Annotated in this window: 51 protein-coding genes, 1 tRNA gene and 1 riboswitch (2 of these 53 running past the window's edge); of the genes, 16 read left to right on the top strand and 36 right to left on the bottom strand. The window is 73.5% G+C overall.

All coding sequences use genetic code 11. The features are described from left to right. Positions 1–417: the 3' portion of a type II toxin-antitoxin system PemK/MazF family toxin gene (locus ACIQVI_RS07700; RefSeq protein WP_403592514.1), read on the top strand. The gene continues 99 nt to the left of window position 1, outside the view; 417 of the gene's 516 nt are visible here — the last part of the coding sequence; its start codon lies off the left edge, out of view; its stop codon occupies positions 415–417. Positions 418–433: 16 nt separating this feature from the next. Here ACIQVI_RS07700 and ACIQVI_RS07695 read toward each other — a convergent pair whose 3' ends face one another. The 10 genes from ACIQVI_RS07695 to clpS all read right to left on the bottom strand — a co-directional run bounded on the left by ACIQVI_RS07695 (position 434) and on the right by clpS (position 8,171). Next, positions 434–1,384, bottom strand: coding sequence for a cysteine synthase (locus tag ACIQVI_RS07695; protein ID WP_351969440.1), 951 nt, complete (start codon positions 1,382–1,384; stop codon positions 434–436). Position 1,385: 1 nt separating this feature from the next. Beyond that, positions 1,386–1,664, bottom strand: coding sequence for a MoaD/ThiS family protein (locus ACIQVI_RS07690; protein ID WP_121829863.1), 279 nt, complete (start codon positions 1,662–1,664; stop codon positions 1,386–1,388). Positions 1,665–1,769: 105 nt separating this feature from the next. Then, the gene (locus ACIQVI_RS07685; protein ID WP_351969441.1) at positions 1,770–1,907 is read right to left on the bottom strand and encodes a putative leader peptide; all 138 of its coding nucleotides are present in this window, start codon (positions 1,905–1,907) and stop codon (positions 1,770–1,772) included. 44 nt (positions 1,908–1,951) lie between these two features. After that, positions 1,952–2,737: an ABC transporter ATP-binding protein gene (locus ACIQVI_RS07680; RefSeq protein ID WP_403592509.1), complete on the bottom strand. Its 786-nt coding sequence runs from the start codon at positions 2,735–2,737 to the stop codon at positions 1,952–1,954. A gap of 25 nt (positions 2,738–2,762) precedes the next feature. Next, positions 2,763–3,857: an iron ABC transporter permease gene (locus tag ACIQVI_RS07675; RefSeq protein ID WP_351969443.1), complete on the bottom strand. Its 1,095-nt coding sequence runs from the start codon at positions 3,855–3,857 to the stop codon at positions 2,763–2,765. Then, a complete protein-coding gene (locus tag ACIQVI_RS07670) occupies positions 3,854–4,828 on the bottom strand; it encodes an ABC transporter substrate-binding protein (RefSeq protein ID WP_403592504.1) in 975 nt (324 codons plus the stop codon). Before ACIQVI_RS07670 ends, ACIQVI_RS07675 begins: the two co-directional genes overlap by 4 nt. A 59-nt stretch (positions 4,829–4,887) precedes the next feature. After that, positions 4,888–4,962, bottom strand: a riboswitch (cobalamin riboswitch). Positions 4,963–4,993: 31 nt separating this feature from the next. Continuing rightward, positions 4,994–5,422 (bottom strand): M67 family metallopeptidase, encoded by a 429-nt coding sequence (locus tag ACIQVI_RS07665; RefSeq protein WP_351969445.1) that lies wholly within the window; start codon positions 5,420–5,422, stop codon positions 4,994–4,996. An 89-nt stretch (positions 5,423–5,511) separates the two neighbouring features. Further along, positions 5,512–6,939, bottom strand: a complete 1,428-nt coding sequence (locus tag ACIQVI_RS07660) for an amino acid permease (protein WP_351969446.1) — start codon at positions 6,937–6,939, stop codon at positions 5,512–5,514. 330 nt (positions 6,940–7,269) lie between these two features. Next, a complete protein-coding gene (locus ACIQVI_RS07655) occupies positions 7,270–7,857 on the bottom strand; it encodes a DUF2017 domain-containing protein (RefSeq protein ID WP_351969447.1) in 588 nt (195 codons plus the stop codon). Continuing rightward, on the bottom strand, positions 7,857–8,171 hold the full coding sequence (gene clpS, locus ACIQVI_RS07650; protein ID WP_351969448.1) for an ATP-dependent Clp protease adapter ClpS: 315 nt from the start codon (positions 8,169–8,171) through the stop codon (positions 7,857–7,859). Before clpS ends, ACIQVI_RS07655 begins: the two co-directional genes overlap by 1 nt. Positions 8,172–8,274: 103 nt before the next feature. On the opposite strand from clpS, the gene ACIQVI_RS07645 reads away from it, so the two are divergent. Then, positions 8,275–9,603, top strand: a complete 1,329-nt coding sequence (locus tag ACIQVI_RS07645; protein WP_351969449.1) for a nicotinate phosphoribosyltransferase — start codon at positions 8,275–8,277, stop codon at positions 9,601–9,603. 134 nt (positions 9,604–9,737) lie between these two features. Then, complete coding sequence (locus tag ACIQVI_RS07640; protein WP_351969450.1) at positions 9,738–10,334, top strand: nicotinamidase; 597 nt, start codon at positions 9,738–9,740, stop codon at positions 10,332–10,334. Positions 10,335–10,350: 16 nt separating this feature from the next. Here the strand turns inward: ACIQVI_RS07640 and ACIQVI_RS07635 are convergent, their stop codons facing one another. Both ACIQVI_RS07635 and ACIQVI_RS07630 read right to left on the bottom strand, forming a co-directional pair. Continuing rightward, positions 10,351–10,704 carry a hypothetical protein gene (locus ACIQVI_RS07635; protein WP_053645628.1) on the bottom strand — a complete coding sequence of 118 codons (354 nt, stop codon included), beginning with the start codon at positions 10,702–10,704 and terminating at the stop codon, positions 10,351–10,353. A 120-nt stretch (positions 10,705–10,824) separates the two neighbouring features. Next, on the bottom strand, positions 10,825–13,269 hold the full coding sequence (locus ACIQVI_RS07630; protein ID WP_403592497.1) for an immune inhibitor A domain-containing protein: 2,445 nt from the start codon (positions 13,267–13,269) through the stop codon (positions 10,825–10,827). 325 nt (positions 13,270–13,594) lie between these two features. On the opposite strand from ACIQVI_RS07630, the gene ACIQVI_RS07625 reads away from it, so the two are divergent. Beyond that, positions 13,595–13,891: a hypothetical protein gene (locus tag ACIQVI_RS07625; RefSeq protein WP_403592494.1), complete on the top strand. Its 297-nt coding sequence runs from the start codon at positions 13,595–13,597 to the stop codon at positions 13,889–13,891. 28 nt (positions 13,892–13,919) lie between these two features. On the opposite strand, the gene ACIQVI_RS07620 is transcribed toward ACIQVI_RS07625, so the two are convergent. Next, a complete protein-coding gene (locus tag ACIQVI_RS07620) occupies positions 13,920–14,660 on the bottom strand; it encodes an RDD family protein (protein WP_403592491.1) in 741 nt (246 codons plus the stop codon). A gap of 92 nt (positions 14,661–14,752) precedes the next feature. Beyond that, positions 14,753–16,234, bottom strand: coding sequence for an RDD family protein (locus ACIQVI_RS07615; protein ID WP_403592488.1), 1,482 nt, complete (start codon positions 16,232–16,234; stop codon positions 14,753–14,755). A 343-nt stretch (positions 16,235–16,577) separates the two neighbouring features. Between ACIQVI_RS07615 and ACIQVI_RS07610 the strand changes: the two genes are divergently transcribed. Then, positions 16,578–17,069 carry an SsgA family sporulation/cell division regulator gene (locus tag ACIQVI_RS07610; RefSeq protein WP_351969456.1) on the top strand — a complete coding sequence of 164 codons (492 nt, stop codon included), beginning with the start codon at positions 16,578–16,580 and terminating at the stop codon, positions 17,067–17,069. 28 nt (positions 17,070–17,097) lie between these two features. On the opposite strand, the gene ACIQVI_RS07605 is transcribed toward ACIQVI_RS07610, so the two are convergent. Both ACIQVI_RS07605 and ACIQVI_RS07600 read right to left on the bottom strand, forming a co-directional pair. Then, positions 17,098–18,474 (bottom strand): FAD-binding oxidoreductase, encoded by a 1,377-nt coding sequence (locus tag ACIQVI_RS07605; protein ID WP_403592483.1) that lies wholly within the window; start codon positions 18,472–18,474, stop codon positions 17,098–17,100. Further along, a complete protein-coding gene (locus tag ACIQVI_RS07600) occupies positions 18,396–20,102 on the bottom strand; it encodes a hypothetical protein (RefSeq protein WP_403592480.1) in 1,707 nt (568 codons plus the stop codon). The genes ACIQVI_RS07605 and ACIQVI_RS07600 overlap by 79 nt, the downstream gene beginning before the upstream one ends. A gap of 231 nt (positions 20,103–20,333) precedes the next feature. Between ACIQVI_RS07600 and ACIQVI_RS07595 the strand changes: the two genes are divergently transcribed. Continuing rightward, complete coding sequence (locus ACIQVI_RS07595; protein ID WP_403592477.1) at positions 20,334–21,752, top strand: tetratricopeptide repeat protein; 1,419 nt, start codon at positions 20,334–20,336, stop codon at positions 21,750–21,752. A gap of 286 nt (positions 21,753–22,038) precedes the next feature. Here the strand turns inward: ACIQVI_RS07595 and hppD are convergent, their stop codons facing one another. Further along, positions 22,039–23,184, bottom strand: coding sequence for a 4-hydroxyphenylpyruvate dioxygenase (hppD, locus tag ACIQVI_RS07590; protein WP_351973675.1), 1,146 nt, complete (start codon positions 23,182–23,184; stop codon positions 22,039–22,041). Positions 23,185–23,305: 121 nt separating this feature from the next. Here hppD and ACIQVI_RS07585 point away from each other — a divergent pair, with 121 nt between their 5' ends. The 4 genes from ACIQVI_RS07585 to ACIQVI_RS07570 all read left to right on the top strand — a co-directional run bounded on the left by ACIQVI_RS07585 (position 23,306) and on the right by ACIQVI_RS07570 (position 26,048). After that, positions 23,306–23,785 carry an Lrp/AsnC family transcriptional regulator gene (locus tag ACIQVI_RS07585; protein WP_403592473.1) on the top strand — a complete coding sequence of 160 codons (480 nt, stop codon included), beginning with the start codon at positions 23,306–23,308 and terminating at the stop codon, positions 23,783–23,785. An 88-nt stretch (positions 23,786–23,873) separates the two neighbouring features. Then, positions 23,874–24,491, top strand: a complete 618-nt coding sequence (locus ACIQVI_RS07580; RefSeq protein ID WP_403592470.1) for an ArsR/SmtB family transcription factor — start codon at positions 23,874–23,876, stop codon at positions 24,489–24,491. A 37-nt stretch (positions 24,492–24,528) separates the two neighbouring features. After that, entirely contained in the window at positions 24,529–24,711 is a 183-nt protein-coding gene (locus ACIQVI_RS07575) for a hypothetical protein (protein ID WP_403592467.1), read from the top strand. Next, a complete protein-coding gene (locus ACIQVI_RS07570; RefSeq protein ID WP_403592464.1) occupies positions 24,708–26,048 on the top strand; it encodes an MFS transporter in 1,341 nt (446 codons plus the stop codon). Before ACIQVI_RS07575 ends, ACIQVI_RS07570 begins: the two co-directional genes overlap by 4 nt. Here ACIQVI_RS07570 and ACIQVI_RS07565 read toward each other — a convergent pair. Then, positions 26,002–26,796 carry a S16 family serine protease gene (locus tag ACIQVI_RS07565; RefSeq protein WP_121833493.1) on the bottom strand — a complete coding sequence of 265 codons (795 nt, stop codon included), beginning with the start codon at positions 26,794–26,796 and terminating at the stop codon, positions 26,002–26,004. The genes ACIQVI_RS07570 and ACIQVI_RS07565 overlap by 47 nt on opposite strands. A gap of 71 nt (positions 26,797–26,867) precedes the next feature. Next, on the bottom strand, positions 26,868–27,992 hold the full coding sequence (locus ACIQVI_RS07560; RefSeq protein ID WP_403592461.1) for an alpha/beta hydrolase family protein: 1,125 nt from the start codon (positions 27,990–27,992) through the stop codon (positions 26,868–26,870). A 79-nt stretch (positions 27,993–28,071) separates the two neighbouring features. Here ACIQVI_RS07560 and ACIQVI_RS07555 point away from each other — a divergent pair, with 79 nt between their 5' ends. Then, positions 28,072–29,031, top strand: a complete 960-nt coding sequence (locus tag ACIQVI_RS07555) for an ArsR/SmtB family transcription factor (protein ID WP_403592458.1) — start codon at positions 28,072–28,074, stop codon at positions 29,029–29,031. 256 nt (positions 29,032–29,287) lie between these two features. On the opposite strand, the gene ACIQVI_RS07550 is transcribed toward ACIQVI_RS07555, so the two are convergent. The 5 genes from ACIQVI_RS07550 to ACIQVI_RS07530 form a co-directional block, all read right to left on the bottom strand. After that, positions 29,288–29,929, bottom strand: a complete 642-nt coding sequence (locus ACIQVI_RS07550) for an IclR family transcriptional regulator (RefSeq protein WP_053648453.1) — start codon at positions 29,927–29,929, stop codon at positions 29,288–29,290. A 467-nt stretch (positions 29,930–30,396) separates the two neighbouring features. Next, entirely contained in the window at positions 30,397–32,193 is a 1,797-nt protein-coding gene (locus tag ACIQVI_RS07545; RefSeq protein WP_351973998.1) for a DEAD/DEAH box helicase, read from the bottom strand. 100 nt (positions 32,194–32,293) lie between these two features. Continuing rightward, a complete protein-coding gene (locus tag ACIQVI_RS07540) occupies positions 32,294–32,686 on the bottom strand; it encodes a type II toxin-antitoxin system death-on-curing family toxin (RefSeq protein ID WP_403592455.1) in 393 nt (130 codons plus the stop codon). Next, positions 32,683–32,805, bottom strand: coding sequence for a hypothetical protein (locus ACIQVI_RS07535; protein WP_403592452.1), 123 nt, complete (start codon positions 32,803–32,805; stop codon positions 32,683–32,685). Before ACIQVI_RS07535 ends, ACIQVI_RS07540 begins: the two co-directional genes overlap by 4 nt. Positions 32,806–32,847: 42 nt before the next feature. After that, positions 32,848–34,350: an MFS transporter gene (locus ACIQVI_RS07530; protein ID WP_403592449.1), complete on the bottom strand. Its 1,503-nt coding sequence runs from the start codon at positions 34,348–34,350 to the stop codon at positions 32,848–32,850. Between the two features lie 180 nt (positions 34,351–34,530). Between ACIQVI_RS07530 and ACIQVI_RS07525 the strand changes: the two genes are divergently transcribed. Then, positions 34,531–34,605, top strand: a tRNA-Cys gene (locus ACIQVI_RS07525). A gap of 252 nt (positions 34,606–34,857) precedes the next feature. On the opposite strand, the gene ACIQVI_RS07520 is transcribed toward ACIQVI_RS07525, so the two are convergent. Further along, on the bottom strand, positions 34,858–35,559 hold the full coding sequence (locus ACIQVI_RS07520) for a hypothetical protein (protein ID WP_403592446.1): 702 nt from the start codon (positions 35,557–35,559) through the stop codon (positions 34,858–34,860). Positions 35,560–35,793: 234 nt separating this feature from the next. Here ACIQVI_RS07520 and ACIQVI_RS07515 point away from each other — a divergent pair, with 234 nt between their 5' ends. The 3 genes from ACIQVI_RS07515 (at position 35,794) to ACIQVI_RS07505 (ending at position 41,187) form a co-directional block, all read left to right on the top strand. Then, positions 35,794–36,765 (top strand): serine/threonine protein kinase, encoded by a 972-nt coding sequence (locus ACIQVI_RS07515; protein WP_403592443.1) that lies wholly within the window; start codon positions 35,794–35,796, stop codon positions 36,763–36,765. 21 nt (positions 36,766–36,786) lie between these two features. Next, positions 36,787–38,979 carry a protein kinase gene (locus ACIQVI_RS07510; RefSeq protein WP_403592440.1) on the top strand — a complete coding sequence of 731 codons (2,193 nt, stop codon included), beginning with the start codon at positions 36,787–36,789 and terminating at the stop codon, positions 38,977–38,979. Between the two features lie 108 nt (positions 38,980–39,087). Further along, positions 39,088–41,187, top strand: a complete 2,100-nt coding sequence (locus tag ACIQVI_RS07505; protein WP_403592437.1) for a PQQ-binding-like beta-propeller repeat protein — start codon at positions 39,088–39,090, stop codon at positions 41,185–41,187. Between the two features lie 47 nt (positions 41,188–41,234). Here the strand turns inward: ACIQVI_RS07505 and ACIQVI_RS07500 are convergent, their stop codons facing one another. The 9 genes from ACIQVI_RS07500 to ACIQVI_RS07460 all read right to left on the bottom strand — a co-directional run bounded on the left by ACIQVI_RS07500 (position 41,235) and on the right by ACIQVI_RS07460 (position 52,239). Further along, positions 41,235–43,559 (bottom strand): xanthine dehydrogenase family protein molybdopterin-binding subunit, encoded by a 2,325-nt coding sequence (locus tag ACIQVI_RS07500; protein WP_403592434.1) that lies wholly within the window; start codon positions 43,557–43,559, stop codon positions 41,235–41,237. After that, positions 43,556–45,088, bottom strand: coding sequence for a (2Fe-2S)-binding protein (locus tag ACIQVI_RS07495; protein ID WP_403592431.1), 1,533 nt, complete (start codon positions 45,086–45,088; stop codon positions 43,556–43,558). Before ACIQVI_RS07495 ends, ACIQVI_RS07500 begins: the two co-directional genes overlap by 4 nt. After that, entirely contained in the window at positions 45,085–45,960 is an 876-nt protein-coding gene (locus ACIQVI_RS07490; protein ID WP_351969809.1) for an FAD binding domain-containing protein, read from the bottom strand. Before ACIQVI_RS07490 ends, ACIQVI_RS07495 begins: the two co-directional genes overlap by 4 nt. A 246-nt stretch (positions 45,961–46,206) precedes the next feature. Beyond that, the gene (locus ACIQVI_RS07485) at positions 46,207–47,850 is read right to left on the bottom strand and encodes a beta-N-acetylhexosaminidase (protein ID WP_403592428.1); all 1,644 of its coding nucleotides are present in this window, start codon (positions 47,848–47,850) and stop codon (positions 46,207–46,209) included. A gap of 4 nt (positions 47,851–47,854) precedes the next feature. Beyond that, on the bottom strand, positions 47,855–48,703 hold the full coding sequence (locus tag ACIQVI_RS07480) for a carbohydrate ABC transporter permease (RefSeq protein ID WP_351969811.1): 849 nt from the start codon (positions 48,701–48,703) through the stop codon (positions 47,855–47,857). Continuing rightward, on the bottom strand, positions 48,700–49,656 hold the full coding sequence (locus ACIQVI_RS07475; RefSeq protein ID WP_351969812.1) for a sugar ABC transporter permease: 957 nt from the start codon (positions 49,654–49,656) through the stop codon (positions 48,700–48,702). The genes ACIQVI_RS07480 and ACIQVI_RS07475 overlap by 4 nt, the downstream gene beginning before the upstream one ends. A 5-nt stretch (positions 49,657–49,661) precedes the next feature. Further along, entirely contained in the window at positions 49,662–50,966 is a 1,305-nt protein-coding gene (locus tag ACIQVI_RS07470) for an extracellular solute-binding protein (RefSeq protein WP_403592424.1), read from the bottom strand. 300 nt (positions 50,967–51,266) lie between these two features. Then, positions 51,267–51,557, bottom strand: coding sequence for a DUF3039 domain-containing protein (locus ACIQVI_RS07465; protein ID WP_071267549.1), 291 nt, complete (start codon positions 51,555–51,557; stop codon positions 51,267–51,269). A 121-nt stretch (positions 51,558–51,678) separates the two neighbouring features. Next, positions 51,679–52,239, bottom strand: a complete 561-nt coding sequence (locus ACIQVI_RS07460; RefSeq protein ID WP_402442264.1) for a YqgE/AlgH family protein — start codon at positions 52,237–52,239, stop codon at positions 51,679–51,681. Positions 52,240–52,516: 277 nt separating this feature from the next. On the opposite strand from ACIQVI_RS07460, the gene murA reads away from it, so the two are divergent. Next, on the top strand, positions 52,517–53,863 hold the full coding sequence (gene murA, locus ACIQVI_RS07455) for a UDP-N-acetylglucosamine 1-carboxyvinyltransferase (RefSeq protein ID WP_121830820.1): 1,347 nt from the start codon (positions 52,517–52,519) through the stop codon (positions 53,861–53,863). 242 nt (positions 53,864–54,105) lie between these two features. On the opposite strand, the gene ACIQVI_RS07450 is transcribed toward murA, so the two are convergent. Continuing rightward, on the bottom strand, positions 54,106–54,387 hold the full coding sequence (locus ACIQVI_RS07450) for an HU family DNA-binding protein (protein WP_017237029.1): 282 nt from the start codon (positions 54,385–54,387) through the stop codon (positions 54,106–54,108). Between the two features lie 312 nt (positions 54,388–54,699). Further along, on the bottom strand, positions 54,700–55,938 hold the 3' portion of the coding sequence (locus tag ACIQVI_RS07445) for an NAD-dependent malic enzyme (RefSeq protein ID WP_351969815.1). 192 nt of this gene lie beyond the right edge of the window; 1,239 of the gene's 1,431 nt are visible here — the last part of the coding sequence; its start codon lies off the right edge, out of view; it ends in the stop codon at positions 54,700–54,702.

Below are 55,938 nucleotides of genomic sequence, written 5' to 3'. Positions count from 1 at the left end.
TCCCGGCGCCCTCCGGAGCGGTCCCGTCCGCCGGGGCGAACCCGGCCTCCGGCCCGGCCGTCCGCACGCCCGTCCGCGCGGCCGTCGGAGCCGCGGAAGGCCGGCCGGGGGCCGAAGGCCGGTGAGATCTGGTGGGCGGACGTGCCCTTCGAGGACGGGCCCGGGTCCAAGGACCGGCCCTGTCTGGTGCTCGCGGTGCGCGGGAGCGGCGCGCTCGTCGCCAAGATCACCAGCAAGCACCACGAGGAACGGCCCGGGGTGATCGCGCTGCCGCCGGGGACGGTGGGCGACGCGCGGGGGCGGTCCAGCTTCCTGGAGACGGACGAGCTGCGGACCGTGCCGGTGGCGGACTTCCGGCGGCGGGTGGGAGAGGTGGACCCGGCCCTGTGGGACCGGGTCCGTCATCTCGCGCGCTGAGGACTGCGGGAGCGGCTCAGGCCCAGAGCTGGCCCTGGACCGTCTCGATGGCCTCTTCGGTCGTCGCGGCCGTGTAGAGGCCGGTCGAGAGGTACTTCCAGCCGCCGTCGGCGACGACGAAGGCGATGTCGGCGCTCTCCCCCGCCTTGACCGCCTTGTTGCCGACGCCGATGGCCGCGTGCAGGGCCGCGCCGGTGGAGACGCCCGCGAAGATGCCCTCCTGCTGCAGGAGTTCGCGGGTGCGGGTGACGGCGTCGGCGGAGCCGACGGAGAAGCGGGTGGTGAGGACGGAGGCGTCGTACAGCTCCGGCACGAAGCCCTCGTCGAGGTTGCGCAGGCCGTAGACGAGGTCGTCGTAGCGCGGCTCGGCGGCCACGATCTTCACGTCGGGCTTGTGCTCGCGCAGGTAGCGGCCGACGCCCATCAGGGTCCCGGTGGTGCCGAGCCCGGCCACGAAGTGGGTGATCGAGGGCAGGTCGGCAAGGATCTCGGGGCCCGTGCCGGCGTAGTGCGCACCGGCGTTGTCGGGGTTCCCGTACTGGTACAGCATCACCCAGGACGGGTTCTCGGCGGAGAGCTCCTTGGCGACGCGCACCGCCGTGTTGGACCCGCCCGCCGCGGGGGACGAGACGATCTCCGCGCCCCACATGGCCAGCAGCTGGCGCCGCTCCTCGCTGGTGTTCTCGGGCATGACGCAGACGATGCGGTAGCCCTTGAGCCTGGCGGCCATGGCGAGGGAGATGCCGGTGTTGCCGCTGGTCGGCTCCAGGATGGTGCAGCCGGGGGTGAGCCGGCCGTCCTTCTCCGCCTGCTCGATCATGTGGAGCGCGGGGCGGTCCTTGACCGAGCCGGTGGGGTTGCGGTCCTCCAGCTTCGCCCAGATCCGGACGTCGTCCGAGGGCGAGAGCCGGGGGAGGCGGACCAGGGGCGTGTTGCCGACCGCCGCCAGCGGGGAGTCGTAGCGCATGTCAGACCATGCCGCCGGCCACGGCCGGGAGGATCGTGACGCTGTCGCCGTCGGAGAGCTTGGTGTCGATGCCGTCGAGGAAGCGCACGTCCTCGTCGTTCAGGTAGACGTTGACGAAGCGGCGGAGCTTGTCGCCGTCGACGATGCGGGCCTCGATCCCGGCGTGGCGGGTCTCCAGGTCGGCGAAGAGCTCGGCGAGGGTCCCACCGCTGGCCTCGACGGCCTTGGCGCCGTCGGTGTAGGTGCGGAGGATGGTCGGGATGCGGACCTCGATGGCCATGGCGTGGGCTCCTGTCGGAAGTGGCGTGATGGGCGCGCGCTGCGGGGGCCCCGCGCGGAGGGGATCGTACGGTGAGGGGCGCCCGGCCGGTCGCCGCCGGTCGCTTCAGAGCGCGGCGCGGGCCGGGCGTGCCGCTGTTCCGCTCGTACAGATCGCGCTGGCGAGGCGGCCCAGGTCGACGTGCAGGCGTGCTACGAGCATGACGGCGCTCGGAGTCTCTTCGCTCACGTCGTGGGAAACCATGGGCTCATCGTATCGATTCCCGGTCCGGGTTCCGGAATGTGATCTCACATGGTGGATGGTTCCTGACCGACTGCCGGACCGTGCAGGTAGACGACGGTCGGAGTGCCGGTCCTGGGGTGCGGGACGACCTCCGCGTCCACGCCGTAGACGGCGTCGAGGAGGGCGGGGGTGAGGACCTCGGCGGGGGTGCCGCCGGTGACGACCCGGCCCCGCTCCAGGACGTAGAGCCGGTCGCAGTACGCCCCCGCCAGGTTGAGGTCGTGCAGGGCGAGCAGGTTGGTGGTGCCCAGGGTGCGGACGAGGGCGAGGACGTCGAGCTGGTGGCGGATGTCCAGGTGGTTGGTGGGCTCGTCGAGGACGAGCAGGGCCGGTTCCTGGACGAGGGCGCGGGCGACCAGGGCGCGCTGGCGCTCGCCGCCGGAGAGCGTGGGGTACGCGCGGTCGGCGAAGCCCGCGAGGCCGACGCGGGCGAGGGCCGCGTCGGCGTGCGCGCGGTCGGGGGCGGTGTCGCCCTCCCAGAAGCGCTTGTGCGGGGAGCGGCCGAGGGCGACCAGTTCGCGGACGGTGAGCTCGAAGTCGGTGCCGGTGTCCTGGGGGACGGTGGCGACGCGGCGGGCGCGGGCCTTGGGGCCGAGGGCGCGCAGGTCGTCGCCGTCGAGGAGGGCGCGTCCGGCGGTGGGGGCGAGGGTGCCGTAGACGCAGCGCAGGAGGGTGGTCTTGCCGCTGCCGTTGGGGCCGATGAGGCCGACGGTCTCGCCGGGGCGGACGGTGAGGTCGACGGAGCGGAGGCGGTCCTCGTACGCGAGGCCCTCCAGGCGCAGTTCGGTCACGAGGGGTCCTCCGGGCGGGGTTCGGTCACAGGGGCGCTCCTTCGGGGCGTCGGCGCATCAGCCAGAGGAAGAACGGGCCGCCGACGAGGGCGGTGAGGACGCCGACGGGGAGGTCCTGGGGCGCGATGAGGGTCCGGGCGCCGAGGTCGGCGAGGACCAGGGCGACCGCGCCGCCGAGCGCGGCGACGGGCAGCAGGCGGCGGTGTGGGGCGCCGACGGCGAAGCGGGCGGCGTGCGGGGCCATGAGGCCGATGAAGCCGACGGCCCCGCTCGCGGAGACCATGACGGCGGTGACGAGGGAGACGAGGACGAAGACGGCGGCGCGGAAGCGGGCGGTGTCGAGGCCGAGGACGGTGGCGTCCTCCTCGCCGACGAGGAGCAGGTCGAGCGGGCGGGCCAGGGCGAGCAGGACGCCGAGGCCGAGGACCAGGACGGCGGCGGGCAGGACGAGGGTGTCCCAGCGGGCGCTGCCGAGGCCGCCGAGGGACCAGTACAGCGCCTCGCGGAAGTGCTCGGGCCGGCCGCCGGCGGCCAGGATCAGGGTGGTGAGGGCGGAGAGGATGTACGAGACGGCGACGCCGGCGAGGACGAGCCGGGGGCCGGTCATGGTGCCGCCGCGCCGGGCGAGTCCGTAGACGAGGACGAGGGAGACCAGGGCTCCGGCGAAGGCCCCGGCGGGCAGGGCGAGGGTGGTGGTGACCCCTCCCCCGATGCCGACGACGAGGACGAGGACGGCTCCGGCGGAGGCGCCGGAGGAGATCCCGAGGAGGAAGGGGTCGGCGAGCCGGTTGCGGACGAGGGCCTGGAGGACGGTGCCGACGACGGCGAGCCCGGCGCCGACGACGACGCCGAGCAGCAGCCGGGGCAGCCGTACGTCGAGGACGATCGTCCGGTACGGGGAGGGCCCGGCCCGCCCGGTCAGGGCGTCGATGACCTGGCCGGGCGGGATGCGGACGGAGCCGAGGGCGAGGGAGGCGAGGCAGGCGGCGGCCAGGGCGAGCAGGAGCCCGGCGACGACGGCCGGGGTGCGCAGCCGTCCGGCCGGGGGCCGGGGGCGCGGGACCCGCGCCGGAACGGCCCGCTTCTCCGTGGTGCCGGGGGCGCGGGTCCCGGTGCTCATCGGGCGGCGGGGTGGAGCTGGGCGGCCAGCTTGTCGACGGCGGCGGGGACGCGGACGCCGAGGACCGCGTCGGAGAGGGGCATCACGGCGAACCGGCGGTTCTTGATCGCGGGGACGTCCTTGAGGGCGGGGTCCTCCAGGAGCCGCTTCTTCTTCTGCTCGACGGTGGTGGAGCCGTAGTCGTAGATGACGACGACCTCGGGCTTGCGGGCGACGACCTGTTCCCAGGTGGCGTCGCCGAAGGCCTTGTCGACGTCGGCGAAGACGTTGCGGCCGCCGGCGCGGGTGATCAGTTCGTTGCCGATGCCCTTGCCGCCGGCGGTGAAGGCGGTCTTGTCGCCGCTGTCGTAGACGAAGACGGAGACGGGCGGGAGGTCCTTGAGGCGCTTCTCGTTGGCGGCGACGGTGGCGCGGGCCCCGGCGATCCACTTCTCGGCGCGGTCGGGGACGCCGAAGGTGCGGCCGACCTCGGTCACCTCCTGGTAGAGGTCGTCGACGGAGGTCTTGCCGGAGGGGCAGTACTCGGTGTTGAGGCGGGTGGATATGCCCGCCTTCTTCAGGTCGTCGCGGCTGCGGCCGTCCTTGGCGTCGAAGGCGGAGGCGTAACCGCCGTAGACGAAGTCGGGGTTGGCGGCGAGCAGGGCCTCCTTGGAGGGGTACTCCTTGGCGAGGACCGGGACGGAGTCGTAGGCCTTCTTGTAGGCGGGCAGGACCTCGTCGTCGAGGTAGGCGGTGCCGACGAGGGACTTCTCCAGGCCGAGGGCGATCATGATCTCGGTGACGTGCTGGTTCATGGTGACCGCGCGCTTCGGCGGGGCCTGGAAGGTGGTCTTCACGCCGCAGTTGGTGACGGTGTACGGGAATCCCGGCGCGGCCTTCGCCGCGGGCGTCTGCTCCGCGGGGGCCGAGCAGCCGGCGAGCAGGGGGACGAGGGCGGCTGCGGGCAGCAGGACGCGGCGGGGCCAGGACATGGGGGTGTGCCTCCTCCGGGGATTTCCACGTCCCCGTTCGGTGGTGGGAGGCGGCAGGCCAGTTCCTGGCTCCCGGCGTCCTGGGGACGCCGGTCACAGTGGCGGGACCGTGCCGGATTCGCACCGGCTTCCTGGGCCCTGCCGCCCGGGTTCCGGGTCAGTGTCTCAGGCGTCGTACGCCGCGACGACCTCGACCTCTTCCTCGGTGACGACGCCCTCGACGATGGTGAAGGAGCGGAACTGGAAGGGGCCCGCGCCGTCGGTGTCGGCGGTGGAGACGAGGACGTAGTGGGCGTGCGGCTCGTTGGCGTACGTGATGTCCGTGCGGGACGGGTAGGCCTCGGTCGCGGTGTGCGAGTGGTAGACGATCACGGGCTCCTCGTCCCGGTCGTCCATCTCCCGGTAGAGCTTGAGCAGGTCCGCCGAGTCGAACTCGTAGAAGGTGGGCGAGCGGGCGGCGTTGAGCATGGGGACGAACCGCTCGGGGCGGCCGCTGCCGGCCGGGCCCGCGACCACGCCGCAGGCCTCGTCCGGGTGGTCGGCGCGGGCGTGTTCCACGATCTGGTCGTACAGGGCCCGGGTGATGGTCAGCATGGCGACAGGATAGACAGACGGGCCCTCCCGTACCGAGGGGTGGTACGGGAGGGCCCGGATGCTGGGACGGGTGCGGTTTCCGTCCGGGATCAGGAGCGCTTGGCGAAGGCCGCGCCCTCGGGGTTGCGGGACTTCAGGACCAGGTAGGAGACGCCCAGGATCAGGCCCCAGACCGGCGCGCAGTAGAGGGAGACGCGGGCGCCCTCGTCGATGCCCATCATCACGATGACCATGCCGATGAAGAGGAGCGCGAACCAGCTGGTGAAGGGGGCTCCCGGGGCCTTGAAGGCGGACTCGGGGAGCTCGCCGCGGTTCGCCTTGGCGCGGTAGCGGATCTGGCAGACCAGGATCATGATCCAGGCCCACATGCCGGAGATGGTGGCGAAGGAGACGACGTACTCGAAGGCCTTGCCGGGGGCGACGTAGTTGATCCAGACGCCGACGAGCATCAGCGAGGCCGAGAAGGTCAGGCCGAGCAGCGGGGTGCCGCTCTTGGTGAGCTTGGTGAAGACCTTCGGGCCCTGGCCGTTGAGCGCGAGGTCGCGCAGCATCCGGCCGGTGGAGTACATGCCCGAGTTGCAGGAGGACAGGGCCGCGGTGAGGACCACGAAGTTGACGATGGCGGCGCCGACGCCGAGGCCCATCTTCTCGAAGGCCGCGACGAACGGGGAGACGCCCGGCTGGAACTCGGTCCACGGCACGACCGACAGGATCATGATCAGCGCGCCGACGTAGAAGACGGCGATGCGCCACGGCACGGTGTTGATGGCCTTGGGCAGGACGGTCTTCGGGTCCTTGGACTCGCCCGCGGTGACGCCGACCAGCTCGACGGCGAGGAAGGCGAACATGACGATCTGGAGCGTCATCAGGGTGCTGCCGACGCCGTTCGGGAAGAAGCCGCCCTGGTTCCACAGGTGGGCGACGGTCGCGGTGTCACCGGCGTCGGAGAAGCCGACGGTGAGGATGCCGGCGCAGATCAGGATCATGCCGATGATGGCGGTGACCTTGACCATGGAGAACCAGAACTCCAGCTCGCCGAAGAGCTTCACGGAGATCAGGTTGGCGCCGTAGAGGATCACGGTGAAGACGAGGGCGGAGACCCACTGCGGGATGTTCCACCAGTACGTCATGTAGGTGGCCGCCGCGGTGACCTCGGTGATGCCGGTGACGACCCAGAAGAGCCAGTACGTCCAGCCGGTCACGAAGCCCCAGAACGGGCCGATGAACTCGCGCGCGTACTCCGCGAAGGAGCCGGACACGGGGCGGTACATGAGCAGCTCGCCCAGGGCCCGCATGATGAAGAAGATGACCAGGCCCGCGATCGCGTAGGCCAGGATGAGGCTGGGTCCGGCCTTGTGGATGGCCTTGCCCGCGCCGAGGAAGAGCCCGGTGCCGATGGCACCGCCGATCGCGATCATCTGGATCTGCCGGGCGCCGAGGCCACGCTGGTAGCCCTCGCCGCCGCCCACGGCCCCGTCGGTGCCGTCGTGCTGCTTGTCGACCTGCACAGAGGTCATGGTGGTGCGCCTTTCTCCATGCTGATCCGCGCGATCGCGTGTGCGTCTGCCGCGGACCAGATCCTGATCCCCCCGGATGTGGATGGAGTGCCACCGGCGGTCAGCCGGTCCAAGCGCCCTCGGGGACAGGGGTGGCGTCCCCGAGCGGTCGTGAAGATTTATCACGGGGTGGGCGGCGATCGAGGGAGTTGCGCGTGGCGCGGGTCACATAAAAATACGGACGTACCGGATTCAAGAGGGTCAAGCGGACGCTCTGATAACGCATTCGTTATCCGGATTTGAGCGTCCGCTGAGCGAACAGTCCGTGTCGCCGCGACACCGGCGGGTCCCTCAGGAGGAGAGCAGGGTCTCCACGAGGGACTCCTGGAGCGCCCCCAGCCAGAGGTACGCCATCACCATCGGCTTGCGCGGGTCGGAGTCCGGCAGCCGGTAGAGCCGCTCGCTCTCCTCGTCGTCCGCGACCTCCAGACGGGTCCCGATGGTCAGCCGGAGGTCGTTGAGCGTGCCGAGCCAGGCCCGGGACTCGTCCGGACCGAGCTTGAGGACCGCGCCGCCCTCCCCCGCCGCCTCGGCGGAGAGGGAGTCCAGGGCGCGCACCATCACGAGGGCGTCCTCGCGCTTGCGGGCCCGCAGGTCGTTCTCGGTGTAGCGGCGGAAGTCGGAGGCGGCCGCCCGCAGCTCCTCGGTGTCGTCCCCGTACGCGTCGGGGAAGAGGCGCCGCAGGGCGGGGTCGGACGGGGGCTCGCTGGGGCCCTCGGCGAAGAGCGCGGCCAGCGGGTCCGCGTCGGCGGCGGGCTCGTCGCCCGGCCCGATCAGCTCCATGAGCTGCACGGCGAGGGAGCGGAGGATGGAGATCTCGACGTCGTCGAGGGCGACGGCCGCGCCGCCGCCGGCCAGGGCCTCGAAGCGGCCGGCCATCAGCCGCGGTCCTGGGTGAGGGTCGCCCAGAGGCCGTAGCCGTGCATCGCCTGCACGTCCCGCTCCATCTCCTCGCGGGTGCCGCTGGAGACCACCGCGCGGCCCTTGTGGTGCACGTCGAGCATCAGCTTGTGCGCCTTGTCCTTGGAGTATCCGAAGTACGACTGGAAGACGTAGGTCACGTAGCTCATCAGGTTGACCGGGTCGTTGTGCACGAGGGTCACCCAGGGCACGTCCGGTTCGACGACCGCCGAGACCTCCTCGGCCGGGTCCGTACGTTCGATCTCGATAGGCGCGACGCTCACTCCCCCCATGCTGCCATCCCCGGGGGTCCCCCGCACAAACGGGCCCCGTCTCCGGCGCGGGCCCGGAACCAGAAATCGTCACTCTGACGATTTCTGCGCTAGCATCACTGCCATGAACGCTGCGGACCTTGGGCTGCCGGTGGACGTGCCGTCGACCGCGCTCTTCACCGATCAGTACGAGCTGACCATGCTCCGGGCGGCCCTCGCGGCCGGCACCGCCGACCGGCGCTCCGTCTTCGAGGTCTTCACCCGGAGGCTGCCCGAGGGGCGGCGCTACGGGGTCCTCGCGGGCGTCGGACGCGTCCTGGACGCCGTCGAGAACTTCCGTTTCGACCCGGCCGTCCTGGAGTTCCTGCGCGAGCGCTCCATCGTCGACGAGCCGACCCTGGAGTGGCTGTCCCGCTACCGCTTCTCCGGCGACATCTGGGGCTACCCCGAGGGCGAGGCGTACTTCCCCGGCTCCCCCGTCCTGCGGGTCGAGGGCTCCTTCGCGGAGTGCGTGCTCCTGGAGACCGTGATCCTCTCGATCCTCAACCACGACTCGGCCATCGCGGCCGCCGCCTCCCGCATGTCGGCCGTGGCCGGCGGACGGGGCCTGATCGAGATGGGCGCCCGGCGCACCCACGAGCTGGCAGCCGTCGCCGCCTCCCGCGCCGCCTACGTCGGCGGCTTCGACTCCACCTCGGACCTGGCGGCCGGCTTCCGCTACGGCATCCCGACCGTCGGCACCTCCGCCCACGCCTTCACCCTGCTCCACGACAGCGAGCGGGACGCCTTCCGGGCCCAGGTCGAGACCCTGGGGCGCGGCACGACCCTGCTGGTCGACACCTACGACGTGGCCGAGGCCGTCCGGACCGCCGTCGAGGTGGCCGGGCCGGAGCTCGGGGCCGTCCGGATCGACTCCGGGGACCTGCTGCTCGTCGCCCACCGGGTGCGGGCGCAGCTGGACGAGCTGGGCGCCCGGGACACCCGGATCGTGGTCACCTCGGACCTGGACGAGTACGCCATCGCCTCGCTCGCGGCGGCCCCGGTCGACGCGTACGGGGTGGGCACGCAGCTGGTCACCGGCAGCGGCCACCCGACCTGTTCCATGGTCTACAAGCTGGTCGCCCGGGCCGCCTCGGCCGACCCGAAGGCGCCGCTGGTGCCGGTCGCCAAGAAGTCCCTGGGCGGCAAGGCCTCGGTCGGCGGGCGCAAGTGGGCGGCCCGCAGGACCGGTGCGGACGGCGTCGCCGAGGCGGAGGTCGTGGGCACCGGACCCGTCCCGGCGGACCTCGCCGACCGGCAGCTCCTGGTCGAGCTGGTCAAGGGCGGCCAGGTGGTGGGCCGCGAGCCGCTGGAGGCCGCCAGGGCCCGGCACATCGCGGCCCGCGCCGGGCTGCCGATGTCGGCGGTCCAGCTGTCGCGCGGCGAGCCGGTGCTGCCGACCGAGTACGTCTGACGCCCGAGCGTCCGGTCCGTACGCCTCCGCAGGACGGCGTAGCCGCCGTAGTGGCCCGGGGCGCCCCCTCCCGAAGGGGAGGGGAAGTCTCTAGGCTCGATCCCACCCCCTCCGACGCCCGAAGGACACCCGCCATGCACCGCGCATTGATCGTTGTGGACGTTCAGAACGACTTCTGCGAGGGCGGCAGCCTCGCGGTGCGGGGCGGGGCGGACGTCGCCGCCGCCATCACCGACCTGGTCGGCCAGACGGCGGGCACCTCCTACCGGCACGTCGTCGCCACCCGCGACCACCACGTGGACCCGGGGGCGCACTTCGCCGCGCCCGGCGAGGACCCGGACTACGTCACCTCCTGGCCCGTGCACTGCGTGGCGGGCACGGAGGGCGTCGGCTTCCACCCCAACTTCGCGCCCGCCGTCGCCAGCGGGGCGATCGACGCCGTCTTCGACAAGGGCGCCTACGACGCCGCGTACAGCGGCTTCGAGGGGCGCGACGAGAACGGCCTGACGCTCGCGGAGTGGCTGCGCGAGCGGGACGTCGCCGAGGTCGACGTGGTGGGCATCGCCACCGACCACTGCGTCCGGGCGACGGCCCTGGACGCGGCCCGGGAGGGCTTCCGGACCCACGTGCTGCTCGACCTGACGGCGGGCGTGGCGGAGGGGACGACGGAGCGGGCCCTGGAGGAGCTGCGGGCGGCGGGCGTGCGGCTGACCGGGAAGCCGGTGGTCTGAGGCCCCGGAGGGGGCCCTAGGCGGCGCGGCCCCGGGGCACGGCCGCGGCGGGCGCCTCCCGCACGGCCGGTTCCCTGGGCAGGGAGCGCGCCGGGTGCCAGAGCTCCTGGGCGGCGCCCGGGGTGGATCTCCACAGCAGGCCGTCCGGGTGGTGCAGGACGGCGGTGACCTCGTCCGGCGTGGGCGGCTCGGTGTTGCCCCGGAGGTAGACCGCGCGCAGTCCCAGGTTCCGCAGCCGGGTCAGGGCGCGGGCCCGGTTCGCCGCGTGGACCAGGAAGCGGACCGTGGCGCCGTCGCCGGCCGGGCTGGGCAGCCCTATGGCCACGACCACGCTGCCTCCCGGCAGCTTGCAGAACCCTCCGTTGGGCATGTGGAACCACTCCCCCGTGGTCGGTGTCAATAAGAAAAGCGTCAGACGCACCTAAACACGATCGGCCGCCGCCCGCTAGGGGGCGACGGCCGATCACGCTTTGACCTGCGGTTTTACCGATTACTTCGTCGACGGACCCACGCGGACCGTGATCGTCTCGCCGTTCTTCGGCTCCTTGACGACCTCGATCTTGGTGTTGGTGTCAGTTACCTGGACACCGGCGCGAGCGGTCTCCTGGAACCAGTAGGTGCCCTTCCGGTCGTCGAAGACCGGGTTGCCCTTGAGCGACGGCACGAAGGTCGCGACGTCCGCCTTGTGGAGCTGGAGGGCGTCGGTCCTGTAGGTGCCGAAGGTGGAGTCGTACGCCTGGACGCGGTTGCGCATCAGGGTGCCGTCCTTCCACTTCAGCGGGGACGGGTGGGCGTCGACCGGAAGGATCAGACCCTGGCCCGGGTGGACCGCGGTGTTGTTGTCCTTCTGGGAGAGGTCCCACTTCCAGATGAGCAGACCGTTCTGGTACGGGTAGTGCTCGACCCAGGTCGACTTCTCGCCGGTGAACCCGAAGTTGTACGGGCCGACCTTGAGGGTCGTGTCGTACGAGACGTACTGGCGGTTCTCGGCGATGTAGTACTGCTCGTAGGCCTTGGTGAAGCCCTTGCCGACGCGGGAGAAGCCCTTGGCGGCCCAGCCGTTGTCACCGTTCTCGACGTTGTCGGAGAACACGGCGGCGCCGTCGGCCTTCACGGTGATGGCGTCGGCGGTGAAGCCCTTGCCGCCCGCGCCGCCGTCCGTCTGGTAGCGGAAGCGGAGGTCGAACTTCTTGCCCGCGTAGGCGGACAGGTCGTAGACCAGCTTCTTGTGGGCGCCGGAGACGTCGGTCAGCGCCGGGGCGCCGCTGGCGTCGCGCGGGATCTGCTTGCCGTCGGCGGTGCCGTCCAGGGCGGTCCAGTTGGAGCCGTCCGTCGAGACCTCGGCGTACAGGTAGTCGTAGTCGAGCTCGATGTCGTACCAGCCCTGGAGCTCCAGGGAGGCGGACGTCTTGCCGGTGAGGTCGACCGAGCGGGTCAGGGTGTTCTTGAGGTCGTCACCCATACCGCTCCACCACTGCGTGGCACCCTCGGCGGGCGCGACGATCTCGGTGGTGACCTGCTTCTTCGGCAGCTCGACGACGAGCGCCTGCGGGTTCTTGGTGTTGTACTCGGCGACGCCCAGCTTGTGGGTGGAGTTCCACTTGCGGGCCTCGTTGGCGACCTTGGTGTAGTTCAGCCAGCCGAGCTGCAGCTTGTCCCAGGCGTTCATGTCGCCGGGCAGGTCGCCGATGGCGTCCTTGCCGCGGCCGAGCCAGGAGCCGGAGGACATGAGCGACCAGAAGCCGGTCGAGTTCTCGGCGCCGGGGAGGCCGGAGGTGTCGTACAGGTCCGGCAGACCGAGGTCGTGGCCGTACTCGTGCGCGAAGACGCCGAGGCCGCCGTTCTCCGGCTGCATCGTGTAGTCGCCGACCCAGATGCCGGAGTCGCCGATCTGCGTGCCGCCGGCCTTGTTGTTCGCCGGGCCGGTCTTGCCCGCGTTGGTGCCGTAGGCGTACCAGCGGTGGGCCCACAGGGCGTCGCCGCCCTGGGCGCCGCCGCCCGCCGACTCGTCCTCGCCCGCGTGGACGATCTGGAAGTGGTCGATGTACCCGTCGGGCTCGTTGAAGTTGCCGTCGCCGTCGAAGTCGTACCGGTCCCACTGGTCGTACTGCGCCAGGTCGGCCTTGATCTGGGCGTCGGTGCGGCCCTTGGCCTTCTGGTCGGCGGTCCACGCGGTGACGCCGTCGCGGACGGCGTCCCAGACGTTGGCGCAGTTGCTGTTGCCGCAGTAGTTCGAGCCGTAACGGGCCTCGTTGTACTCGACCTTGACCCAGTCGGAGACGCCGCCCTCGACCGAGTAACGGCCGGACGAGGTCTTCTCGTAGTAGGTCTTGAGCGACTCCTTGGGCTGTCCCTTGGCGTCCTTGCCGGTGCCGAAGTACAGGTCCTGGAAGTGCTTCTGGTTGTAGTCCTTCTGCCAGGCCGTGGAGTTGTCGTTCTTGCGGTTCGGCTTGGCTATCTGGTTGTGCAGCGGGCCGGGCGTGCCGCCGTACTTCGGCTTCGGCTCGGTCGTGTCGTCGTCGGCGCGGTCGACGAGGGTGGTGTTGTCCACCTTGTCGCCGAACTCGACGAGGATCGTGAAGATCTTGTCGGTCTTCTCGCGGCCCAGCTCGACGTACTTCTTGCTGTCGAGCTTGACGACCTGGGAACCACCGCGGCGCTCGACCTTCTTCTTGCCGCTCAGCACCTGCTCCAGGGCGGCCTTGCGCTGCTGCGCCTGCTGCTCGCTGTAGGGGCCTTCGAGGTCGTGGTCGACCGCCGTCTTGTCGATGCCCGCGCCGGGCGCGCCGGGCGCCGGGTCGTGGCGGACGTCGGCCGGCGTGACGTTGCCGTCGTTGTTGGCCCACGCGGTGGTGAACGTCGAGGCGGTGGCGGCGGTGGCCGCGAGCGCCACGACGACTGCGGACGTTCTGATCGCCCGTCGTCTGTTGGTCACTTGATGTAGTCCTCCCCGGCGACCGCACTCGCGGACCGGAGGTGGGGTGTCCGCCCGGCGGGTCGCGCGTCACAAGTGACGACATTCGACCGGAGTGAGACCAGAAAAGACAGACCTTGACTTGCACATACCAACTGCACTATGCAGGAGCCGATTTCCGGTAATCGGACGCCCCATGGGCGCGTCGTGAAGAATTTTTGACGATCACGTGACCCTGTGCGCCCCCCGTGCACCGGCACCGGCCGCGGTCGGGCTTACCCCTCGCTCCACCCGGGCATCCACCGTCGTAGAGTCGCACCGTTGTCTTGAGGGGCGGGTATTCGTCATGCAGCGTCCGAACGCCGCACAGCTCACCTGTGGTTCGGCCACCGTCGTCCTCGCGACCGTCGCCCTGCTGCTGCTCACCGGCACGACGACGGTCCCCGGCATCGCCGCGGCCTGTGCCGTCGGGCTGCTGCTCGGCGTCCTCGTGGCGGTGAGGATGCCGGGGCGGGCGGGGTCCGTCAAGACCTCCGCGCCGACCGCGCCCGCTTCCGGTACTTCCGGTACTTCCGGGAACGAAGAGATCCGGGTGCCGGCCGCGCGCGTGGGCGGGAGGACCGGGACCCGGATCTCTTCGTGACGTGGACGACGTCCGTGTTTCGGGGGGCTTACCGCGGGACGGAGACCACCACCGTCTTCGCCGCCTTGTCGTGCAGGCCCTGCTTGTAGGGCTTGTCGACCAGGATCAGGATCAGCAGGAGCAGCGGCCACAGGCAGGCGCAGCAGATCAGCGCGGGCAGCCACAGCACGACGGCGCGCAGCAGCGACTGGCTCATCGGGGGCGTCGAGCCGTCGTTGAGCATCGCGACCCGCAGCTTCATCAGCTTCTTGCCGAGGGTCTGGCCGTTCCTGGCCGTCAGGATCGTGTCGTAGGCGACGTACGCGACGATCGTGATGAGCTGGAAGACCAGCTGGCCCCCGCCGTTGAAGCTGCTGACCGCGTCGCCGAAGTCGTCGTCGGACGACACCCGGTCGTAGACCTTGAACGGGATGCCGATGATCGCGAGCGGCACCGCGACGATGACCCAGTCGATGAGCCGGGCGAGGATGCGCCGCCCGGAGTCGGCGAGCGGCGGCATCCCGGCGAGCGGATCGGTCCCGCCGTAACCACCGCCGTAGCCGCCTCCGTACGGGGGCGGGGGCGGGGGCATGTTGTTGTCGTACGGGGAGCCGTACGGGTTCCCGGGCGGCGGGCTGCCCGGAGGCGGCCCGCCCGAGGGCGGGCCACCGGGCGGCGGACCGCCGGGGGGCGGCTGGTCGCCCCCGTACGGCGGCGGGGGCTCCTGCGGCCCCTTGCGGAACGGGTCCTCGTCGGGGGGCGGACCGGGCGGCGGCTGGTCGGTGCTCATGGGGGCAGTGCATCCCGGGCGGAACGCCCCCGCAAGGAATCACCGCCCGTTCGGGGGACCCGGCCCCGACCCCGGCCCCGCCCTCCGTCGGGTCAGCGCGCCACGAAGGTGCGGGCGGCCTTGTCGTGCCAGCACTGGCGCCAGGGCCGGTCGAAGACGCACCACAGGACGTTGAGGACGCCGACGGCCAGGAGGCCCAGGACGCCGTACACCAGCCAGCGCTTCAGGGACCCGCCGAACGTCGGCGGCTCGTGCGCCTCGATGTCCCGCACCTGGATCCCGCAGAGCTTCTTGCCGAGGGTGCGGCCCCACTTGGCGGTCGGCAGCACCTCGTACAGGATCCCGATGACGACGAGGGCGGCGAGCGCGATGCCGAACTGGACGGAGGTCGTCGAGTCCACCAGCCAGACCTGGACGGTGGTGCCGGACTGCCGGGCCGCCTCGATCTTGCCCTCGATGTGGTCGAGCGCGGCGGTGAGGAAGGGGAAGGCGGCCGCGCCGGCGAGGGCGCCCGTGACGGCGGAGTCGATCAGACGGGCGAGCAGGCGCCTGCCGAGCCCGGCGGGACGCGCGGAGGCCTGCGCGCGGGCCGCCTGGAGGAAGGGGTCCTCGACGGGCGGCTTCCAGGGGACGACGGGCGGCTGCTGCTCCTGCGACGGGGCCGGGGACGGGGATGCGGGCTGGGGCTGTGCCTGCGGCTGGGGTTGTGCTTGTGCCTGCGGCTGGGCCCAGGCCGGAGTGACGGGAGCGGGGGCGGGCTCCGGGGCCGGCTGCGGTGCGGGCCGGGGCGCCGGGGTGGGGATCGGCGTGACGGGCATACCGCCGAGGCGTGCCGCTCCTCCGGCCGGACGGGGGTCCACCGGCCGCACCGGGGCGGGCGCCTGGGCCTGTGCGGGGGCGGACGCCTGGGCCGGGGCCTGGGGTTCGGCCTGCTCGCCCGCGACCGGCCACTCCGCCGGGGTGCGCGGATCGGGGGACCGGGGCGCTCCCCAGGAGACCTTCTGGTCGCGGTCGCCGCCGAAGCCGGTCTGCCGGGAGGTGTCGGCCTGCCAGGCCGAGGCGGGCTCGGCCGGGGCCGGTTCCTCGTCGAGGAAGACGGGCCCGGTCTCCTCCACGGCGGGTACGGGGGCGGGGGCGGACGTCCGAACGGGCGCCGGGGACTCGGCCCGGGCGGCCTGCGCGGCCACGGGCGTGGGCGCCGGGGCGGGCGCCTGGCTCTGGGCGGGCACGTGCGCGGACGCCTGGGCCCGGGGCTGCTCCTGGGCCGGGGGCTGTGCCCGCGCGGGGGCCGGGGCCTGCGCCTGGGCCGGTACGGAGGCGGCGGGCGACGCGGGGGCGGGAGCAGGAGTGGGGGCGGGAGCAGGAGTGGGGGCGGGAGCGGGGCCGGGGGCCAGGAGCGGACCGGCCGGGGCCGCGGCGGGCGGGGGCGGGGCGTCGCCGTCCGAGGGGGCGGGCCGGCTCGTGCCGGGGACCCACGCGCCCCCGTTCCAGTACCGGATGTACCCGGGAATGGACGGGTCCGGGTAGTACCCCGCCTGCGGTACCTCTCCGCCGCCTCCAGGAGGAGTAGCCACTGCCCCGACTCCGTTCAGTCACAACGCCCTTGATCCGCACGGCAGCGCGCCGGGCGTGCCGCGCCCAGGGATGACAGTAACGAAGAACGTCGCCGAGGGAAGAAAGAGCCCGAGAGAAAGGCCGCCTTCGGGCGACACTCGCCGGAATCGGTCACTCCACGTGATGTTCGGGCCGATGCCTCCGGTTCCCTCGTCCAGAGGAGCATGTCCCGGACTCCCCCGGGCACACGTGCCGGAAAAAACTTCCCGAAAAAACTTCCCGAAGTCGCGTAATGAGCCGCGGGCATCCCGCTCTCTCCTGGTGAAGGCCCACCCGGGGCCGTCCACGAGAAGGAGTACGACCATGCAGAACACCGACGACACCACCGTCGAGCGCGAGCTGGAGCTGAAGCTGGTTCTCTCCCCCGAGCGCGCCGTCCCGGTGCCCGCGCGGCTCGCCTACCGGACCGACGACCCGTACGCCGTCCACATCACCTTCCACATCGGCACGGACCACCCGGTCAACTGGACCTTCGCGCGCGAACTGCTCGTCGAGGGCGTCTTCCGGGCCTGCGGCCACGGGGACGTCCGCATCTGGCCCACCAAGGTCGACGGCCGCGGCGTCGTCCTGATGGCGCTCTCCTCCCCCGACGGCGACGCCCTGCTCGAAGCGCCGTCCGCGCAGGTGTCCGCCTGGCTGGAGCGGACCCTGCGCGCCGTGCCGCCGGGCACCGAGTCGGAGCGGCTCGGCATCGACGACGGGCTCGTCGAACTGCTCGCGACCACCGTGGCCGCCGACGACCTGTGGCTGCGCGACCCGTGGCCGTCGGACGAGTCGCAGGACGGCGAGCGCTGATCGCGTGCGCAGGCCCTTCCGGGGAGCCTCAGAAGAGCTTTCCGGGGTTGAGGAGGCCGAGGGGGTCGAAGGTCGCCTTGATCCCGCGCTGGAGTTCGAGACCGACCGGCCCCAACTCGCGGGCCAGCCACTCCTTCTTGAGGACGCCGACGCCGTGCTCGCCGGTGATCGTGCCGCCGAGGGCGAGCCCGAGCGCCATGATCTCGTCGAAGGACTCGCGCGCCCGCCGCGACTCGTCCTCGTCGGTGTGGTCGAAGCAGACGACGGGGTGGGTGTTGCCGTCGCCCGCGTGCGCGCAGACGCCGATGGTCAGGCCGTACTTCTCCGCGACGGCCGCCGTGCCGTCGAGCATCTCGGCGAGCCGGGTGCGGGGCACGCACACGTCGTCGATCATCGTGGCGGACTTGATGGTCTCCAGGGCGGTGAGGGAGAGCCGGCGGGCCTGGAGGAGGAGTTCGGACTCGGCGGCGTCGGCGGCCGGGACGACCTCGGTGGCGCCCGCCGCCGTGCACAGCTCGCCGACGGCGGCGAGGTCGGCGGCCGGGTCCGGGGTGTCGAAGGCGCACAGGAGGAGCGCCTCGGTGGTGTCGGGCAGACCCATGCGCGCCAGCTCGTTGACGGCCCGGACGGTCGTACGGTCCATCAGTTCGAGGAGCGACGGGGTGTGGCCGCGCTCCATGATCGCGCAGACTGCGGCGCAGGCGGCGGAGGCGGAGGGGAACTCCGCGGCGAGCGCGAGCTGGACCGGGGGCCGCGGCTTGAGGGCGAGGACGGCCTTCACGACGATGCCGAGGCTGCCCTCGGAGCCGACGAAGAGCCGGGTCAGGTCGTATCCGGCGACGCCCTTGGCGGTGCGGCGGCCGGTGGTCAGGAGCCGTCCGTCGGCGAGGACGACGTCGAGGCCGAGGACGTACTCGGCGGTGACCCCGTACTTGACGCAGCACAGGCCGCCGGAGGCGGTGCCGATGTTGCCGCCGATGGTGCACGTCTCCCAGCTGGACGGGTCCGGCGGGTAGTACAGGCCCCGCTCGGCGACGGCCCGGGACAGGACGGCGTTGACCACGCCCGGTTCGACGACGGCGATCCGGTCGACGGGGTCGATCTCCAGGATCCGGTCCATCTTCACGAGCGAGAGCACGACGCAGTCGTCGGTGGCGTTGGCGCCGCCGGACAGCCCGGTGCGGGCGCCCTGCGGGACGACGGGGACGCGGAGTTCGGTCGCGGTCCGCATGACGTGTTGCACCTGTTCCACGGTGCGCGGGAGCACGACGGCCGCGGGGGTGCCGGCCGTACAGAAGCTCGCCATGTCGTGGGCGTAGGAGGCCGTCACGTCCGGGTCGGTGAGGACCGCGTCGGCGGGAAGTCCGGCGCGCAGGGCCGTGTGGAGCATCTGGAGATCGTCCATGGTGCCAGCGTGGCACCTGGGGCCATCGGTGTGAACCGTTCCTGGCGATGCGGGCCGGTGCCGGCCGAATCGCGTGGAACCGGACTGGTCCGGTGACCCTCCGAACGGTCTTGAAGGTCGGGGAACAGCGTGAGCTGATCACCTCGGCGCGGTCGAGTCTTGTCGCCCTCGTCGGGCGTGCTCGCTGTCCTGGGTGGGCTCGCGGTCCCACGTGTCCTCGGGGCGGGTACGGCCTGGCCGGTAGTTCCCCGCTCCGCGATCCTCCGGTCGCGTGCGGTCACACCTGGCCGTCGCCGTGCCCGGTGTCCGAGGGCGCGTCGGGCGATGGTCACCGAGGCACCGTGGTGTCTGGTGACAGTGGTCTGCTGGTTCTGCTGCTGGAGCGGGTTCTTCCAGTACCGGCCACCCCAGACGCTGGTGTAGGCCGGATCAACGGCGATCACCACCAGGCCCTGGTGGTGGGCCATGCCGCGCAACCGTTCGCGGAAGCGGGCGGTGGGGATGCCGGCCACTGTGCGACGGAAGGTCTTGCCGCGCTTGCCCCGGCCCATCGTTTCCCGGCCGGTGGTGCGGGCATCGTCGAAGCCGAGGTTCTCGATCGCGATGCCAGAGCAGTGGTGCGCACGGGCGATGTGGATCAGCTCGGAGATCGCGTTCCGCAGCCGCCCGTCCCGCTGGGCAGCCGGACCGGTGAGGTCGATCGGCACGGTGACCGGCTCGCCGACAGGGTTGCCGTGCGGGTCGAGGACGTACGCGGCAAGGTGGGTCGCGTTCAGGTCGACACCGAGCAGATTCTGCCCGGCCTCGCGGATCTCCTGCGGAGTGGGCGGTACGGCGGTGTCAGCCGACCAGGATGCGTCCAGGTACCAGCGGTCACGGACCGGATCGTGCACGATGTCGTAGCGGACGGCCCGGTTGGCGGTGGCCCGGTCCAACCACTCTTCACGCCGGTGCGTGAATCGCACGGGGCACGAGAACTTGTACCGGCCTCGGGGGGTGTTCGCCAGATGTCGCAACGGCTCGGGCAGCACGATGCTCACTGAGCCGTCGCCCGGCGCAACGGTGATGGTGTAGTTGCCGTACGGTGCGCCGGACTCGCCGTCAGCGGTCAGGAACAGGCGGGCGTCGCCCCACCGCTGCCGCCACTGCGCCTCGGTGAGCCGGGCACCGGCGAGATTGTGCCGCGCCCTCGCCAGGCGCCGGCCGCCCACGACGATGCTCGGTCGACCGGCCTCGACGCGTTTCTCGATCTGCGCAAGACGGGACTTGAGCATGGCGAGACGTCGCTGCTTGGCCCACCGTTCGCCCTGGTCCGCAAAGCCCCGCGTCCTGCCGCTCCGCTGCCCGCACGGCACCGCGAGCCGCTTCTCGATGGTGTGCACCGCCCGGCGCAGACCGGCCCGCTCATCGAACAGACAGCGCAGGGACAGCTGGTACTGGTCCTCCGACGTCCTGGTCATCGCGCCCGCCCAGCGGGAGGAGGACACCGCGGTGAGGTTCTTCTTCCGCTCCGCCCTGCGGTTCTCCCTGACCGGGACCCCGCCGATACGGACACGAACCGCAAGATCAGCCCGTTGAAGGCGACCCAGGTGCTCGCCGATCAGCCGTACGACCTCCGCCTCGACCACGGTGACACGAAGGCGGTCCCGGATCCGGGCCCCGGCAGGCGCGGCAGGCACGGCAACAGTGAAAGGAGCCGCGATCATGCGTTCCGTCCGGCACAAGATCTCGGGAACCTGGCGTCGTTCACCCCAACGGGGGACACCCCGGCCGACCACGACCGACAACCGACCCAACAGTCGCCGACCCGCCGGGACGGGCGCTTCGTATGCGGCTCCGCCGGGCGCACAGTGAGTGCCGTGAAGAGCCAGAACGTGTCGAGGGCGGTCCTCGCCGCCGGAGTGGGGGCGGTGCTCGCGGCGACGGCGCTGCTGTACGCCCCGGAGTTCCTCGGCCGGGGGACGCCGCCCCCGCCGGGACCGGCGGAGCGGGCGGTGATCGCGGCCCGCGCGGGCGCGCAGGCGGCGCTCCCGGACCTGGTCGCGCTGATCGCGGACCGGGAGGAGTGGCTGCGCGGGCACCCGGACGACGGGGCGTCCTGGGCGGAGCTCGGCACGGCGTACGTGGAGCGCGGGACGCGCCTCGGGGACGTACGGGACTATCCGCGGGCCGAGGAGGCGCTGCGCCGCTCGCTGGCCGAGCGGCCCGCCGCGCGCGGCAACACGGCCGCGCAGCTCGGTCTGGGGGCCCTCGCGGGGGCGCGGGGCGACTGGCGGGCCGCCCGGGAGTGGGGCGAGCGGGTCCGGAAGACGGAGCCGGGGCGCTGGCCGGCGTACCCGGTCCTGATCGACGCGTACAACGGCCTCGGGGACTACGGGTCGGCGCGCAAGGCGATGGAGAAGCTGGAGGAGCTGCACGCGGGCGCGGTGGTGCGCGCGCGGGCCGCGCAGACCTACCGCGACCGGGGCTGGCGCGAGGACGCGGACGCGGCGGCCCTGGACGCGGCGGCGCTCGCGGAGGCGGACGCGGAGAAGGCGGCGGCGCTCGGGCGGCTCGGGGACCTGGCGTGGGAGCGGGGCGAACCGGAGGAGGCCCTGGAGCGGCACGGGGCGGCGTTGGGGCTCGTACCGGACCACGGGCCCTCGCTCGCGGGCCGGGCGCGGGCGCTCGCGGCCCTGGGGCGTACGGAGGAGGCCGTACGGGACTGGCGGGCGGCCCTGGCCCGGCTGCCGCTGCCGGAGTACGTCCTGGAGGCGGGCGAGCTGTACGAGTCGCTGGGCCGGGACGCGGAGGCGCGGGCGCTGTACGAGCGGCTGCGGACGGGCACCTGGGCGCGGGCGGAGGTGCCGCTCGGGCTGCTCGGCGCGGACCACGGCGACCCGGCGGCGGCGGTCGTCCGGCTGCGGGCGGAGTGGGCGCGGGGGCACCGGTCGGTGGGGGTGGCGGACGCGCTGGGGTGGGCGCTGTTCCGGGCGGGACGGGCGGAGGAGGCCCTGGAGTACGTGAAGCGGGCCACGGACGAGGGGCTGCGGAGCGCCCTCTTCTCCTACCACCGGGGCGAGGTCGAGCGGGCCCTCGGCCTGCGGGGCCCGGCCCGTCGCCATCTGGCGGAGGCCCTGCGGATCAACCCGGCCTTCTCGCCCCTGCACGCCCCGCGGGCGGCGACGGCACTCGCGACCCTCGGCGAACCACCGGCCGAACTGCCGGAGGGGGCGCTGCCGGCGGAGCCCGTACGGACGGGGAAGGCGACGGGCGCGGACCTGGGCACGCGCGCGTAGAGGCGGGGCGGGGGCGTGCGGCCGGGGTGCGCGGGCAGTGCGGTGCCGGGGCCGGGCGGACCGTACGGGAAGGACGTGCAGCCGGGTACGCGTGCGTGTGGTCAGGTGCGCGCGCGTACCCGGCCGTCCTTGAAGGGTGGCGTCCCGAACAGGCCCCGTGTCCCGCGGAACGCCGGGGGCGGACGCCGGGTCCGGCCGGGCGGCCGGTTCCGGGCCGGCCCGGTCGGTGGCGCGGCGAGGGGGTCCGGGGTGCTGCCCCGGACCCCCTCGCGCGCGTGGGCGGCCCCTAGAGGTTGCCGCGCTTCTCCTGCTCGCGCTCGATCGCCTCGAACAGGGCCTTGAAGTTGCCCTTGCCGAAGCCCATCGAGCCGTGGCGCTCGATCATCTCGAAGAAGACGGTCGGGCGGTCCTGGACCGGCTTGGTGAAGATCTGGAGCAGGTAGCCGTCCTCGTCGCGGTCGACGAGGATCTTCAGCTCGCGCAGGATCTCGACCGGCACCCGGGTCTCGCCGGCCCACTCGCCGAGGGTGTCGTAGTACGAGTCGGGGGTGTCGAGGAACTGGACGCCGGCGGCCCGCATCGCGCGCACGGTGGCGACGATGTCGTTGGTGGCGAGGGCGATGTGCTGGACGCCGGCGCCGCCGTAGAACTCCAGGTACTCGTCGATCTGCGACTTCTTCTTCGCGATCGCGGGCTCGTTGATCGGGAACTTCACCTTGAGGGTGCCGTCCGCGACGACCTTCGACATGAGCGCCGAGTACTCGGTCGCGATGTCGTCGCCCACGAACTCCTTCATGTTCGTGAAGCCCATGACCTTGTTGTAGAACCCGACCCACTCGTTCATCTTGCCGAGCTCGACGTTGCCGACGCAGTGGTCGATGGCCTGGAAGGTGCGCTTGGCCGGGGGCTCGACGATCGGCTTCGCGGTGACGAAGCCCGGGAGGTACGGGCCGTCGTAGCCGGAGCGCTCGACCAGGGTGTGGCGGGTCTTGCCGTAGGTGGCGATGGCGGCGAGGACGACGGTGCCGTGCTCGTCCTTCACCTCGTGCGGCTCGGTGATGCCGGTGGCGCCGTGCTCGACGGCGTACGCGTAGGCGGCGCGGGCGTCCGGGACCTCGATCGCCAGGTCGACGACGCCGTCGCCGTGCTCGGCGACGTGCTCGGCGAGGAAGCGGCCCCGGTCGGTGGAGACCTTGATGACGGAGGTGAACACGAAGCGCGCGGCGCCGTTGGTGAGGACGTAGCTCGCCGTCTCGCGGGTGCCGTTCTCCGGTCCGGAGTAGGCGACCAGCTTCATGCCGAAGGCGGTGGAGTAGTAGTGGGCGGCCTGCTTGGCGTTGCCGACGGCGAAGACGACCGCGTCCATTCCCTTCACGGGGAAGGGATCGGCCTGCCGCGCCGTGGAGGGGGTGTGATCGATGGTCTCAGTCATGGAAGCAATGTCCCGTCGTTCGGCAAGGTGCGCAAGAGTTTGCTTCTTCTCTGGTCAATCTGTACAGCGACACGCCAGGATGGTCGGGCGACTTGTACATCCTGACTACGGAGGGGCCGCTGTGGCGATCGATCATTTGGACGGGCGGCTGATCGCGCTGCTCGCGCGCGAGCCGCGCATAGGGGTCCTGGAGGCGTCCCGGCGCCTGGGGGTGGCGCGGGGGACGGTGCAGGCGCGGCTCGACCGGCTCCAGGGGACGGGGGTGATCAGGGGGTTCGGGCCCGAGGTGGACCCGGCGGCGCTCGGCTATCCGGTGACGGCCTTCGCGACCCTGGAGATCAAGCAGGGGCAGGGCGCGGACGTGCGGGGGCACCTGGCGACGGTGCCGGAGGTCCTGGAGCTGCACACGACCACGGGGCACGGGGACATGCTCTGCCGCCTCGTGGCCCGCTCGAACGCGGACCTCCAGCGGGTGATCGACAAGGTGGTGGGGTTCGAGGGGATCGTGCGGGCGTCGACGGCGATCGTGATGGAGAACCCGGTGCCGCTGCGGATCATCCCGCTGGTGGAGCAGGCGGCGAGCGGGGAGCCGCTGACGTAGCCGGACCGGCACGCACGAGGAAGCGACGCAAAGAAGTACTTGCAAAGAAACCCTTGCAAGTACTTCTTTGCACGCCTACGCTCAGGCCATGCCCGAGCCCGAGAAGCACACCGCCGAGACCCCCGGCGGGTCCCCCGGGGAGCACGTCGTCCGCCCCCTCGACCCCCGTTCCCTGCGCGGCCTCGCCCACCCCCTCCGCATCCAGCTCCTGCGCGCCCTGCGCCGCCAGGGTTCCGCCACCGCCTCCCAACTGGCCGAGCGGCTGGGCGAGTCCAGCGGGGCGACCAGCTACCACCTGCGCCAGCTCGCCGCGCACGGCTTCGTCGAGGACGACCCGGAGCGCGGCAAGGGCCGGGAGCGGTGGTGGAAGGCGGTCCCCGGGGGCACGGTCTTCGACGAGTCGCTCTACCGGAACGAGGACCCGGAGATCCGGGGCGCCGTCGACGTCTACCTCCACGAGATCGCGTCGATCCACACCCAGGAGCTCAACACCTACCTCGGCACCCGGAACGACTGGGCGCAGAAGTGGCTGGGCGCCTCCGACATGAGCGACTTCACGCTGCGGCTGCCGCCCGCGAAGCTGCGCGAGCTCAGCGAGAAGATGCACGCCCTGGTGGAGGAGTACCGGACCGCCCCCGAGCAGGACGCGCCGGACGCCGAGCGCGTACGGGTCCATCTGCACGCGTTCCCGCAGCACGAAGGCTGAGCAGCACGCCCCCTCCCGTACGGAAGGACCACACGCCATGCACGCCGACATCCACCTCCAGCTGCACGCCCTGACCGCCGCCGAGGCCCACCGCGCCGCCGGACGCCCGCGCCCCGTCAGGGAGTCCCCCTCCCTGCGCGCCCAGCTCGGCTGGCGCATGGTCGAACTGGGCCTGCGGCTCGCGACGACCGCCGACCGTCCGGTCGCGCTGGCCGCATGACCGCCCCGGGGGGAAGCACCGGGCAAGGGGACGTACGCCCCCTTGCCACCGTCCTGGCCGCCAACGCCGTCTCGATCACCGGCAATTCGCTCACCCTCATCGGCGTCCCGTGGTTCGCCCTGGAGACCACGGGAAGCCCCGGCAAGGCCGGGCTCGTCGCCTTCTGCGCCGCCCTGCCCGTCCTCGTCTCCGCCCTCGCCGGCGGCCCGGTCATCGACCGGCTCGGCCGCCGCCGGGTCAGCGTCGTCTCCGACCTGGTCTGCGGCCTGGCGCTCGCCGCGATCCCGCTGCTGCACCACGCCGGGGCCCTGCGGTTCTGGATGCTGTGCGCCCTGATGGCGGTCACCGGCCTGTGCCACGCGCCCGGCGAGATGGCCCGGCACGTCCTGGTCCCCGACCTGGCCGGGCGGGCCGGGACCTCGCTCACCCGGGCCGCGAGCCTGTACGACGCGGTGTCGCGCGGGGCCCGGATGGCGGGCGCCGCCGTCGCCGGACTGCTCGTCGCGTTCCTGGGCGCCGACACGGTCCTGCTCCTCGACTCCGCGACCTTCGTCCTCTCCGCGCTGCTCGTCCTGGCCGGACTGCGCGGGGTGCCGGCGGCGGAGCCGGTGCGCGACGGCCCGCGCCTCTCCCCCGCCCGCTATCGGGCCGATCTGCGCGAGGGGTACGCCTTCCTGTTCCGCGCCCGGCTGCTGCTCGGCATCACCGTGATGGTGATGGTGACCAACGGCCTGAGCCAGAGCTGGAGTTCGGTCCTGCTCCCGGTCCACGCCCGGGAGAACCTGGGCGGCCCCGCCACCCAGGGCCTGCTCGTCGCGGCCTTCGGCGGCTGCGCCCTCGCGGGGGCGCTGCTGTACGGGGCGGTCGGGGAACGCCTCCCGCGCCGGGCCGTGTTCACGGCCGGGTTCCTGGTCGGCGGCGCCCCGCCGTACGTCGTGGCCGCGCTCACCGACACCACCGCGCCGCTCCTGGTGACGCTCGCGGCGGCCGGGTTCGGCGTCGGGGTGCTCAACCCGATCCTGTCCACGGTGATGTACGAGCGGGTCCCCGAGGGGCTCCGCAGCCGGGTCATGGGCGCGAGCACGGCGGGGGTGCTGCTCACGACCCCGCTGGGCGGCCTCGCGGCCGGCCTCCTGGTCGAGCGGATCGGCCTGACGGCGACGCTGCTGGGGGTCGGATCGCTCTACTTCCTGACGACGCTCTCTCCACTGGCGTTCCCGGCGTGGCGGGAGATGGACGCGAAGCCCGCGCCCGTTGCCCCTGCCGCGCCCGCCGCCCCCGCCGAGCAGATCAGCAGGACGGAACCTTCGCGTCCTGCCCCTGCTCCAGGGCCCTGAGGGAGGCCACCGCGTCGCCCAGCGCGGTGACGGGGACGAGCCGCATCCCCTTCGGCAGCTCGGCCTCCGCGTCCGAGCACTCCGCCTTCGGCACCAGGAAGACGGTGGCGCCGTCCCGGGCGGCGGCCTGCGTCTTGAGGGAGACCCCGCCGACGGCGCCGACCTTCCCGTCGGGCGCGATCGTGCCCGTACCGGCGACGGTCCGGCCGCCGGTGAGGTCGCCGCCGTCCCCGTCCCCGTCGAGCTTGTCGACGATCCCGAGGGAGAAGAGGAGCCCGGCGCTCGGCCCGCCGACATCGGCGAGGTGCAGGGTCACCTTCACCTTCTCCGGATCCAGCTTCAGATAGCCGAGGGCGGCGAGGGCGGCCGCGTCCTGCGACTGCTTCATCTGGCCGAGGTTGCGCTTCTCGATCTCCGCGTCCGACTTCCCCGAGGGATAGACGGAGCCCTTCGGCAGGACGGCCCGGTCGGTCCGGAACCAGGCGTCGGCCACGTCCCCGAACCGGATGTCCGCGGACGGCCCGGTCGCCAGGATCGTCGTCATCCGCAACTGCCCCTCGGTCTCCCGCACCGGGGCACCGCTGACCGTGATGACCGGCTTCCCCTTGTCCTCGCCGAGCACGTCGGCGGTCGAACCGGGCTGCGCGATCGCGTACGGCAGCGGCGCCAGCCCGACGACGGCGAACAGCGCGACGACGGGCAGCGCGCCGAGCGCGAGGACACGGGGACGGGAGAGACGGGAGAGCACCCGTCCAATCTACTGGGACGCGCGGGGGTACGGGGCCGGGGGCGCGGGGGTACGGGGGCGGGGCCGGGCCTTCAGGACAGGTGGCGGGCGAAGAAGGACCGCAGCTCCCGGCGTACGGAGGAGACCGCAGCGGCCGGAGGCTCGGGACCGATCAGCGCGTCCCGGGTCCCGGCCGTGACGAGCCCCGCCGCACGGAGCCGCGGGACGAGGAAGGCGTGGTCGCCGAAGACCCAGTGGCCGGCGCCGGTCAGCCGGACGCGGCGGCCGGGCACGCCCTCCCAGGAGGCGGTGAGGCGGGCGGCGCCCGCGAAGCCGTCGGTGCGGAAGTGGAGCAGCGGCCGGGCGAGGCCCTTCACGGGGTCCAGGTCGAGGTACCCCTCCAGGTTGGCCCCGGCGGCGATCCGGTCGTCGCCGGCCAGCGCGGACACGGCGGCGGTGCCGCCCGCCGAGTGCCCGTAGATCCCGGTCCTGCGCCGGTCCATGACCGGAGCGAGCGGCAGGCTTCCGAGCCGGTCGAGGACGAGGCGGAGGTCCGCGACCCGGGTGTCGACCATGGTGCGGAAGGTCTCCGCGTCCGGCTCTCCGCGCAGGACGGTGACGCGCATCCGGTCGGGCAGCTCCACCTGGCTCGCGTCGCCGGGGTGGTCGACCAGGACCACCACGTGGCCGTGGCTCGCCAGGTCCTCGGCGAGGGTCGTGCCCAGGGTGCGGGAGTCGCCGCCGCCGGGGCTGTACAGGAGCACCGGGCGGCGCCCCGGGAGCGGGGGCGCGCCGACGTGCCCGTGGGTGAGGGTCGCACCCCAGTCGACGCCTGCGGCCGGGAGACCGGGGCGGACGAGGGGCGCGAGGCCGGTGAAGACCCCGGCCTCGGCGGGAGTGAGCTGCGGGGCGCGCGGGAAGCCCCGGACGGTACGGGCCGGGTACAGGACGCTGACCATCACCTGGCGCGCGCCGAACCCGGGCTCCCCCGGCTCGGGCTGCCAGGGGTCGGTGCGGGAGGGGTCGGTCAGGGCGAAGGTGCGCAGGCCCACGGGGTGGGGGCCGGTGGGCGCGGGCAGCCGCAGGACGAGGGGCCGGTCGGCGCGGGCGACGGCGGCGGGACCGGCCAGGACGGCGGCGGTGCCTAGCAGGGCGGCCTTGGCGACGGTGCGGCGGCCGGGGCCGGGGCCGGGGCCGGAGGAAGGGTGACGGTTCATGCCCGGCATCCTTGGCCGGGACGGGGGCGGGCACGAGGGTTCAGGCCCTGCCCGAAAGGCTGGCGGGAACGGGGGACGGATGCTGCGCGTCCACTTCACGGCGGAGGACTTCGCCCGGATGCGGTTCGCGCCCCGGCCGTCCCCGGTGGCGGAGCTGCACGCGGCCCTTCTGATGCTGGGCGCGCCGCACGAGGAGCTGCTCTTCGGCCGCTGGCGCGGCAGGATCCTGCGCGCCCTGCCGGGCACGGCGGGGCCGCTCGCGGACCTGGTGCCGGGCGGGGAGCCCCCGTCCTTCCTCGACGTTCTCGGCGAGACCCGGGAAGAGGGCTTCGCGCTGCTGCGGGAGACCCGGCCGGAGCTCGTACGGTCGGAGCTGGAGCGGGTGTACGCGGGGCGGGGCGCCGCACCACCGTGGATCCGTGGGCTGTACGGCGGGGAGGCGGGGGCCTGGCGGACGCTGGACCGGGCGCAGCGGGCTGCGTACGGGGCGGTCCTCGCGCCGGTGTGGCCGCTGGTGCAGGACCTGCACCGGGCGGAGTTCACCCGGCACGCGCTGACCGTCGCCGAGCGGGGGCCCGGCGCGGCCCTGGCGGACCGGGTTCCGGGCTCGCGGCTGCGGGACGGGGTGTGGGAGTGGCCGGGCTCCGGCGTCCGCCGCGAGGTGCGGCTCGCCGGGCGCGGTCTCGTCCTGCTGCCCACCTTCCACTGGCGGGGCGGCCCGCTGGTCCAGGAACGTCCGGACCGGCCGGTGGTCCTCGCCCTCCCGACGGGACGGGGGCTGCCGCTCGCCGCCCCGGACGGCGGGTCTCCCGAGGAGGCCCTCGCGGGGGTCATCGGCCGGACCCGCACCGCGCTCCTGCACGCGCTGTCCGACGGCCCCCGCACGACGACGGACCTGGCCCGCCGCCTCGGCGTCAGCAACGCGACGGCCTCGTCCCACGCGCAGGCGCTCCGCGCGGCGGGCCTCCTGACGACGACCCGCACGGGCAGGTCGGTCAGCCACGAACGCACCCCGCTGGGGGCGCTGTTGACCTCCTGAGACGGCTCAGGAACGAATGGACGCGGGCGGGCACGGGCCGGAGCCCGCACAGGGGCGGCACGGACACCGCCCCGCACGAACGGCACAGGCTCCGGCCCACAGGGTCGAAACGGAGCAAGGCCCGTACGGGCGCCACGGGCCCCGGCCCGCGCGGGTGGCCCGGGGCGAGACCCGCAGACCGGGGGCGGTCACGGGGGCCGGGGCCCGCCCCGTACGCGTATCCCCGTCCCCGCCCCTCCCCGATCCGCCGCGCGCCCTAGCGCAGCGCGTCCGCGACCTCTCGGGCCGCGTCCACCACTCTCGGGCCGACGCGTTCGGGGACGGCGTCGGCGAGCATGACGACGCCGACGCTGCCCTCGACGCCGGTGACGCCGACGAGGGGGGCGGCGGCGCCGCTGGCGCCGGCCTCCAGTTCGCCGTGGGTGAGGGTGTAGCCGGGTTCGGTCAGGCCGCCCTGGCGGGCGGCGAGTATCGCGCGGCCGGCCGCGCCCCGGTCCAGCGGGTGGCGGAAGCCGGCCCGGTAGGCCACGTGGTAGTCGGTCCAGGTCGGTTCGACGACCGCGACCGCGAGCGCCTCCGCCCCGTCGACCAGGGTGAGGTGGGCCGTCGCCCCGATGTCCTCGGCGAGCGAGCGCAGCGCGGGGAGCGCCGCCTCGCGCACCAGGGGGTGGACCTGGCGTCCGAGCCGGAGCACGCCGAGGCCGACGCGGGCGCGTCCGCCGAGGTCGCGGCGGACCAGGGCGTGCTGTTCGAGCGTGGCCAGGAGGCGGTAGACCACGGTCCGGTTGACGCCGAGTTTGTTGGACAACTCGGTGACCGTCAGGCCGTGGTCGGTGTCGGCGAGCAGTTTGAGGACTCTGAGTCCCCGGTCGAGCGTCTGGGAGGTCTCCGCGGTCACGACGCCCTCTCCTTCGGAGTGAGATGGAGGCGGGACTCTCACGGGGTTGCCTCGCCGGTCCCGCGGCGACGCACGTCAGAGGCCGCCGGCAGGAAGGGGTACACCGGCTGCGCTCCGCGGCGGCGCTGCCACGGGGCGAATGCTTTTGAGCCGGGACAGTAGCGACCCGCTCCGCTCAGCGGAAGACCTCGTCCAGAATCCGGGCGCCGGCGACCGGATGGAGACGTTTCGGGACCTTCGTCGGCCGGAGAGAGGACTTCGGGCGACAAGAACGGCTATGTCGTGCTCGTAGCGTGGAAGGGGTTCCGGAGGCCGGCCGTGGGGGCCGGCACCGGTGCCGGTCCCGCGTCACGACGGGACGGCGGAGGCCCGTACACCGTGGTGTACGGGCCTCCGGTCGACGGGCGGCGGTCATCTGGTCATCGGGCGGCGGACGGCGGGTGGTGGGCGGCGGGTGGTGGGCGGCCTCAGCGCATCCGCGTGGCCCACTCCTGGACCTTCTTGATCCGCTCCCGGATCTGTCCGGCGGTGGCCTCCGCGCTCGGCGGGCCGCCGCAGACCCGGCGCAGCTCGGTGTGGATGACGCCGTGCGGCTTGCCGCTCTGGTGCACGTACGCGCCGACCATCGTGTTCAGCTGCTTGCGCAGTTCGAGCATCTCCTTGTGGGAGACGACGGGCCGCCGCTCGGCGGGCAGCTCCAGGAGGTCCGCCTCGGTGTCCGGCTTCTTGCGGCTGTGCGCGATCTGCCGGGCCTGGCGCTTCTGGAGGAGGAGCTGCACCTGGTCGGGTTCGAGGAGGCCGGGGATGCCCAGGTAGTCCTGCTCCTCCTCGCTGCCGGGGTGGGCCTGCATCCCGAACTCGGCGCTGTTGTAGAGGACGCGGTCGAAGACGGCGTCGGACTCCAGCGCCTCGAAGGGCAGCATGTCCTGCTCGCCGGTGTCCTCGTCCTGCTGCTTCTCGGCCTCCGCCATCTCCTTCTCGGACTCGGCGTACGGGTCCTCGTCCTCGCCCGCCTTCTTCGGCCGGTCGAGGGTGTGGTCGCGCTCGACCTCCATCTCGTTGGCGAAGCCGAGGAGGCTGGGGATCGTGGGCAGGAACACGGACGCGGTCTCGCCGCGCCTGCGGGAGCGCACGAAGCGGCCGACGGCCTGGGCGAAGAAGAGCGGGGTCGAGATCGTCGTCGCGTACACGCCGACCGCGAGGCGGGGGACGTCGACGCCCTCGGACACCATGCGGACGGCGACCATCCAGCGGTCCTCGCTCCCGCTGAACTCGTCGATGCGGTTCGAGGCGCCCGTGTCGTCGGAGAGGACGAGGGTGGGGCGGGTGCCGGTGATCTCGCGGATCAGCTTGGCGTACGCGCGGGCCGACTCCTGGTCGGAGGCGATGACGAGGCCGCCCGCGTCCGGGATGGACTTGCGGACCTCGGTGAGCCGCTGGTCGGCGGCGCGCAGCACGTTCGGCATCCAGTCGCCGCGCGGGTCGAGGGCGGTGCGCCAGGCCTGCGAGACCGCGTCCTTGGTCATCGGCTCGCCGAGGCGGGCGGCGATCTCGTCGCCGGCCTTGGTGCGCCAGCGCATGTTGCCGCTGTAGGAGAGGAAGATGACCGGCCGGACGACCCCGTCGCCGAGGGCGTTGCCGTAGCCGTACGTGTAGTCCGCGGACGACCGGCGGATGCCGTCGTTCCCCTCCTCGTACGTGACGAAGGGGATCGGGTTGGTGTCGGAGCGGAACGGGGTGCCGGTGAGCGCGAGGCGGCGCGTGGCGGGCTCGAAGGCCTCCAGGCAGGCCTCGCCCCAGGACTTGGAGTCTCCGGCGTGGTGGATCTCGTCCAGGATGACGAGGGTCTTGCGCTGCTCGCAGCGGTTGCGGTGGAGCATGGGCCGGACGCCGACGCCCGCGTAGGTGAGGGCGACGCCGTCGTACTCCTTGCTGAGCGGTCCCGCGCTGTACTCCGGGTCCAGCTTGATCCCTATGCGCGCGGCGGCCGCGGCCCACTGCTTCTTCAGGTGCTCGGTGGGCGCGATCACGGTGACCTGCTGCACGACGTGGTGGTGGAGCAGCCACGAGGCGAGGGTCAGCGCGAAGGTGGTCTTGCCGGCTCCGGGGGTGGCGACCGCGAGGAAATCGCGGGGCTGCTCCTGGAGGTACTTCTCCATCGCGCCCTGCTGCCAGGCTCGCAGCTTGTTGGCGGTGCCCCAGGGGGCGCGGCCGGGGAAGGCGGGAGAGAGGTGGTGTGAGGAGGGGGCGGTGGTAGTCACGATCTCCGGTTCGACGCTCGTCCAGATATGACAACCGGGCCACCTTACCGGCGGCCCGGCCCGGACCTCGTACCCGACGGGAGGTCTCCCACCCGGGTGCGATTCAGCTCACGTCGGGGTCGATCAGCACCCGCAGGCCGTCCGCGATCGCCCCGACCTCGTCCGTCTCCCCGGTGGCGACGGCGATGACCAGGCGTTCCGCCGCGTCGACGTCGGGGCGGAGATGGACGCCGTTCAGGGCGAGGAAGGTCACGCAGGAGAGCCAGGCGGTGCGCTTGTTCCCGTCGACGGCGGGGTGGTTCACGGCGAGGGACTGCAGGAGCGCGGCGGCCTTGCCCAGCAGGTCCGGGTAGGCCTCCTCGCCGAACGCCGTGGCCGACGGCCGGTGCACCGCCGAGTCGAGCAGTCCGGGGTCGCGGACGACGAACGGCTGGTCGTCCACGGCGTACTCGGCGACGATCAGGACGTCCTCGGTGGAGAGGCGGACGCGGCTCACTTGAGCCGCTCCAGCAGTTCGTGCCACTTGGCGGCCTGCTCCTCGGCGGCCCGGCGCACGGCCGCCTCCCGGACGGGGGCGTCGGGCAGGTCCTCGGCGGGAGGCGGATTCACGGGCATACCGGAACGGTACCGATCGGCGCCGTACCGGTGCCAACGGATTCAGCTCCGGGCCACCGGCTCCCCGTGCAGCCGCGTGGCGACCCACGCCCCCGCCGCCGCCACCGCCGCCATCGGCAGGAAGACCGCGGCGAAGGCGGCCGGGTGGGAGCCGGTGGCGGCGGTGTGGGAGGCGACCGCGTGGCCCACCGCGCCGCCGCCGAGGGCCGCGAAGGCCGCGCCGCCGGAGGCGAGGAGCAGGACGTTGGAGAGGCCGTCGGAGATCTGGAGGGCGGCCGAGTTCGCGCCCGCCTCCTCCGGGGCGGAGAGCTTCAGGAGGAGCACGCTCGTGGAGGAGATCACCGCGCCCATGCCGAGGCAGCCGAAGGCCCAGGCCACCGCGACGGTCCACACGGGCACGGCGGTGATCAGGACGCTCGGGGCCGTCAGGATCGCGAGCGCGACCAGGACCATCCCGAGGACGACGAGCCGCTCCCGGTACGGCTCCGTCCACGGCCGGGACTGGATCCAGGAGCCGAGCGCCCAGGTGAGGCCGCCGACGGCCAGGGAGAGCCCGGCCAGGGTGGGGCTCAGGCCCCGCTGGGTGACCAGCATCAGCGGCACGAAGGACTCGGCGGCGATGAAGGACCCGGCGGCGATCCCGCGCAGCAGCACCACCGAGGGCAGGCCGCGGGCGGCCCGGTAGGTGCCGCGCGGCAGCAGTCCCCGCACGGCGGGCACGAGCAGCGCGACGCCCGCGGCGGCGGGCAGCAGGGAGAGCCAGCGCAGTTCCTGCCCGGCGTACTGGAGGAGTCCGGCGCCCGCGGAGATGCCGAGCGCCAGCCGGATCCGGCGCCGGTCCCAGGGCGCGACGGGCGCCTCGGGGTCGGCGGGGCCCGAGGCGGTGCGGCGGATCGCGGGGAGGGCGAGGGCGAGCGGCAGGACGACGAGGACGGGGATGCCGACGAAGACCCAGCGCCAGCCCAGGTGCTCGGTGATCGTGCCGGAGGCGAGCGGCCCGACGACGGAGGGGACGACCCAGCTCGCGGCGAAGGCCGCCATGATCGCGGGCCTGAGGTGCTCGTCGTAGGCGCGGCTGACCACCACGTACAGGGCGACGATGACGAGGCCGCCGCCGAATCCCTGCACCGCCCGGCCCAGGACGAACATCCACATGACGCCCGCGGTCCCGGAGAGGAGCAGTCCGGCGGCGAAGGCCGATATGCCGGCGGCGAGGGGCGCGAGCGGGCCGTTCCGGTCGGACCACTGGCCGGCCAGGACCATGCCGAAGAGGCTGGTGGTGAAGTACGCGGAGAAGGCGAAGGCGTAGACGGACACGCCGTTCAGCTCGCGGGCGGCGACGGGCATGGCCGTGCCGACGGCGGTCGCCTCGAAGGCGATGAGCAGGACGACGGAGACGATGCCGATGCTGAGCGCCCGGTGCGCCGGGTCGAGGACGGACCCCCGGCCGTCGGTCCCCCGGTCTCCGGGGCGGTCGGCAGGGGTTCCGGGGCTCGGGGGGACGGCGGCGTCGGTGCCGGCGTCTCGGGGTTCGAGGGCGCTCATCCCCCCAGAGTAAGAGGTGTAGACCTGAATGACCCCTGTCGGAAGACCGGGGATCGCTCGGCCCTCGGACCTACGACCGCGAACGGAGTGTTGCGGGCGTGTGGCAGTCGCGTGGCACGGCCCCGCGACCCCTTGAGCCCCCTCGGACCGCCCCCTACGGTCGTACTCGTCACCCCACACGACCGTGTGCCCGAGTGGTTCAGGGACTCGCCTGCAAAGCGAGTTACGCGGGTTCAATTCCCGCCACGGTCTCCATCCGTCGCCCGGCCCGTACGCGAGGCCGGGCGACGCCGTTTCCCGGCTCCGCGACCCCGTGGGCCGGCGGAACCGGTGCCGCCGACGACACGGGCGGTCACCTCGCGCGGCGTTCCCCTCGGACTGGCCGAGAGCGCTCTTGGCCGTGGCTCCGGTCCTCTTCGGCGAGGGCCCCCGACAGCAACGGCGGCAACTGCCCCGGCGCGCCTGGCGGGGAGGGCGGATCCGCCCGGTCCGGGGGCTTCGGCGTGCTCAGTCCGCCGGGAACAGGAACGGGAACGTCGCCGGGACCTCCACCGGGTTCAGGCAGCCGAGCCGTTGCCGGGTGTCGCGCACCAGGGACGCCAGGAGGCGGCCGATCACGAGGTCCGCCTCCGGGCCGACCGTCTCGGCCCGCACCCGGACCTCCAGGGGCATTCCCCGCTCCTGTGCGGCGGGCGCGCCGGGGACACGGCAGGGCAGGACGGCGACCGTGCCCCCGTCCTGCCTCGCGTACAGGTCCTCGGCGACCTTGTTGCTCCTGTCCCCGTAGTCGGCGCTGCCGGCCATCTCGTCCATGGTGAGGGAGAGCCATGTGACCTCTCCGGTGATCCGGCCGACGACGTCGTGGTTCTCGTAGTCCCCCGCGGCCATCCCGCACGGCCGGTACGAGGGGTGGCCCGGCCGGTCGGCCGCGCTCCGGGGGACGTACGCCCGTGCCTCCCCGGTCATCGCGGTCCGGATGCCGTCCGGGGTCCGGCCCTCGGCCCTGAAGCCGCCCGGGACCGGGGGCTCGGCGCCGAGGCGGGAGGAGTCGAGGACCTCGCGGGCCTCCGCCACTCCCCCGGTGCCGAAGACCTCCTCGCAGACCTTCAGCGCCGCCGCCGTCCTCTCCTCCGCCTCGTCCGGCGTCCCTCCGCCGGAGCACCCGGTCGCGGTCAGCGCCATGACCACCCCCAGTACGGCGGTGCCCACGCGCCCCCTCCTCGCCGTCATCGCGTCCCCTCGTCGTTCCGGCTCCGCCCCGGCGGGTTCCGCGGTCGTGGAGCACGGTGATGGTAGGGGCGGGCGTCCGCCCGCGCACCGCGCGCCGGGAAGCGTGTCACCTCGAGGGTTTCCCGCCCCTCCCGTGGCCGGAGTCGGCCGTCTCGATAGGCTCGTTCCCGCTCCGGTGGCCCCGGGGTGTCGGGACGACGGGGGGACGATCCGGTGGAACAGGCACGCACACGGCGGGAGTCCGCGCGGCGGATCGGGCCGTACCGGCTGATCACCCGTCTCGACCCGCCCGGCTCCCCCGCCCCCTGCCGCCGGTTCGTGGCCCGGGGCGAGGACGGGCGCACGGTCCTGCTGAGCACCCCGCTGCCGGGCGCCGACCCGGGCCGCTTCGCGGTGGAGGCGGAGGCGGGACGGCATGTGGTGGGGCCGTGGCTGGCGCCGGTGACGGAGGTGTCGGGTCCCTTCGCAGGAGCCGGAGCCATATCCGGGGCCGGGCCCGGGGCCGGAGCCGGAGTCGCGCCCTCCCCCGGACCCGGAGCCGCAACCGGACCCGCCCCCGCCGCCCCCACCTGGTACGCCACCCCTTACCTCCCCCTCCTCCCCCTCCCCGTCGCCCTCGCCGTGTACGGCGGGCCGTTGCCCGAGGGGGTCGTGCGGGGGGTCGGGGTCGCGCTCGCGGAGACGCTCGCCGGCGTGCACGCGGGGGGCCTCGCGCACGCCGGGGTCTCCCCCGCCGCCGTCCTGATCGCCGCCGGCGGGCCGCTCCTGAGCTGTTTCGGGGCGGTGCGGGCCGCGGGGCCCGACGGCGAGCCGCGCGCCGGGCTGCCCGGGATCGACCCCGGCGCCCTCGCCCCCGAGCAGGCGGCCGGAGGGCGGCCGCGCCCGCCGGGGGACGTGTTCGCGCTCGGCGCCGTCCTCGCGTACGCCGCCACCGGCCACACCGTGCCCGAGCGCGACGAACTCCCGCCCGGGCTGCGGCCGGTGGTCGCCGCCTGTCTGGCCCGCGACCCCGCCGACCGGCCCACCGCCGCCGCCCTGGCGGCCGCGCTCGCCCCCTCCCCGCTCGCCCCCGGGTGGCTGCCCGGCCGGGTGGTCGCCGCGCTCGCCCGCCAGTCCGCCGAGCTCCTCGCCGCCGAGCTGCCGCCGCTCCCCGGGCAGGCCGCCACCGTCCCCGTACACGCCTGAAGATCGCACGGACCTGACCTCATGCTGTCGCCCCTGACCCACGACGACCCGGCCGCCGTCGCCACGTACCGTCTCCTCGCCCGCCTCGGCGCGGGCGGCATGGGCACGGTCTATCTGGCGCGCACCCCGGGCGGCCGGACGGTCGCCCTCAAGACCGTGCACGCCCGGCTCGCCGCCGATCCCGCCTTCCGGAGCCGGTTCCGCCTGGAGACCGACGCGGCGCGGATCATCGGCGCGCGCCACGGCGCGGCCGTCGTCGACGCCGACCCGCTGGCCGAGACCCCGTGGCTGGCCACCGAGTACGTCCTCGGGCCACCCCTGGACGACGCCGTCGCGCTCGGCGGCCCGCTCCCCGAGCCGACCGTTCGCGCCCTCGGCGCCGCGCTCGCCGGGGCCCTCGCCCAGCTGCACTCCTCGGACGTGGTCCACCGCGACCTGAAGCCCTCGAACGTCCTCGTCACCGCCCACGGCCCGAAGATCATCGACTTCGGCATCGCCCGCGCGGCCGGCGACGACCACCTCACCCGCACCGGGACGGCGGCCGGCACCCCGGCGTTCATGTCGCCGGAGCAGGCGAGCGGGCAGGAACACGGCCCGGCGGGCGACGTGTTCGCGCTCGCCGGCGTCCTCGTCTTCGCGTCCGCCGGCCGCGGCCCCTTCGGTACGGGCTCCCCCGCCGACCTCCTCTACCGCGTGCGGTACGCCGAGCCCGACCTCACCGGCGTGCCGGAGGCGCTGCTGCCGCTCCTGACGGCGTGCCTCGCCAAGGACCCGGCGGCCCGCCCCACCACCGCCGTCCTGGTGGAGCACCTGCACGACGGGCACGGCGAGTTCGCGGACCACCTGCCGCCGCTGGTCCTCGCCGACATCGGCCGCCGGGCGACCGACGTGTGGCTGCACGCCCCGCACCGGCTCCCGGCCCCGGAGGGCCCCGTCGCGGCGGAGACCGCGCCCGCCGCCCCGCTCTCCCGCCGCCGGCTGTTCTCCGTGGGCGGCGCCGCCCTGCTCGGGGCGGCGGGCGCGGGCGGCGGCCTGTGGGCGTGGCGGAGCGGGCGGAAGGACGGGCCGCCGACCGGCGGAGGATCCGCCGGGCCCACCGCCGTCCCCGCCACGACGGCCGCGGACGGGGCGCCCGCGCCGCTGTGGCAGGAGAAGGCGTTCGACCGCGAGCAGCGGATCACCCCGCTGGTCGCGGACGGCGTCGTCGGCTTCGCCGAGACCGCGGAGTTCCGGGCGCTCGACATGCGCGACGGCTCCGAACTCTGGACCGAGAGCGCGGTGATGGAGCCCCGGCAGATCACCACCGACGGCACGGTCTTCTACCTGTCGAGCGGCGAGTTCGAGGGCCCCGGCGTCCTCCACCTCCGCACGCGCGGGGCCCTCGGCGGCGGCGGGGGGACGTCCCGGACGATCGACCTGAAGGGCTTCGAGGGCTCCCACAAGGGCACGGAACTCCTCACCGCCTCCGACGGCGTGCTCTTCGCCTCTTCCCGGCGGGGCGCCTGGGACGTCACCGGTGACGAGGACGACACCGGCTGGCACCTGATCGCCGTCGACGTCCGCGCGGGCCGGGAGCTGTGGCGGCAGCCGTACACGTGGGACGGCGTCCGGCCCTGGCTCTCCAAGGTCGTCGGCGACCGGCTGGTCCTCGGCAAGAACAGCGGCGACCTGGACTCCTTCCTGGTCCAGGCCCGCGACCTGCGCACCGGCCGCCAGCTGTGGCGGCGGCGGCTGCCCCTGAAGGACTCCGCCTCGTACATCCCCGGCCAGCTGGTGACCGACGAGCGGCACGTCTACCTGGGCGGCGACCGGCTGCGGGCCCTGCGCCTCACGGACGGCGCCGTCGCCTGGGAGTACGGCTCCGGTTCCGCCTCCACCTCCTACGGGGTGCCGGCCGTCGCGAACGGCCTCGTCCACGCGCAGGAGCGGAGGGAGACCCCCGGCCTGGTGTCCGTCGGGGCCGACAACGGCCGCAGGCACCGGACGGAGGGGCCGTCCGGGCGCTCCCTGTCCCCGTACCTCTTCGCCACCCCCGTGATCGGCGAGAAGTACGTGTACACGCCCGTGCGGGGCGGTCTCAACGCGGTCGCCCTGGACGGCTACCGCTCGGACTGGGTGTTCCGGACGGAGGCGAGCCGCTTCGTGACCGACAAGAAGAGGACCCGGCTCTTCGGGGCGGGCGAGACGTCCGTGGTGTCCCTGCCGCTCGCCTGACGAATCCGATTGCTCGACAAATCCGATCGCCTGACGAACCCGCTCGTCTGACGAATCCGTCCGCCCCCCAGAATCCCCTCACGAATCCCCCTACTCGGAAGCCTCCTCATGACCCCTCAGCCCCTCGCCGCCGGCGACCCGCTCCGGCTCGGCCCGTACCGGCTCCTCGGCGTCCTCGGCGAGGGCGGCATGGGCAAGGTGTACGTCGGCCGGGACGGCGCCGGGACGCCCGCCGCCGTCAAGGTCCTCCGCCCCGAGCTCGCCCACGACCCGCACCTCGCCCAGCGGTTCGTCCGCGAGGCCGACATGGCGCGAGCCGTCACGAGCGGGGGCGTGGCGCGGATCCTCGGGGCGCAGACGGAGGGCGGACGGCTCTGGATCGCGGCCGAGTTCCTCGCCGGGCCGACCCTCGACGAGGCCGTGCGCGCGTACGGGCCGCTGGACGTGCCGTCGGTCCGCGTCCTCGCCGCCCGGCTCGCCGGGGCGCTGTACGACATCCACGCGGCCGGGCTCGTCCACCGGGACCTGAAGCCCGCGAACATCGTGCTGACCTCGGCCGGCCCCCGGGTCATCGACTTCGGCATCGCCCGCCCCGAGCACGGCCTCACCCTCACCACCACGGGACAGATCCCGGTCACGCCGGGGTACGGGGCGCCCGAGCAGGTCCTCGGGCAGCGGGTCGGCCCGCCCGCCGACGTCTTCTCGCTCGGGGCGGTCCTGGTCCACGCGGCGAGCGGGCGGCGCGCCTTCGACGCCGGGCACGTGGCGGCGCTCCAGTACGAGGTGGTGCACGGCGTCCCGGACCTGGGCGGGGTGCCGCCGGAGCTGCGGGAGCTGATCGGCCCGTGCCTGGCGAAGGACCCGGCGCTCCGGCCGGACGCCGCGCGGATCGCGGCGGCCTTCGCGCCGCCGAAGGGCGCCGAGCGGGTGTGGCGCAAGGGGCCGCTCGCGGAGGACGTCAAGCGGCGCGAGGCCGCGGTGAGGCGTCTGACGGCGCCCGCCGACACCGCCGTGCCCGGGTCCGGCCGGCCGTCCCGGCGCCGCTTCCTGACCGGCGCGGCCGTGGGCGTGGCGGTGCTCGGCGCGGGCGGCGGGGCGGGCGCCTGGTGGCTGAACCGGAACGGCGGTTCGCCGACCGCCGACGTGCCGCCGGCCGCGGCGACCCCCGAGGCGGCTTTCGTCTGGGCCGTCGACACCGCGCCGGGCGAGGCCCCGAAGCCGCTGTGGGGCCCGGTCGACGGAACGGCGCCGGGGGACGAACTCCCGCTGCCGGTACGGGACGTGGTGGTCGTGCGGGCGGCGAAGGGCGGCCTGCTCGCCCTGTCGGTGACGGACGGGAAGGAGCGGTGGCGGGCGAAGGAGATCGACGCGGACGCCGGTTTCGTGTCCGTCGCGGACCGGATGGTGGTCGGCGTCGACGGGGACGGCGCCCTGCGCGCGTTCGTCGCCTCCACCGGCCGGCCCGTCTGGCGGAGCGGGTCCGGAGTGAGGAACGTCCTCGCGGCCGACGGGACCCGCGTCTACCTGGTGACGGAGGACGACGAGCTGCGCGCCGTCGACGCCTGGACCCTCGCCACCGCCTGGAAGCGCCCGATGACCTCGCCCCGCTCCCCCGGCGGCGGCGCCGCGCGGGCCCTCGCGGCCGACCGGCGGCTCGTGATCCACGGCAGGGACGGCCGGGTCGCCGCCCTCCACGCCGAAACCGGCCGCACGGAGTGGGAGTTCACGGGCCAGGGCACCGCCGGACAGGCCCCGGCGTTCAGCCGCAACATCGTCTACTTCGGCGGCCCGAAGCTGACCGCCCGCAGCCTCGACGCGGGCGAACCGCTGTGGGAGGAGGAGACCGGGAGCGGGAAGGCCGACTGGGGCACCCCGGCCGCCAGCGACATCGTCGTCTTCGCGGCCAACTCCTACAACGCCCACCGCTACGGCACCACGATGGGCTCCTCCTCCCCGAAGCAGGAGTGGCACGAGATCCTGGACGGCACGGGCCCCGGCACGCTCGCTCCCCCGGCCGTGGAGGGCACGACGGTCTGGCTCCACGCCCCCGACAACAGCTCCCTCAAGGCGGTCGACAAGGAGACCGGCAACCACCTCTTCACCGTCAGCATGAAGGGCGAGGGCACCTACCGGATGGCGAGCGGCGGCCACCGCGTCTTCCTCGTCCGGGGCGGCCGGATCGCGGCGATGCCGGTGTACGGGGAGTGAGCGGGGCCCTCCGGACCGGCGAACGGTCCGGAGGGCCCCGGCAGGTCCTACTGGGGCGCCGCGACGGCCGCCTGCGGCCGGATCGGGAGGCGGTTGACCGGGCGGCCGGTGGCCGCGCGGACCGCCGCCGCGACCGCGGCGGGCGAGGTGACGACGGGGACGGCGCTCGCGGCCTTGGCGCCGAAGGGGGCCACCACGTCGCGCTCCTCGACCAGCTTCACGATCCGGATGTCCGGGGCGTCGAGCGAGGTCGGGAGGGCGTAGCCGGTGAAGTCGGGGTGGCGGACCAGGCCGCGGGCGGTGCGCAGGTTCTCGGTGAGGGCCGCGCCGACGCCCTGGGTGACGCCCGCCTCGATGCGGGTGGCGAGCTGGGCCGGGTTGAGGATCCGGCCGACGTCCTGGGCGACGGCCATCTCCACGACCCGTACGGCGCCGAGTTCGACGTCCACGTCCACGACCGCGCGGATCGCGCAGAACGCGAGGCCCACGAAGGCGTCGCCCTGGCCCGCGTCGTCCAGGGGTTCGGTGGGATGGGGGCGGCACTGGGCGGTGGCCCACAGCTCCTTGCCGTCGAGCGCCTCGGTGACCGTCGTGGAGAGCACGCCGTCGTACGAGGTGATCTTGCCGTCGGTGATCTGGAGCAGCTCGGTCGACATGCCGAACTTGTGGGCGAGCGGCTGGAGGAGCTGGGTGCGGACCATCTTCGCGGCCCGCTCGACGGCCCCGCCCGAGACCCAGGTGTGCCGGCCGTGGGCGGCCGGTCCGGCGGGCGGCTGGTCGGTGTCGACGGGCGCGACGTGCACCTCGTCGATGCCGAGGGTCTCCTGCACGATCTGGCGGGCGAGCGTGGCGAAGCCCGAACCGGTGTCCACGGCCGAGCAGATGACCGTCGCCGTCCCGTCCACGACCCGCACGGTCGCCGTGGAGACCTCGTCGGTGCCCTCCGCGCCGAGCATGTGGACCATGCCGAGCGCGTAGCCCACGCCCCGCCGCACCGCGCCGGGTTCGCCCGCGCCCTCGGGGCCGCCGGGCAGCAGCCACTCGCCCTCGGGGGTGTCCTTGGGCAGCGGGGGCAGCGGGAAGTCCCGTACGGCGGAGAGGAGTTCGGCGACCGGGGCCGGGCAGGTGACCGTCTGCCCGGTGGGCAGGAGGTCGCCGGTCGCCATGACGTTCCGCATCCGCAGCTCGGCCGGGTCCACGCCCAGCTTGGCCGCGAGCTTGTCCATCTGCGCCTCGTACGCGGCGCACACCTGCATGGCGCCCTCGCCGCGCACGTGGCCGGACGGCGGGTTGTTGGTGCGGACGGCCCAGCCCTCGACGAAGGCGTGCGGGACGACGTACGGGCCGCAGGCGAAGGCCACGGCCGCCGCGAGGGACTCGGACGAGGAGTCGGCGTACGCGCCGCCGTCGAGCAGGATCTGCGCCTCCACCTTCACCAGGCGCCCCTCCGCGTCGGCGTGGTGCCGGTAGCGCAGCAGGGTGGGGTGGCGGTGGGCGTGGCCGAGGAACGACTCCTCGCGCGTGGCGGTGAGCTTGACCGGGCAGCCGGTGCGCAGCGCGAGCAGGCCCAGCGGGATCTGGAAGCCCGGGTCCTCGCGGTCGCCGGTGGCGCCGGGGACGCCGGTGACGACCAGCTTGACCTGGTCGGGCGTCAGGCCGAAGCAGGCGGCGGCCAGGTCCCGGTCGGTGTGCGGGTCGGTGGAGGCCGTGTACAGCTCGACGCCGCCGTCGGGGCGGGGCACGGCGAGACCGGCCTCGGCGCCGATCGGCGCCGGGTCCTGCCGCCCGATCCGGTACAGGCCCTCGACGACGACCTCGCCGGCCGCCTCCGGGTCGCCGAAGCGCAGCGGGATGTGCCGGATCAGGTTCCCGTCGGGGTGCAGCGGCTCGGCCGCGAAGGCCTTCTCCGGGTCGGTGACCGGTTCGAGCACCTCGTACTCGACGGCGATGGCGGCGGCGGCGAGCCGGGCCGTGTCGGGGTGGTCGGCGGCGACGGCCGCGAGGGCCTCGCCGTGGTGGCGGACCAGGTCGGAGGCGAAGACGGGCCGGTCCGCGACCCGGCGCCCGTAGGTGGCCGCGCCCGGCACGTCGGCGGCCGTCACCACGGCCCGCACGCCCGGCATGGCGGCGGCCGCGGAGGTGTCGACGGAGACGATCCGGGCGTGCGGGTGCGGGGAGCGCAGGATCGCGGCCCAGAGCAGGCCCTCGGCCCACAGGTCGGAGGCGTACGGGAAGGTGCCCTCGGTCTTCGCGCGGGACTCGGCCTGCGGGAGCGAGGTGCCGAGGCCGTGGGCGGCCGGCTCCTGTCCGAGGGGTCCGGGGACGTCCGTGACCGTGGCCGTGGGAACGGCGGTGGTCGCGTCGCTGCTCACGCCTTGCCTCCGTCGTGCGGGTGCGGGTGCGGGATCTGGTGCGGGATGCGGGCTTCGTCGGCGCTCTCGGGCGCGTGGGCGGCGGCCCCGGCCTCGCGCTCGGCGACGACGTCCCGTACGGCTTCGAGGACGCCCCGGTAGCCGGAGCAGCGGCACAGGTTGCCGGCGAGCGCCTGGCGGGTCTCCAGGTCGGTGGGGGCGTGGTTGCCCTCCAGGAGGTCGTGCACGGTCATGCACATGCCGGGGATGCAGAAGCCGCACTGGACGGTGCCGCACCTGGCCATGGCCCGCTGCACGTCGGAGGGCTCGCCGTCGACCGCGAGGCCCTCGACCGTCCGCACCTCGCTCCCGGCGGCGGTCGCCGCGGGGACCAGACAGGAGGCGACGAGCCGGCCGTCGACCTGCACGTTGCACGCGCCGCACTCGCCCTGCGAGCAGCCGTCCTTGGCCCCGGCGAGCCCGAGGCGCTCGCGCAGCACGTAGAGCAGCGACTCGCCGATCCAGGAGCCGGTGACGGGCCGGTCCACGCCGTTGACCCGGAGGGTGTACGAGGTGTGGGGGTGCTCGTCGCTGTCGGTGGAGGCGTGGACCTCCGCCGGGACGGGGGGCACGGGGTCGGGAACGTCCGTGTCGAGGACGGTCTCCGCGCGGAGACCGGCGTCCGTCTCGGGCGCGGGATCCGCTTCGGGGAGGTCCGGTTCGGGGGCTTCCCGTACGGCTCCGGGGGCGTCCTGCGCGGCTTCGGGGGCCGCTTCCGGAGCCGGGTCCGCCCCGGAGGCGTCGAGGGCGTCCGGAGCGTCCTGTACGGCCTCCGGAGCCGCCTCCTCGACGGCCTCGGGCTCCGGCTCCTCCTGGAGCAGGAGCGCCCAGGGCGCGGGCGCGCCGCCCGGGAGGGTCGCCGGGGCCTCGGCGGGGATCCGCCACTGGCCGGTGTCGCCGGGGCCGGGCTCGGGGAGGGGAGCGGGCTCGGGGGCGTGCTCGGTGGTGTGCTCGGTGGTGTGCTCGGTGGTGTGCTCGGGGGCGTGCTCCGCCGGCTCCGCGAAGTGCCACTCGGCCGTCGCGTGCGGGTCCGGATCGGCGTACCCGGCCGGGTCGAAGGGCTCGCCCTGCTGCTCGAAGTACTCGAAGCCGCCCCGGTCCCGCTCGAAGCCCTGCGGCTGCTCGTACCCCTGCGGCTGCTCGTAGCCCCGGTCCCGCTCGTACTCCTGGACGTGCTCCTGGACGTGTTCCGGCTCGTAGCCGCGGCCCTGCGCCTGGTCGAAGTACGGCAGTACCGGCTCCGCCTCGACCGGCGGGTGGGCCGGCCAGCTTCCGGTGGCCGCCGGGTCGGTCTCCGGGGGCGGGGCGAGCGGCTGGAGCGGGGTGATCATCGGCGGCACGTAGCCGTGGCCGGGCGCCTCCAGGGGCACGCCGTCCAGCATGAAGTCCGGCGGGAGCTGCACGAAGGCGGTCGCGTCGCCGTCGTACCCCTCGCTCTGCGGGATCGGCTCCCAGCCGCCCTGGTTGCCCTGCTGTTCGTCGCTGCTCACGCGAGTGCCCTCCCCAGTGCCCGTCGGGCGAGTGCGGCGACGGTGCGCCGCAGGTGCAGTACGGCCGGGGGCAGCTGTTCGCCCCCTTGCGGGTCCGGGATGCAGGCGGCGGCGACGTACTCGCCGAACGCCGTCAGCGCCTCCGGCGCGAGCCCCCGGTCGTTGTCCCAGTCCACCAGCGAGGCGATCCAGCGCTCGGCCTCCAGGGGGCGCAGCGGCATCGGCGCGACGGCGCCGACGGCGCAGCGCACCCCGCGCCGGGCCGGGTCGAGGACGACGGCGACGGAGGCGGTGGCGCGGGCCGGGCCGGTGCGGCCGGTGGCCTTGAGGAAGACCTGGGGGGCGTGGAGCAGCGGCACCCGGACGAAGCCCACGAGCTCGCCGGGGGCGAGCAGGTCGCGGCCCGCGAGCAGGTGGGAGACGGGGATCTCGCGGCTGCCGAGCGGCCCGAGGACGACGAGGTCGGCCTCCAGGGCGGCGAGGACGGGCAGCGAGTCGCCGGTGGGCGCGGCGGTGACGACGTTGCCGCCGAGGGTGCCGGCGTTGCGGATCTGCGGCGGTCCGGCGGCGCGGGCGGCGGCGGCGAGGGCCGGGATGAGGGCGGCGAAGTCGGGGCGGCCCATGCGGGCGTGGGTGAGGCCGGCGCCGAGGAGGGCGTGGCCGTCCTGGTACTGCCAGCCGCGGATCTCGTTGATGCGGCTCAGGCCGACGAGTCCGGCGGGCCTGAGCTGGCCCTTGTTGACGGCGGCCATGAGGTCGGTGCCGCCGGCGACGGGGACGGCCGCCGGCATGGCCGTGAGCGCCGCCACGGCCTCGTCGAGCGAGGCGGGCAGCGTCACGGCCCGCGCCGTCTGTGGTGCGTGCGTGGTCAACCCGCTGCCCCTTCCCGGTGTCCCGGCGGTCCCCGACTGTGCCCGGCCGTCGCGCCTGCGTGTGGGCGTACCGTACGTGCTCACAGGCCGGACGTGGCAACTCTGGCACATCTTCCGAGCCGTCCGGCGCGAGGGTCCGCGAAGGACTGTTCCGTCCGGGACGTCCCGGGAGCGGCGGGGAGTTCCGTTTCGCCGCTCTTGGGCGACGGGGTTCGCCGCTCCCGGGTGACGGGGGTGCGGAGGGCCTCACACGTTCGGGGGCGTTCCCTCCAGGGGCCTGCCGAGGATCCCGGGGCGCCGCTGCCGGGGCAGGGGTCCGGCGGGCGGCCGGTAGTCGACGCCGAGGGCGTCCAGGCGCCGGTAGTGGGTGTCCATGCGGCGCTCGAAACCGGTGTAGTCGCGCTCCTCGGGGGCGGGCAGCGCGGACCAGGCGACCTCGGCGAAGGCGGCGAGGCGGGGGAAGACCTGGTAGTCGACGCGGGAGCGGTTCTCCATGACCTCCGTCCAGACGTTGGCCTGGGTTCCCAGGATGTGGGCGGCGGCCTCCTCGGAGAGGCCCGGTGGAACGGGTTCGAAGCGGTAGACGTCCTCCAGGGTGCGGACGTACCCGATGGGCACCGGCTCGTCCTCGCCGGGCGCCTGGCGGTGGTCGAGGTAGACGTGCTGCTCGGGGCACATGACGACGTCGTGGCCGGCCTCGGCGGCGGCGATCCCGCCGCCGTAGCCGCGCCAGGAGGAGACGGCCGCGCCCTCGGCGAGTCCGCCCTCCAGGATCTCGTCCCAGCCGATCAGGCGGCGGCCCCGGGCGGCGAGCCAGCGGTCGAAGTGGCGGATGAACCAGGACTGGAGCGCGTCCTCGTCGGCGAGGCCCAGCTCCCGGATGCGGGCCTGGGCGGCCGGGGAGGCCTTCCACTGGTCCTTGGGGCACTCGTCGCCGCCGACGTGCACGAAGGGGGACGGGAAGAGCTCCAGAACCTCCTCGAAGACGCCCTCGTAGAACCGGAGGACCTCCTCGGTGGGGGCGAGGACGTTCGGGTTGACGCCCCAGGTGTCCCAGACGGTGAGGGCGGCGGTGTCGACGACGTCGGCGTTGCCGAGTTCGGGGTACGCGGCGATGGCGGCCTGCGAGTGGCCGGGGAGGTCGATCTCGGGGACGACGGTGATGTGCCGCTCGGCGGCGTACGCGACGATCTCGCGGATGTCGTCGCGGGTGTAGAAGCCGCCGTGCGGGGTGTCGGTCCAGAGCGGCGAGGCCCGGTGGCCCCACTTGCTGCGGGCCCGCCAGGAGCCGACTTCGGTGAGCCTCGGGTGGCGCTCGATCTCGATGCGCCAGCCCTGGTCGTCGGTGAGGTGGAAGTGGAAGACGTTGAGCTTGTGGGCGGCGAGGAGGTCGAGCAGGCGCAGGACGTCGTCCTTGGGCGTGAAGTGCCGGGAGACGTCGAGGAGGAGGCCGCGCCAGCCGAATCGCGGGGCGTCCTCGATCGTGGTGTACGGGAGGGTCCACGCCCGGCCGGTCACGGGCGCCCGGCGGTACGCGTCGGAGCCGAGGAGCTGGCGGAGGGTCTGGGCGCCCCAGAACACCCCGGCGGGGCCGCCGCCCTCGACGAGGACGGCCGCACCGGGGTCCTCGGTGGTCAGCCGGTACCCCTCGGGGCCGTGCTCCCGTGCCACCTCGTCGCTGATCCGGAGGCGTACGGCGCGCTCCCCCGTCCCGTCGGGGAACGGCAGCCCGGTGGCGGCACCCAGGGCGGCCCGCAGCCAGCGGGCGGTGCCCCCGGTGCCGGGTCCGGCGTCCAAGACGGTCCGCCCGTCGAGCGTGACGTGCCCGGGGCCGCTCCCCCGCCGCCCGGCCGACAGGGGCGTGGGGATCAGGTCCATGGAATCGGTCATCGCGTCAGTCCTTCACCGCCCCGCCGAGGCCCGAGACCAGGCGGCGCTGTACGAGTACGAAGAAGACGAGCACCGGGACGGTCATCACGGTCGAGCCGGCCATGATGCCTCCCCAGTCGTTCTCGTCGGGCTTGAAGAAGACCAGCAGGGCCATGGGCAGGGTCGACTGCGAGGTGTCGCTGATGATGAACGACTTCGCGAAGAGGAAGTCGTTCCAGGTGGAGATGAACGAGAAGACGCTGGTGGCGACCAGGCCGGGGAAGACCAGCGGGAAGAGGATCTGCCACAGGAACCGGGTGCGGCTCGCGCCGTCGATCTGCGCCTGCTCCTCCAGGGCCTCGGGGACCGCCCGGACGAAGCCGCGCAGCATCCAGATCGCGAACGGCAGGGAGAACGCGAGGTGCGGCAGGATCAGCGAGCCGAGGGTGTTGAGCTGCCCGAAGTCCCGCATGAGGAAGAACATCGGGATGGTCAGCGCCTCGACGGGCACCATCTGGGCGACCAGGAACATGATCAGGAGCGTCGTCCGGAACCTGAACCGGAACCGGGTGACGGCGGTCGCCGCGAGGAAGGCGATGAGCGCGGAGGCGAGGACGACCGTCCCCGCCACGATCAGCGAGTTGAGGAAGTAGCGCCCGAAGTCCTGCTGCTCGAAGACCCGCCGGAAGGAGTCCAGGGACGGCGAGAGCGTCCACGGGCGCGGATGCGTGGACTGGATCTCGCCGGCCGGCTTGAAGGCCGAGAGGACCATCCAGTACAGCGGGAAGGCGACGGCGGCGGCGACGAGCAGGGCACCGGCCTCGGCGGCGAGCCGCCCGGGGCGCCGGACGCCCGGGATCCGGAGGGCGTTCACAGTTCTTCTCCCTGGCGTCGCAGCAGGCGGAGGTACACCAGCGTCACGGCGAGCAGGATCAGCAGCATGACGACGCCGATCGCCGAGCCCAGGCTGTACTGGGACGAGGCGAAGGCCTTCTGGTAGGCGTACACGTTGAGGACGAGGTTCTGGCCGGCGATGCCGCCGCCGTTCGTCATCACGTAGATCTGGGTGAAGAGCTTGAAGTCCCAGATGATCGACTGGATCGTGACGACGACCAGGATGGGCCGGAGGATCGGCGCGGTGACCGAGCGCCAGATCCGCCACTGGGAGGCGCCGTCGAGGGCGGCGGCCTCCAGGACCTCGGTCGGGACGGCCCGGATGCCCGCGTAGACGGTGACCATCACGAACGGGAAGGAGCACCAGACGACTTCGAGGAGGACGAGGGCGAAGGCGCTGTACCGCCCGTACGTCCAGGAGAAGTCGCCGAGTCCGAGGAGCCGGTTGACGGGGCCGAAGTCGGGGTCGAAGAGGAAGACCCAGACGGTGGAGCCGGTGACGGCGGGGGTGGCCCAGGCGCCGAGCGCGACCGTCATCAGGACGAGCCGGGGCAGGGCGCGCACCCGCGTGAGGAGGACCGCGAGGGCGCAGCCGACGGCGAGGGTGGTGACGACGCAGGCGGCGGCGAAGACGACGGTGGCGAGGAGGACCTGCCAGAACTGGGGGTCGGAGAAGAGCGCCGCGTAGTTCCCGAACCCCTGGAACGAGGTGGGTTCGCCGCCGCTGACCTGGGCCTGGGTGTACTCCAGGAAGGAGATCAGGCCCAGTTGGTAGACGGGGTAGACGAGCAGGGCGCCGAGGACGACGAGGGCGGGCAGCAGGTAGAGCCAGGGGGTCCAGGCGCCGGGGCGCCGGGGGCCGCGGGCCCCGGGGGCGGGGCCCGGGGCCGTGGCGGGCCGCTTCTCGACGGGCGGGGTGAGCTGGGTGGTCATGCGGATCAGCCGGCCGGCGCGAAGGCCGCGTCCATCTTCTTCGCGGCGTCGTCCGCCGCCGCCTTGACGTCCTTACGGCCGCTGACGATCTCCTGGAACATCGTGGGCAGGACGAGGGAGGCGTCGATCTGGCCCCAGCCGGGGGACGCGGGGACGAACTTGGTGCCGGCGGCGAGGGTGTCGGTGAAGGGCTTCACGAAGGGCTGCCGCCGGGCGGCGGCGGCGCGCGTGTCGGTGTACGTGGGCAGGAAGCCCATCGCGTCGAAGAGCCGGCCCTGGGTCTCCTTGCCGGTCAGGGACTTGAGGAGGTCGACGGCGAGGGTGCGGCGCGGGCTGCTCTTGAGGACGCCGATGTTGTTGCCGCCGGCGAAGGCGGGGGCGATGGAGCCGGGGGTGGTGCCGGGCAGCGGGACGACGGCGTACTTGCCCTTCACGGTGCCGGCCTCGACGGCCGCGTGGCTGAAGTCGCCGCCGATGGCCATGCCGGCCTTGCCGGAGGCGAAGGCGGTGACGGTGGCGTTGCCGCCCATCTGGGCGCACTTGGCGGCCGGACAGTTGTCGTCGCCGAAGAGCGAGGTGTACGTGGTGATGCCCTTGAGGGCTTCGGGGCTGTTGATGGCGGCCTCGTACGAGTCGCCCCGCGCGGTGGCGAGTTCGCCGCCGGCGGCCCAGACGAAGGGCATGGCGCCGTAGGTGTAGGCGCCGCCGACGGCGATGCCGTAGAGCTCGGGCCTGGCCTTGCGGATCTTCTTGGCGGTCTCGACGAGTTCGGCCTGGCTCTTGGGGGCCGTCAGGCCCAGCTCCTGGAAGACGTCGGTGCGGTAGTAGAGGGCGCGGATGCCGACGAAGAAGGGGGCGCCGTAGACCTTGCCGCCGACGGTGACGGACTGGCGGGCGGTGGCGTCGGTGTCCTTCGCCTCGTCCCAGGCGGCGAACTCGGCACTGATGTCGGCGAGGCCGCCGTCCTTGACGTATCCGGCGGTGTCGGTGTTGCCGTACTCGATGAGGTCGGGGGCCGACTCGGGGTCGTTGAAGGCGGCCTTGACGCGCTGGGCGCGGGTCTCGACGGGGATGTACTCGACCTCGACCTTCGCGCCCGCGTTGCGCTTCTCGAAGGCGGCGACGGCCTCCTCGACGGCCTGCTCCTTGGGCTTGTTGCTCACCTCCTGGAAGAGCCAGACGCGCAGGGTGCCGCTCTTCTCGTCCGTCGTGGCCTTCCCGTCCGAGGTCTGGGGCGCGCAGGCGGTGGCGGTCAGGCCGGCCAGCAGGAGCGCGGCGGCCGCGGCGGTGATGGGGGCAGGAAGCTTCATGGCGGATCCCCTCCAGGTGCGTGCGTTGCAGCATGTGCAATGAGCGTTTCGCGCTGCACAACACGCGTGAGGCTAGGCGGACTCCGGGCGGGCCGACAAGAGGTCTCGACCACCTCAACCACTCCGTGACCGGCGAAAGCACCCTGCGCAACGGGGACGCTCCGGGAGGAGCGGGAGAAACGGAACGGCCCCGTCGCGTCCGGCCCGGGGGGGCCGGAGAAACGGAACGGCCCCCGTCGCGCGCGCCGAAGCACGCACGACGGGGGCCGTCACCGGCTCGCCCCGACGGCGGGACCTGACTTACTTGCCCTTGCCGCCCTTGTCCTTGTCCTTGTCGCCGCCGGCGCCCATGGAGTCGTAGATCTCCTTGCACATCGGACAGACCGGGTACTTCTTGGGGTCGCGCCCCGGCACCCAGACCTTTCCGCACAGCGCCACGACGGGCGTGCCGTCCAGGGCGCTCGCCATGATCTTGTCCTTCTGGACGTAATGGGCGTAGCGCTCGTGGTCGCCGTCACCGTGGGACACCTGCGGCGTCGGCTCGACGAGGGTCCCCGTACCTGCCCCGCGCTCGGGCTCGAGAGTGCTCATAACCGCCAAGGGTACTGAAAGCCGGGCCCTCGGTTGAGGGACGGGTCGCCGCCGGTCGGAGGACGGGCACGGGGGACGGATTGTGGTCAGTCGAGTGACGGGCACGGGGGACGGGTCGCCGTCAGTTGAGGGACGGGTCGTCCGGATACGTCGCGATCATGGCCAGCTCGCCGCGCTGCCGCCGCAGCACCTGCCGCCAGAGCGCCTCGGGCCGCGGCGAGGAGACGTCACCGGGCTCCGACTCGACCACGTACCAGGCCCCGTCGCCGAGCTCGTCCTCCAGCTGGCCGGGACCCCAGCCCGCGTACCCGGCGAAGATCCGCAGCGAGCCGAGCGCGGGGCCGAGCAGCTCGGGCGGGGCCTCCAGGTCGACCAGGCCGATCGCCCCGTGCACCCGCCGCCAGCCGAGCGGCCCCTCGTCGCCGGGGATCACGGCGACGCCGAGGGCCGCGTCGAGGGAGACGGGACCGCCCTGGAAGACCACTCCGGGCTCGCCGGCGAGGTCCGCCCAGGAGGCGAGGACGTCACCGACGGTGACCGGCGTGGGCCGGTTGAGGACCACGCCGAGCGAGCCCTCGTCGTCGTGGTCGAGCAGCAGCACCACCGCGCGGTCGAAATTCGGGTCCGCGAGGGCGGGGGTGGCCACGAGCAGCCGTCCTGTGAGCGAGGACACCTCGGTCATGCGAGACATGATCCCGCATCTTCGGCCTCCGCGTGGCCCGTCGGGCGCGAACGCGGGAAGTCGGGGACCGCCGCAGTTCAGAGGGGACGGGGCCGGGCGGCGCGGCCGGGCCGCCGGGGCAACCGGACGGTGACGCTCCGCAAGATCACGCGAACAGAGGGTGTTGTGCCGAATTCATTACGTCTGAGAGGTCCCCAGGAGCATCCGAACGAGGTTCCATGGCCCCTTACCCTTTTCACTGGCCACCCGTCGGACCCACTTTCGGAACGCGAGATTCATGACCGGCACAGACAGCCACGATGTACTGCTCGTCCATGGCGGCACCCCGCTGGAGGGCGAGATCCGCGTCCGCGGCGCGAAGAACCTCGTGCCCAAGGCGATGGTCGCCGCCCTGCTCGGCAGCGGCCCCAGCCGCCTGCGCAACGTGCCCGACATCCGTGACGTCCGCGTGGTCCGCGGACTGCTCCAGTTGCACGGAGTGACGGTCCGCCCGGGCGACGAGCCCGGCGAGCTCGTCCTCGACCCGACGCACGTCGAGTCCGCGAACGTCGCCGACATCGACGCCCACGCCGGCTCGTCCCGCATCCCGATCCTCTTCTGCGGCCCGCTGCTGCACCGCCTCGGCCACGCCTTCATCCCGGGCCTGGGCGGCTGCGACATCGGCGGCCGGCCCATCGACTTCCACTTCGACGTGTTGCGCCAGTTCGGCGCGACGATCGAGAAGCGGGCGGACGGGCAGTACCTGGAGGCCCCGCAGCGCCTTCGCGGCTGCAAGATCCGGCTGCCGTACCCCTCGGTCGGCTCGACCGAGCAGGTGCTGCTCACGGCGGTGCTCGCCGAGGGCGTCACCGAGCTGTCGAACGCGGCCGTGGAGCCCGAGATCGAGGACCTGATCTGCGTCCTGCAGAAGATGGGCGCGATCATCTCCATGGACACCGACCGGACCATCCGGATCACCGGTGTCGACAAGCTCGACGGCTACACCCACCGGGCGCTCCCGGACCGCCTGGAGGCGGCCTCCTGGGCGTCGGCGGCGCTGGCCACCGGCGGCAACATCTACGTGCGCGGCGCGCAGCAGCGCTCGATGATGACCTTCCTCAACACGTACCGGAAGGTCGGCGGCGCCTTCGAGATCGACGACGACGGCATCCGCTTCTGGCACCCGGGCGGCTCGCTCAACGCGATCGCCCTGGAGACGGACGTGCACCCCGGCTTCCAGACCGACTGGCAGCAGCCGCTGGTGGTGGCCCTGACGCAGGCCTCCGGCCTCTCCATCGTCCACGAGACGGTGTACGAGTCGCGGCTCGGCTTCACCTCCGCGCTGAACCAGATGGGCGCGCACATCCAGCTGTACCGCGAGTGCCTGGGCGGCTCCGACTGCCGCTTCGGCCAGCGGAACTTCCTGCACTCGGCGGTCGTGTCCGGCCCGACCCGGCTCCAGGGCGCCGACCTGGTCATCCCCGACCTGCGCGGCGGCTTCTCGTACCTGATCGCGGCGCTCGCGGCCCAGGGCACCTCGCGGGTCCACGGCATCGAGCTGATCAACCGCGGCTACGAGAACTTCATGGAGAAGCTGATCGAGCTCGGCGCCAAGGTCGAGCTGCCGGGCAGCGCGCTGGTCTAGCGACCCCCGCGCACCCCCGTACCGTACGGCTCCACGCACGCGCGTGGGGCCGTACGGCCTTTCGGGGGTCCCGTAGGTCCCGTACGGCTCCGCGGGTCCCGCGCGGGCCCACAGGGCCGTACGGGGCGTTCTGGCGGGTTCCGGCGGGGTTGCGGCGGGGTTGCGGCGGGGTTGCGGCGGGCGAACGAAAGGGCGGCCGCCCCGTGACCGGGGTGGCCGCCCTTTCTGCGCCTACAGGCCGCTTACTTGCCCTTGGCGGCTTCCTTGAGCTTCGAGCCCGCGGAGACCTTCACGCTGTAGCCGGCCGGGATGTTGATCGGGTCGCCGGTCTGCGGGTTACGAGCGGTGCGAGCGGCACGGTGGGTGCGCTCGAAGGTCAGGAAGCCGGGGATGGTGACCTTCTCGTCGCCCTTGGCGACGACCTCACCGACGGTCTCGGCGAGAGCGGCCAGCACGGCGTCGGCGTCCTTGCGGGTCACCTCGGCGCGGTCGGCCAGGGCGGCCACCAGCTCACTGCGGTTCATGTTGTTACTCCCGTGTTCTTCTTGCCTGTGAGGCGTGCCACGCGGCGGAAGCCGCGCGATTGGGTACAGCGAAGCCGATGCTGCCAGGGCCCTCGGACAGTCCCCGGACCCGGGTCACATGACAGACCCTCGCGCCCAAACACGCATCCTGCCCCCACCAGCGGCGGGAACGCCAATCCGGCACCCCCGCGGGTCACACGAAAAGCGCCGGAACCCCGCGGTGGTGACGTTCTGTCGACTCCCCGCGAACCACGCGGAGTCGAAAAGCAACCCTAAAGGCGGGTTTACGCCACCGCGAATCGCGACGCGCCGTCAGAGCGCGGCCGGGGCCGCTCCGCCGCCCGCCGCCTTCGCCGCGGTGCGGACCGCTCCGGCGACCGCGCCCGCCACCTTGTCGTTGAAGACCGACGGGATGATGTAGTTCGGGTTGAGCTCGTCCTCGGTGACCACGTCGGCCAGGGCCGCGGCGGCCGCCAGCATCATGTCCGTGTTGACCGTGCGGGACTGGGCGTCGAGCAGGCCGCGGAAGACGCCCGGGAAGACCAGGACGTTGTTGATCTGGTTGGGGAAGTCGGAGCGGCCCGTGGCGACGACGGCGGCCGTCCGGCGCGCCTCGGCCGGGTCGACCTCCGGGTCCGGGTTCGCGAGCGCGAACACGATGGCGCCCTCCGCCATGGCGGCGACGTCCGCCGCGTCCAGCAGGTTCGGGGCGGAGACGCCGATGAAGACGTCCGCGCCGGCGACGGCCTGCTTGAGGGTGCCGGTGACGCCCTCGGGGTTGGTGTTGTCCGCGATCCAGCGCAGCGGCGAGTCGGCCGGGGCCTCGACCAGGTCCTCGCGGTCCGCGTGGACGACGCCCTTGATGTCGGCGACGACGGCGTGCTTGACGCCCGCGGCCAGGAGGAGCTTCAGGATGGCCGTACCGGCAGCGCCGGCGCCGGACATGACGACCCGTACGTCGCCGATGCCCTTGCCGACCACGCGCAGGGCGTTGGTGAGGGCGGCGAGGACGACGATGGCGGTGCCGTGCTGGTCGTCGTGGAAGACCGGGATGTCGAGGGCCTCGCGCAGCCGGGCCTCGATCTCGAAGCAGCGCGGCGCGGAGATGTCCTCCAGGTTGATGCCCGCGAAGCCGGGGGCGATGGCCTTGACGATCGCGACGATCTCGTCGGTGTCCTGGGTGTCCAGGCAGAGCGGCCAGGCGTCGATGCCGGCGAAGCGCTTGAAGAGGGCGGCCTTGCCCTCCATGACGGGCAGGGCGGCCTTGGGGCCGATGTTGCCGAGGCCGAGGACGGCGGAGCCGTCGGTGACGACCGCGACGGAGTTGCGCTTGATGGTGAGGCGGCGGGCGTCCTCGGGGTTCTCGGCGATCGCCATGCAGACCCGGGCGACGCCGGGGGTGTAGATCATGGAGAGGTCGTCGCGGTTGCGGATGGGGTGCTTGGACGCCATCTCGATCTTGCCGCCGAGGTGCATCAGGAAGGTGCGGTCGGAGACCTTGCCGAGGACGACGCCCTCGATGCCGCGCAGCTGCTCCACGATCAGGTCGGC

The organism is Streptomyces sp. NPDC098101 (genome assembly GCF_044760185.1).
Classification (GTDB): Bacteria; Actinomycetota; Actinomycetes; order Streptomycetales; family Streptomycetaceae; genus Streptomyces.
The sequence above is the reverse complement of the archived record's forward strand: the minus strand, read 5'-3'. Positions and strand labels throughout refer to the sequence as shown.

Coding starts and splice junctions, on each gene's coding strand:
- ACIQVI_RS07685 (WP_351969441.1), bottom strand. CDS start 1,907: ATGGTTTCCCACGACGTGAGCGAAGAGACTCCGAGCGCCGTCATGCTC.
- ACIQVI_RS07610 (WP_351969456.1), top strand. CDS start 16,578: ATGCAGAACACCGACGACACCACCGTCGAGCGCGAGCTGGAGCTGAAG.
- ACIQVI_RS07465 (WP_071267549.1), bottom strand. CDS start 51,557: ATGAGCACTCTCGAGCCCGAGCGCGGGGCAGGTACGGGGACCCTCGTC.
- ACIQVI_RS07605 (WP_403592483.1), bottom strand. CDS start 18,474: ATGGACGATCTCCAGATGCTCCACACGGCCCTGCGCGCCGGACTTCCC.
- ACIQVI_RS07570 (WP_403592464.1), top strand. CDS start 24,708: ATGACCGCCCCGGGGGGAAGCACCGGGCAAGGGGACGTACGCCCCCTT.
- ACIQVI_RS07470 (WP_403592424.1), bottom strand. CDS start 50,966: ATGAAGCTTCCTGCCCCCATCACCGCCGCGGCCGCCGCGCTCCTGCTG.
- ACIQVI_RS07535 (WP_403592452.1), bottom strand. CDS start 32,805: ATGCCCGTGAATCCGCCTCCCGCCGAGGACCTGCCCGACGCCCCCGTC.
- clpS (WP_351969448.1), bottom strand. CDS start 8,171: ATGGGGGGAGTGAGCGTCGCGCCTATCGAGATCGAACGTACGGACCCG.
- ACIQVI_RS07560 (WP_403592461.1), bottom strand. CDS start 27,992: ATGAACCGTCACCCTTCCTCCGGCCCCGGCCCCGGCCCCGGCCGCCGC.
- ACIQVI_RS07655 (WP_351969447.1), bottom strand. CDS start 7,857: ATGGCCGGCCGCTTCGAGGCCCTGGCCGGCGGCGGCGCGGCCGTCGCC.
- ACIQVI_RS07625 (WP_403592494.1), top strand. CDS start 13,595: ATGCAGCGTCCGAACGCCGCACAGCTCACCTGTGGTTCGGCCACCGTC.
- ACIQVI_RS07695 (WP_351969440.1), bottom strand. CDS start 1,384: ATGCGCTACGACTCCCCGCTGGCGGCGGTCGGCAACACGCCCCTGGTC.
- ACIQVI_RS07660 (WP_351969446.1), bottom strand. CDS start 6,939: ATGACCTCTGTGCAGGTCGACAAGCAGCACGACGGCACCGACGGGGCC.
- ACIQVI_RS07665 (WP_351969445.1), bottom strand. CDS start 5,422: ATGCTGACCATCACCCGGGCCCTGTACGACCAGATCGTGGAACACGCC.
- ACIQVI_RS07510 (WP_403592440.1), top strand. CDS start 36,787: ATGCTGTCGCCCCTGACCCACGACGACCCGGCCGCCGTCGCCACGTAC.
- murA (WP_121830820.1), top strand. CDS start 52,517: ATGACCGGCACAGACAGCCACGATGTACTGCTCGTCCATGGCGGCACC.
- ACIQVI_RS07675 (WP_351969443.1), bottom strand. CDS start 3,857: ATGAGCACCGGGACCCGCGCCCCCGGCACCACGGAGAAGCGGGCCGTT.
- ACIQVI_RS07620 (WP_403592491.1), bottom strand. CDS start 14,660: ATGAGCACCGACCAGCCGCCGCCCGGTCCGCCCCCCGACGAGGACCCG.
- ACIQVI_RS07575 (WP_403592467.1), top strand. CDS start 24,529: ATGCACGCCGACATCCACCTCCAGCTGCACGCCCTGACCGCCGCCGAG.
- ACIQVI_RS07640 (WP_351969450.1), top strand. CDS start 9,738: ATGCACCGCGCATTGATCGTTGTGGACGTTCAGAACGACTTCTGCGAG.
- ACIQVI_RS07450 (WP_017237029.1), bottom strand. CDS start 54,387: ATGAACCGCAGTGAGCTGGTGGCCGCCCTGGCCGACCGCGCCGAGGTG.
- ACIQVI_RS07645 (WP_351969449.1), top strand. CDS start 8,275: ATGAACGCTGCGGACCTTGGGCTGCCGGTGGACGTGCCGTCGACCGCG.
- ACIQVI_RS07555 (WP_403592458.1), top strand. CDS start 28,072: ATGCTGCGCGTCCACTTCACGGCGGAGGACTTCGCCCGGATGCGGTTC.
- ACIQVI_RS07580 (WP_403592470.1), top strand. CDS start 23,874: ATGCCCGAGCCCGAGAAGCACACCGCCGAGACCCCCGGCGGGTCCCCC.
- ACIQVI_RS07670 (WP_403592504.1), bottom strand. CDS start 4,828: ATGTCCTGGCCCCGCCGCGTCCTGCTGCCCGCAGCCGCCCTCGTCCCC.
- ACIQVI_RS07460 (WP_402442264.1), bottom strand. CDS start 52,239: ATGACCGAGGTGTCCTCGCTCACAGGACGGCTGCTCGTGGCCACCCCC.
- ACIQVI_RS07505 (WP_403592437.1), top strand. CDS start 39,088: ATGACCCCTCAGCCCCTCGCCGCCGGCGACCCGCTCCGGCTCGGCCCG.
- ACIQVI_RS07635 (WP_053645628.1), bottom strand. CDS start 10,704: ATGCCCAACGGAGGGTTCTGCAAGCTGCCGGGAGGCAGCGTGGTCGTG.
- ACIQVI_RS07475 (WP_351969812.1), bottom strand. CDS start 49,656: ATGACCACCCAGCTCACCCCGCCCGTCGAGAAGCGGCCCGCCACGGCC.
- ACIQVI_RS07530 (WP_403592449.1), bottom strand. CDS start 34,350: ATGAGCGCCCTCGAACCCCGAGACGCCGGCACCGACGCCGCCGTCCCC.
- ACIQVI_RS07690 (WP_121829863.1), bottom strand. CDS start 1,664: ATGGCCATCGAGGTCCGCATCCCGACCATCCTCCGCACCTACACCGAC.
- ACIQVI_RS07485 (WP_403592428.1), bottom strand. CDS start 47,850: ATGACCGATTCCATGGACCTGATCCCCACGCCCCTGTCGGCCGGGCGG.
- hppD (WP_351973675.1), bottom strand. CDS start 23,184: ATGACTGAGACCATCGATCACACCCCCTCCACGGCGCGGCAGGCCGAT.